This window comes from Gemmatimonadales bacterium (assembly GCA_036500345.1).
Classification (GTDB): domain Bacteria; phylum Gemmatimonadota; class Gemmatimonadetes; order Gemmatimonadales; family GWC2-71-9; genus Palsa-1233.
On record DASYCE010000021.1, the window covers coordinates 1 to 50,423 of the forward strand.

The following is a 50,423-nucleotide window of genomic DNA, read 5'->3' on the forward strand; positions in this document are numbered from 1 at the left end:
GCCAGGAGCATGATCAGGTTGCCCCAATGCTCGCAACTCGGCTCGTGCGAGATATCGCCCGGCTCATACCCGAAGTAGAACGCCTGCGAACCGCCATGCGAAAAGAAATTCCCGAGGAGGTCGGCATCGAAGAGCGCCGCCGGCATCGTCACTTCCGCGGTCGAGAGATGCGCCGAATAGCCGTATTCGGTGATGACGCGAGGAATCGAATCGGCGAGACCGGTCTTCCGGAGTTGCGACAATGCATCGGCGAGCATGCCGGGCGCCGCGGCGAGATTGTCCGCCGGATCGTCGCAGACGTCATCGAACGGATACCACTCGAACGACAGGAACTGGTAGTCCGCGACGCGATGATGTGCCTGGAGATATTCGAGAAACCGGCCGACCGGCGTCGGGTGTCTTGCCGGAGCCGCGGGGTCGGGCCAGATATCGAGCGGATCGTCGATGAGATTCTGGTAACTCGGCCCGCCGAGCCGCACCGCGGGCGCGACACGGCGCAGCGCCGCGGCAAACCGGACGTACAGCGCCCCGTAGTCCTCCGGCGTGATCCGTTGTCCGTCGGGCTCCTCGCCAAGCTCGATGCCGGAGATCGGGTAGCGGCGCGACCGGAGGAATCGGACTTCCGCCGCAGCGTTCTCCGGTGTGTCGAAGAGCAATCCTGTCGGGAAATAGACGGGACGATGGTTGGTGAGTCCGGTCTTCATCACGGCATCGATCCCTGGCTGTGCCGTGCTGCTGTCGATGTCGCTCGCACGATGCCACGGATCGGTGGATGACACGATGACCGCACTCTGCGTCGTCGGGAGGGTGTCGTGTTGGACGCCGTCGTGCAGCATCCCCCGTGCGTCGCGCGCACCGAAGTACACCTCGCGCAGCGCAAAACCTGCGCTGTCTCGCGGGTCGCCGCCGGATGCCGTGTGCGAACTCCGCGACATCACCACCCGGATGAATCGCGTGGTAACCGGCGTGTCGCCGAGGGCGAGCTCCGCGCTTCCGCCGCGGCTTTCGGTGATGGTGCCGTGCGGGAAATGCCGCCACCGCCCGTCGGGGTTGTAATCGATCGGCTGGGTCTGGTCGCCATCCCAGTAGTCGACGGTGTAGTCGAACGGATAGGGGTTCCCCCAGATGATCCGCGCCGCGTCAACCGGTTGCGCGTGCCGCAGGTCGATCGTGAACCACTGCGGATGCATCGATTCGGGATCGCCGGTAAAACGCGGATCGAGGTACGGATTGGTCTTCCAGAATGTGGTGGTATCGCCGTCGTCGATGCGCGAATAGCCGTCGTTGTTGGCGTCGTCGATCGTCCGGCCGCGTCGTGGCAGCCGATAGCCGAATGACACCGTGATCGGCCGCGGAGCCTGCGCGTCGGAGATCCAGTATCCGCGATGGTGCGCGGCGTCGCTCCAGTGCCCGGCCGGATTCCAGTGCCACGTTTCGATGCCGAGTTCGGTGCGAAGCCGGTAGGTCACCGGCCCGAAGCCGGCACTGCGCATGGCCGCGATGTTCTTCGGGGTGTAGATCCGGGGGAGGTCGTCGGCGTCGTGGCCGTCGAGCGCCGCGCCCCAGTCGCGCTTCGGGTCGAAGGTGGTGAGACGGATGGTCGTATCGATGCGCACAGTGATCGAGGGAGCCACGTGTGCAACCGCGCCGCGCTGGTGCCCGGCGAGGAGCCAGGTCGCGGCAGCGGCGAGTGTGGCGAGAATCGGCGATCCGATCGTCAGATAGTTCATCGAGGCGGTCTCGCCCGAAAGATGGCACGCCGCGCACGGTGCGGCACGCCGCGGGGAGCAGGGATTAACATCGACCGCCCCGGAAGGTCCTGAAACATGCTGGGGAACGGTCCCCAGCATCCACCCGCGAAGGGGAACGCTGATGTCGCGATCGAGACTGTTCCGCCACAGTGTGCAAGCCATGGCGCTGGGGGCACTCCTGGTCACCGCCGGATGCGCCGCCAGCATTTCGCCGTCCGGCGCCGAGGTGGTGGTGCGGCGCCCGCCACCACGACGCGTCGAGGTCCGCGGCGTTGCGCCGGGCCGCGGATATGTGTGGATCGACGGTCACTACGCCTGGCAGGGCGGCGACTATGTCTGGGTCGCCGGCCGCTGGGAATCGCCGCCGGCGCCTCGCCAGCACTGGGTTGGGGGACGGTGGGTCCACGCCCGCGGTGGCTGGTACTGGCAGGAAGGTCATTGGGGCTGAGCCGGGAATTCGGAGCGGGTGCATTCTCACTGGAGAGTGCACCCGCTTCACCATTTCGTGCGCAGGGCCGCCGCCGAGATCAGCTGCGCAGCGCGGCCTGCAACCATCCGAGTCCGATCACCACCGCCACCGCCTGACCCCATCGCGGCCACGAACGCCAGAGCACCGCGAGACTCACCGCAAGAACCAGCGCGGTCACCGCGACGAGCGGAAGGATGGCGGCGAGATCGGGCTCCGGCGTCCCTTCGACCAGCAGCGTCCTGCCGGCGAGGCCGATCGCAAGGGCAGCGACCAGCAAACCACCCACGGCGAAGACGTGTCGCAGCGGCGCGTTGATCGGCGCGCGTCGCCCGGCGCGACGCCAGCCGACCACGAGCAGCCCGATCACGATCAGCGAGAGATCGGCGATCACCAGAAACCGGAGCGCCGGCTGGGAGATCGATGGTGCGAGCTGGTTGCCGATGATCGATCCAGCAGCGCGAAGTCCGCGGTCGAGACCTCCACGCCATCCGTACGCCATCCGGTGTGGCCACGCTCCCCCAAGAAGTTGCGCGAGGAGGAGGACGATCACCGCAGGAATGAGCGCGAGAATCACACGCTGCCAGCGGTTGCGGTCACGCCACGGCGCCGTGTTGCCGCTCCCGGTTCCCTGCAGCAGCGCCCACGCCGCAGCGGCGAGCGGCAGTCCGACACCTTCGGTCGCGACAAAGATCCCGCCCACGGCGCCGATCGTTCCGTAGGCGATCGAAAATCGCGGTGCGTGAACCATCGTGGCGCACATCAACATCGCGACGGCGAGGAGCGGCGGACCGGCGAGGGACGACTCGTGCAGCCGCATGAATCCCGGCATCGCGGCGATCATCACGGCGGCGATCACCCCGGCGATCATCCCGCCCGCGGCATCGGCAACGAGCAGCGCCATCGCGATGGTGATCCCGCCGCAGATCGCGGGGAGGAGCGGCCCGAGATTGTCCGACGCGGCACTGGTGAGACCGGGAATGGAGAAATACCCCGTGCCGCGAGCGTGCCACCAGATCAGTGCGGCAACGACCACGAAGGCGACGGCGGCGCGACGCCGCCGCGCTCTCAGTGGTCTGCTCCGCTGGGATACCAGCGCTGGCCGGTGCGGGCCATCTCGTCGAGCACCGGCGCCGGTTCGAACCGCGGTCCGTGCGCCGCCGCCAGTCGCTCGAGTCGTCCCACCGCCTCGGCGGCACCAATAGTGTCGAGCTCGCGAAGCGGACCGCCACGGAACGCCGGGAAGCCGATCCCGAAGAGCGCGCCGATGTCGGCGTCGCGCGGCGTGCGGACCACGCCTTCGCTCATCGCCCGCGCCGCTTCGTTGAGCATCGCGAAGACGAGCCGGTCCTCGATCCTCCGGCGATCGGCGTCGCCCGCCTGCCGCACACCGAGGAGATGGAAGACGCTGCTGTCCGGGTCGGTCTTGTGGCCGTCCTTGTAGAAATAGAAACCACGCCCGTTCTTGCGGCCGAGGCGATCGTCCGCGCGCATCACGGCGATGACGCGGGACGGCGAAAGCCGGTCGCCCAGCGCCTGGTGCATCACCTTCCCCGCCTTTTCCGCGACGTCGAGCCCGACTTCATCCATCAGCGCCACCGGTCCGACCGGGAATCCCCATTGCGTCATCACGTCGTCGATCGTCTCGATCGGAATCCCTTCCTCGAGGAGATGGCCCGCTTCGTTGAGGTACGGCAGGAGGATGCGGTTGACCCAGAACCCCGGCGAGTCCGCCACCACGATCACGGTCTTCCCGAGGCGCCGGCCGAATTGCACTGCCGTCACAACCGCCTCCGCCGACGTCATGTCGGTAGGGATCACTTCGAGTAGCGGCATCTTCTCGACCGGCGAGAAGAAGTGCATGCCGAGGATTCGCTCCGGATGATGCGCCGCTGCGGCGATCTCGTGCACCGGAAGGGTTGAAGTGTTGGTGGCGATCACGGTCGAGATCGGCACCGCCGGCTCGAGTTCCTCGATCACCTGGCGCTTGACGCCGAGATCTTCGAAGACCGCTTCGATCACGAGATCGGTGGCACCGAATCCGTCGAACGCCGCGGTCCCCGAGAGGTAGGCCTTGCGGCGCACGAACTCGTGCGGCGTGATGCGCCGGCGTTCGAGCTGATGCGCCAGGATGTCGGTCGCCGCCTTGAGTCCGCGACCGACCTTCGCGAGATCGGCGTCCTTCATCCGCACCTCGACGCCGGCCTGCATCACCGCCGTGCCGGCGATTCCCGATCCCATGAAGCCGGCCCCGACGACGCCGAGACGGCGTACCGGACGCGGACGCGCCATCCCGGGGGGAACGCCGTCGTCCTTCTTGAGTTCGCTCGTCGCGAAGAAGATCTCGACCAGCCGTCGCGACACGTCGGTCATCGCCAGTTCACCGAACGCCTGCGCTTCCGCTTCGAGGCCACGGTTCACGCCGTGTTCGAGCGCGGTGCGCACCACCTCGATCGCCCGGAGCGGCGCGGGATAGTGGCCGCCGGTCTTCCTGGTCGTCTCTTCGCGCGCCTTGCGATAGACCATCCGCCGGCCGATCGGATTTCCGTCGATGAGGAACGACCCGTGCCGCCGGCGCGGCGGCTTGCCGCCGCGGCTCAGACGTTCGGCGGCGGCGACCGCGATGTCGAGGAGGATCGCTTCGGGAACGAGTTCGTCGATCAGGCCGATGGCGAGCGCCTTGCGGCCGCGTTCGTGCCGCGCCGTGAGGATCATGTCGAGCGCCGCGTGCGCCCCGACCAGCCTCGGCAGTCGCGTCGATCCGCCGGCGGCCGGGATCACGCCGAGCTGGACTTCGGGGAAACCGAGCACGGTGCGCGGATGATCGCTGGCGATGCGATAGGAGCACGCCAGCGCGAGCTCGAGCCCGCCGCCGAGACAGGCGCCGTGGATCGCCGCGACGACCGGCTTGGCGCTGTCGGCGATCCGCTGCATCAGCAGCTGGCCGTCCCGCGACAGGCGAACGCCTTCTTCCACCGATCGCAGCACGACGAACTCACCGATGTCGGCGCCGGCGATGAAGATGTCGGGCTTCCCCGAGCGCAGCACGATCGACTTGACGACCTCGTCGCCGTCGAGCCGCTGCAGCAGCTCCTCGAGTTCCCAGCCGATCGCCTTGCTGATCTTGTTGACCGTCTCATGCGGCGTATCGAAGGTGATGATCGCGACACCGCCGCGCCGCTCGACCGCGAACGCCGTCATGCCACGCGCTCCAGCACGACGGCGAACCCCATCCCGCCCTGCGCGCAGATCGAGATCAGGCCGAACTCGACGTTGCGCCGCGCCATTTCGTTGGCGAGCGTCGTGACGAGCCGCGACCCGGTGGCACCGAACGGATGCCCGACGGCGATCGACCCACCCATCACGTTGGTGATGTTCCAGTCGACGTCGCCCACCGGCCCCGGCAACCCGAGCCGTTGCGCCCATTCGGCCGAACTCCACGCCTGGATGTTCGAGAGCACCTGCGCCGCAAACGCCTCGTGAATCTCGACGAGCCCCAGCTGCTGCCAGGTGATGCCCGCGCGGCGCAACGCGATCGGCACCGCGTACGCGGGCCCCATGAGCAGCTGCCATCCCGGATCGACCGCCGCCACCGCGTAGCTCCGGATCGCCGCGAGCGGGCGATAGCCCATCGCGCGCGCCGTTTCCTCCGCCATCAGCAGCGTGGTCGATGCGCCATCGGTGAGTGGCGAAGAATTTCCCGCTGTCACCGAACCGTAGCGCTTGTCAAAGACCGGCCTGAGCTTCGCCAGCGCGTCGAGCGAGCTGTCGGCGCGAATCAGGTTGTCGCTGGTGAGCACCTGGTCCATCTGCGGACCGCCAAACCACGGCGCAATTTCGGCGGTGATCCGTCCATCAGCGGTGGCGGCGGCGGCGCGCTGATGGCTCATCAGCGCCACCTCGTCCTGCGCCTCGCGACTGATCCGGTTCTCCTTCGCCATCTTCTCCGCCGACTGTCCCATCGTCTCGCCGGTGCTCGGCTCCGCGATCGCCGGTGAGACCGGCCGGAGGTCGCGTGGGCGGATCTGGGCAAAGAGCGCGAGGCGTTCGCGCAGCGAGCGTGCGCGGCTCGCGGCGGCGAGGATCTGCGCCACTTTGCGCGTATGGAGCACCGGCACATCGGAAATCGTGTCGACGCCGCCGGCGAGAATCACGTCGGCGTGTCGCGCGATGATCTGGTCAGCGGCGTTGCAGATCGCCTGCGCACCCGAGGCGCAGGCGCGATTGAGCGTGTAGGCGGGAACCGTCTTCGGCAGCTGCGGGAGGAGCGCCACCTCGCGCGCGATGTTGAACACCAGCGGCGACGAGATCACCTGCCCCATGATCACTTCGTCGACCTTGTTCCCCGGGAGTTCGGTGCGATAGAGGAGCTCGCGGGTGCAGTGCCGGGCAAGATCGGAGGCAGTCGCATCGCGAAACGCGGTACCAGCTTTCGCGAATGGGGTCCGCAATCCGGCGACGACGACCGCCCGGCGCCCGGGTGGTGGGGTGAGCATCCGAAGAAGCTAAGGGGTCAAACCGGCTCGGGCCGGGGTTGGTGGCGGCTATCTTTCGACAGCGCCCAGATGATGGAGTTTGACGTGGTCCCAGTCGATCCCGAGCTGCCCGACGTGGCCGTTCCGGCCGAATTGATGTATCAGGCACTGCTCGAAGAGCAGGCACCGGTCCCGTTCGAGTCGAGACGGGTCTCCGGCCCCGCGGTTTCCGCGCCGAACGACGCGCCGGCCGCCGCACCGACGCCAACGGTCCCGGTCCCGGCCAACGCGGTCCAGCTCAAGGGACCGGCGCTCAAGCTGGCACAGAACATGGAAGCGTCGCTGGCGCTGCCGGTCGCGACGACCTTCCGCGATATCCCGGTGCGCGTCCTCGAAGGAGAACGGGCCTCGCTCAACGCCAGGCTCAAGAGCGCCGGGCGTCCCGAGAAACTCTCGTTCACCCACCTGATCGGCTGGGCGCTCGTCAAGGCGGCGCAGCAGTTCCCGATGATGGGGACGAGCGTCCTCAAGAGCGGTGGCGACAGCTACAAGGTCGTTCCCGAGCACGTGAACCTCGGCCTCGCCGTCGATGTGGAGCGGAAGGATGGCTCGCGCGGCCTCGTCGTCCCCGTCCTCAAGAAGGCCGACACACATTCGTTCGCTGAGTATCTCGGCACGTACGAAGGACTCGTCGACAAGGCGCGCCACAACAAGCTGATGCCCGACGACTTCGCCGGTGCGACGATGACGCTTACCAATCCCGGCGGACTCGGCACCGTCGCATCGGTGCCGCGGCTGATGCCCGGCCAGGGGACGATCATCGCCACCGGCTCGATCGCCTATCCGCCCGAGTTCTCGGCAATGGATCCCGGCGCGGTGCACCAGCTTGGCATTTCCAAGATCATGACGATGACGAGCACCTACGATCATCGAGTGATTCAGGGCGCCGAGTCGGGATCGTACCTCCGGCTCGTTGATCAACTGCTGCAGGGCGACGCCGGTTTCTATCACGATATCGGTGCGTCGCTCGGTCTCGGCGATGCACCCGCTCCGGCGACGCCGGCGCCGACATCGGCCGCGGCGCCTGCGTTGCAGTCCGCCGATCCGGCGATGCTCTCGCACGTCGCCGCAGCGATGGGGCTGGTGAAGGCGTTCCGCACCCATGGACACCTCGCCGCGAACCTCGATCCCCTCGGCACGCCGCCGCCGGGAGATCCGGCGCTCGATCCCGCCGCAGCGGGGCTCACTCCGGCGATCATGAAGGCAATCCCGGCGTCGGTCCTCGACATCGATCTTCCCGGTGCCTCCCTCGCCGACGTGCTGCCAAAGCTCGAGGCCACGTACTGCGGCACCATCGCGTACGAGGTCGAGCATCTCGCCTCGCACGAGCGGCGGCACTGGCTCCATCAGCAGATCGAGTCGGGCGCGCATCGCGCACCGTTGTCGTCGGAGGAATCGAAGGGGCTCCTCGCGCGGCTCACGGCGGTCGAGGGGATGGAACACTTCCTCGACAAGGCGTATCTCGGTGCCAAGCGCTTCTCGATCGAGGGCGTCGACATCATGGTGCCGATGCTCGATCTCGTGGTGGAGATTTCGGGCGAAGCGGGGATCCGTCACATGGTCCTCGGCATGGCGCACCGCGGACGCCTCAACGTCCTGGCCCATACCGTCGGCCGGCCGTACGAAGTGATCCTGGCCGAGTTCGAGGGGAACAAGGGCGATGCAACGCCCGATGGCGGCACCGGCGACGTGAAATACCACCACGGTGCCGACGGGGCGTTCATCACGAAGAGCGGGCGCGGCGTCACGGTCACGCTGATCGCCAATCCGAGCCATCTCGAGTTCGTCGATCCCGTGGTCACCGGGCGCGCGCGCGCGGAACAGACCGATCGCCACAATCCGCAGGTGGCGCGCGATCCGAGCGCCGCACTGCCGGTGACGATTCACGGTGACGCCGCGTTCCCCGGACAGGGCGTCGTCGCCGAAACGCTCAACCTGAGCAACCTCGACGGCTACAGCACCGGCGGGACGCTGCACATCATCGCCAACAATCAGATCGGCTTCACCACCGATCCGGGTGACGGACGTTCGACGCGGTACTCGTCGGATCTCGCCAAGGGATTCGACATTCCGATCATCCACGTCAACGCCGATGACGCGGCAGCGTCGCTCGCTGCGGTGCGGCTGGCGATGGCGTACCGGCTGCAGTTCCACGGCGACGTACTGATCGACCTGATCGGCTACCGCCGCCACGGGCACAACGAAACGGATGAAGCGAGCTTCACGCAGCCGATCATGGCGGCGGCGATCAAGGCCCATCCCACGCTGCGGCAATTGTACGCGACGTCGCTCGAACAAGGTGGCGTGATCGCCGCCGGCGAAGCCGACGCGCTGGTCGAACAGATGTACCAGCGGCTCCTCGAGCTGCAGACGCGGTTCCGCGACGCACGCGCCGAGGGCGGCCCCCCGGCGGCGGCCGCGCCGATCGTGCAGGCCAATTCCGATCTCGGCACCGGGCTCTCCGCCGAGACGCTGACCGCACTCAACGATCAACTGCTGGCGTGGCCTGCCGATTTCACGGTCCATCCCAAGGTCAACGCGCTGCTGCAGCGCCGCCGCACCGGCCTCACCACGCCGGGCGGCATCGACTGGGGCCATGCCGAAGCGCTCGCCCTCGCGTCGCTGCTCACGGAAAACGTTCCCGTCCGGCTCACCGGCCAGGATGTCGGCCGCGGCACCTTCTCGCATCGCCACATCGTGCTGCACGACGCCAGCAACGGGCACGCATACTCGCCGATGCAGGCGATCCCGGGTGCCAGGGCAACACTCGAAGTGCACAACTCTCCGCTCTCCGAGCTCGCGACGATCGGCTTTGAATACGGCTACGCACTCGCTGCGAGCGACACGCTGGTGCTGTGGGAAGCGCAGTACGGCGACTTCGTCAACGGCGCGCAGGTGATGCTCGATCAGTTCATCGCATCGGGACTGAGCAAGTGGGGCGTGACATCGCGGCTGACGCTGCTCCTGCCGCACGGCTACGAAGGGAGCGGCCCGGAACATTCGAGCGGGCGCGTCGAACGATTCCTGCAGGCCGCAGCCGAAGGAAATATCCGCGTCGCCAACTGCACGACGCCGGCGCAGTACTTCCACCTGCTTCGCCGCCAGGCGCACTGGTCGCTGCAACGTCCGCTGGTGATGATGACGCCGAAGTCGAAGTTGCGCAGCAAGGACGCCGGCTCGTCGCTCGCGGATTTCACCACCGGTTCATTCCGGACGGTGCTTGACGACGGCGTGATGAACGACCATCGCGCGTCGGCACGGGCGCTGGTGCTCTGCAGCGGCAAGGTGTATTACGATCTCCTCGCCGAGGCAACGAAGCGCGGCGACGAGCGGCCGCCGATCGCCCGCGTCGAGCAGCTGTACCCGTTCCCCGACCACGAACTTCGCGATCTCCTCTCGCATTACCCGTCGCTCACCGAAGTGGTGTGGACGCAGGAAGAGCCGCGCAACATGGGTCCGTGGACCTTCATGGAGCAGCGGCTCTCTCCGATCCTCCCGCCGGGCGTCTATCTGCGTTACGTGGGACGCCCCGAGCGTGCGGCACCGTCAGAGGGCTACTCCGCAGCGCACAACGCCGAGCAGGCGCGGATCGTGGCGGAAGCGCTTTCGGCCGGATCGTCGCCGGCAAAAGCGCGGGTGTAGCGACGTCAGTATTTGACTGACGCCCCGATCGTGACGATCGCCTTCACGTCGTCGCGGATGCTCTCTTGCGTGAACGTGCCAAGCTCCGCGAAGGGGCGCAGTCTCCCATTGCTGCCTTCAACGCGGACCGCCAACTGCAGGTCGGTCTTGTCGCCGAGTGAACCGCCGGCGCCGTTGCTTCCGAGATAGGTGAGCCCGGACCCGATCAACGACGTGAGGATTCCACTCTCTGCGACGCCAAGACGGACGGCATAGTTCGCGTAGATCTGCGCGTCGCTGCCCCGGCTGGAAAAGATGTACGTCCCGCCCACCAGTCCGCTGACGAAGGTCCCGTGCTCCGGCACGTTGCCGAGGTGGAGCATGGCACGCGCGCTCGTCGTCTTTGGGGCCCACTCCTCGAAGCGCTGGAAGTCGGCAAACACTCCGAGCGCCGTCGCATCGAAGTGCGAGAGATCACCCGAACTGATCCCGGGACGCAGGCCACCCTCGAAGACGACGCTCGGGGCTGCGACGACGTCGGCACCGATCCATGGATTCCCGATCGCAGTCGAACCGGGCTGATCGAACCCATCATCGTGCCTGTAGCTGATCGTCGCGTACGGGATCCCGACGGTGATTGAGACCTTCTGATTCACCGGGAATCGCCCGCTGGCGATGACTGCAATCGACCCGAACGAGATGTCGCTGCCCGACTTGAAGAACGGCTTTGCGACGTCGAGCGCGACCATCCCTTCGTCATCGGCCGTTCGCCAGAATCGTTGCGCCGAGAGCGATACCAACGGGAGAGCGACCATCACGCCGACCATGACCAGTTGACGGACTCGCATCGTGACCCCCGGATTCATGAGATGCCAGCGGACGCAGGCGCGCCCGGCTGAGGGGCGTCGCGTACTGCGTCTACAGTATCGGGATCAATCCGGAGGGAGAAGGGGACGTTCGCTGGCGTTCCGGGCGAGCGCCTTGAGCGGCTCGGAGAGATGATCGCCGTAGTGGAGGAGGAAGACTCCTCGCGACCGCTTCGCCATCAGGAAGGCGAGGAGCGGCGTGTCGGCTTTCGCCGCGTTGCAGGTGCGGCAGGCGAGGACGAGGTTGTCCGGCCGATCGTATGCCGACTGTCCTCGCCGCGGGCGAACGTGGTCAAGGGTGATCGTCTCGGCGGGAACGCGGGTACCGCAATAAGCGCACACTGCGCCGTGCCGCTCGAGCAGCCAATCGCGATGCGCACCGTACGAGCGTCCGGGAGAGCGACGAAGGCGGGAACCGCTGGAACCACTACTGCCACCGGCGTGTGCTGCTGGTGCCGATGATGCGGCGGCCTTGCCACCGCGACGTCTGGGTCGTGCCACGCAAATCCTTCTGAAAATCAGGTTATCCAGGCCGCCAAACGATAACGGCTCGTCCACAGAACGAAAAGCAGCGCCCCGAAGTTCTGCCGAGCTACGTCCGGGTGATGAAGAGGATCGCAGCGAGAGCGGCCACGGCGATCCCGACCATCAGCCACGGCGCCTGACGGCGGGGGCGGCTGTCGAAGAATCCCGCGTCGAGCATCGCCGGAAATTCGGAGGTACGGCGGGTCGGAATCACGTCGAGCACGTCGAGGATCTCTTCGGCGCTCTGCGGGCGCGCCGCAGGGTCGGCGGCGAACATCGCGACGCAGAGGTCGTCGAGCCGCGGTGGCACCCGGCGCCGGATCGCCGAGAGCCGCGGCGACCCTGGCGTCCGCATCTGACCGCTGAAGAGCGTCCATGCCAGCTGCGCCAGCGCATCGAGATCATCGCGGACCGAGACTCCCATCGAGAGTGCGGCACCGCCAAGCTTCACGCCGTCCGGATTCCATTGCACCGTGTCGAGCCCGATCGCCCCGTGGGTGAGCCCGGCTCGATGCATTGCGACGATCGCCCGCCCAAGATCGCGTACCGCCGCAACACCCTCCGAGAGAGGTAGCGGCGAGCGGACCACGCGGTCGCGAGCAGTGGGGAGTGCCGAGGCGGTTTCGAGAGTCCACGCCATGCCGTCGACCGCACCACACGACAACGGCAGTTCGAGCGCGGGATGCTCAAGCGCGCCGAGCCGGGTGAGACGCTCGGAGAGCGCGGCAGGGGTCGGTCCCACCGGCGGCGCCTGGTGCACCGAGACGATCATCGCCGCGCCGCCGTTCCGGTCGGCCGCTTCGAAAACTCGCAACCCCGGTGCACCGTGCACCTCGTCGCCGAGTCGTGCGGCAGCGCCGATCGCCAGCTGGACGCGCGCCCGCAGTTTGTCGCCCACCGTCCGTAGACCAGACATCTTCCTCGCCGATCGGAGTCGCCCCGCGCCAGGAAGGCACAAGGGATCAGCCAATCACTTGGCAGTAGTCATGCCAATGACCCGGCTTCCCGGCATGCCGTTGGCATGACGCCGGAGACGGCAGCCGCTGCGACGGGAGCACAGAGCGGGCAACTCCATGGTGGGGAATGAATTAGCTGGATTGCTGCGAGGCAGGCCAAGGGGTCGTCCAACCACCGGTAGCGAGGTCGATGGACCGTCGGGGAGATGATCACCTGCCGCTCCGATGCCTCGGCGTCGCTCTCGACTTGCGGGTACCGGGCACCCCGAACGGAATGCGCGCCGGCGAGCGGGTCGCCGGCGCGCATCACTTTCCCAGGGCTCGAACGCTCAGGGGGCGATCAGGCTCTTCAGCTGTTCCCGGATCTTCGGGTCGTCATTCCGTGAAAGGGCGCTCACCGCCTGGCGCCGGCGGCCGCTGGTTTCGGTCGGCGACTTGGCGAGCGCCAGGAGCCACGCGTTATTCGCTGTCCCACCCGCGTTCGCGAGTGCCGAGATGACGGCGTTGCGTTCCTGGTCGCTGTCGAGCGTGGGATAGAGGTCGCGGAGCGTCTGGTAGTCGTTACCGACGGCGTACTCGTTGCCGAGGCCGCGGATCATCGACGCGCGACTGTCGTCGGGTAGATCGGAGCGCTTCACCGCCTGGCGGATGAACTGCCGCGCGCGCGGATCACCCGAGTTTGCCAACGACATCTGCGCCGTCTTCGCCACCCACAGATCGGCGTCGCCGGCCATCGTGATCAGCAGTGGTACCCCTTCGCCACGATCAAGATTGCCGAGGGTCGACATCGCCTGACGGCGCGTCGTTTCACTCTCGTCGCGGTCGTGGACGATCCCGTCGAGGGTCCGCTGCACCGTCGCGGCGCCGACCCCGCCCGGTTCTTCGCGGCGCCGGGCGAGCCAGCTGATCGCGCTGCTGCGGATGTCGCGCGAACGGGTCTGATCGGTGGCGAGCCGCAGGAGTTGCGGGGTGACCACCGCGCTGTCGGCGAGGATCGCGGGCTGGATCGCGTCGCGCGCCGGACGCCCTTCGAGGGTCGCCGCCTGGTTGATCAGCCAGCTCGCTGCATCGCGAGCGGAGACGGCGCCGAGATCCTTGCCGCCATCAGGATCCTGCGCCAGCGGCCCGGCGTACGTCTCGATCCGGATGATCTCGGTGCCGAAGCGCACGACGACGACGCGCACCGGCCCGCGGGCGCAACTTTCGTCGCCATCCGCCCCGTTGTTGTAGCTGCTGAAGTAGCCGATCCCCATGTCGGAGGCGCGATAGAAATTGCGGCCGTTGCCGCAGACGCCGTCACGCGAGGCGAAATGGAACTGGACCGTGCCGCCACCCGCGCCGGCGAGGGCGCGATCGACCGATTGTCCCATGGCGATCGCGGGGACGATCACCAGCGACGCTCCGAGAAGGAGACTCCGCGACGCGCCGCGCATCAGTGATCGACCAGCTGCAGGAGCGCCGCACTGGCGCGTGGATCCTTGCTGCGGGCCAGCGCCGAGATGGCACTGCGGCGCATCATCGGATCGGTACCGTTCTTGGCCACGTCGACGAGCTTGTCGACCGCCGCCGGCTCCTTGCGCTGCGACAGGAGCTGAATCACCTGCTCGCGGATCGGGCGCTCCGGCGACGTGTCGTACATCCGGCCGAGCGTGGCAACATCGAGGGTACGGCCCGCTTCGCTGAGCGCTTCGCTGCGCGATTCGAGCGGTTCATCCTCGTTGCGGACCAGGGCGAGCAACCACTGGCTGCCTGCGTCGCCGCCGGAGCGCGCGACGGCCGAGATGATCCGTTCCTTGACGCGGGCGTCGGTGGTCCTGGTGTAGAGGGAGCGCAGCCATGCGGCATCATCGGCGCTGATCCGGTCGCGATCGAAACCGTCGATCGCACTGAGCCGCACCGCTTCGTCGGTACCGTTGTTCTCGATCATGGTGCGCACTTCCGACCGCGCGCGCGGACTGGAGCTCTGGCTCAGCGCGCGTGCCGCCATCCGCTTCACGTCGCTGCTGGTGTCGTTGCGCGCGATATCGATCACCGCACCGATCGCCGCGTCGCTCGTCGAGTGGGAGAGGTATTCGATCGCCGTCATCCGGACCGCCGATGACGGATCCGACTTGGCCACCGGGATGAGCGTCGACACCGCGGCATCGTCATGCGAGTTCGCGATGACCATCAGCGCGTTGCGACGGAGCGGCACCGAGCACTCGTCGCGGTTGGCGAGGATCTTCGCCGCCATCTGCCGGCCGGTCGCGGGGTCGTTCTGCATCAGGGCGCTGAGCGCCTCGGCCCGCACCGACTGCTCTTCCTGGTCACAGCTGTTCCCGCCGGCCGACAGCGCGCGCTTCACCGCCGCGTCGTTGGCGAGGCCACGCGTCGAGAGGACGTTGGCGATGCGGGCCGCGAGTGCGGCAGCGTCGTCCTGGGTGTGCGACCGTCCAAAGAGATTGGCACTCTGGTAGGCGAGCTGCGCCTTGTCGGCGGAACCGACGTAGACGCTGGTCGTCGTGCCGTTCAGCGTTCTCGCCGCCGGTCGATCGGATACACGGCGGTCGTCAGTTTCGGTCGGCTTGCGCGCCGCCAGGACCACGAGTGCTTCCTGCAGTTCCGGCGTCCCGCCGATCCGATAGAGCGAGAACGCCTGCCAGTATTGCGCGTCGCCGACGTACGCCGAGTTGGGATACTTCTGCGGCAGCGACTTGAAAAGATCTGCGGCGTGGCGGTAGTCGCCGCGGTTGAGCTTGTCGCGTGCATCGCGGTAGAGCGAATCGGCCGGATCGTTCTGCGCCCATGCCACCGGTCCGCCGGAGAGATAGCTCCCCCACGAACCGAGGGTGGTATTCAGCGACGCGAGCTTGGCATCGGCCGCGGCGAGCTGCGCGTCCTGCCACGCGAGCGACGCGCCGAGATCGAGGTTCATGTCGCTGCTGATGTACGCGCCGGTGTAACTCTTGTAGTCGTAGTTGAAATCGTACGGAGCGACCGCGCTCGGCGCCCACACTGACGTCATCGGTGCCGGCGTCTTCGATGCGCGGGGTGCGACGGGAGCGGTCGCCGGCGGGACCGGTGTCACCGGTACCTGCGCCGCCAGTGCGCTCACGGCAAGGAATGGAATGGCAATCTGCAGTCGGAACATGGCGGGTCCCCTAGAATTCGTCCTGAGTGAGGTCGGCGGCCGCGGTGCGAAGGCGCGGCACGATGTCGTGTTCGTCGACCGCCGTGCGAATGAACTGGATCTCGTCCCTGCGATGCTCCGGTTCGAGGCGCGCCACCTGGGCGAGCACCAGTTCGAGGTCCTGGAGCAGATTGCGAAGCCGCGGATCGGCGCCGATCGGCGCGTCGAGCAGCAGCCGGGTCGTGGTGAGCAGGCGCGCGCCCTCGCGGGTCAGCTGCGGATCGAACGGCCGCGCCGTCGAATCGGTGCGGAGCGCGGCGAGGAGGACCGCGGTGCGGCCGAGGAGGTCTCCCATCTCGACCTGGTTCGGATCATTCGCTGCGGCGGGAATCAGCGCGCCGGACGCGGTAGCCGCTGTATGAACCGCTGGTGTGGCTGACCGGCGGCCCCAGAGCCGCCCGCCGGCGACACCGATCACCAGTGCCGCGGCGGCGGCGATTCCCACCGCACTCCACCCCGGTGCGCGACGCGACGGAGCGCGAAATGCTTCGGCCAGGACGCGCTCCCAGATCGCATCGAGCGGCAGATCGTTCTCCACGCGCCAGCTGCGTGCCGCCTGCTGCAGTGCCTGGTCGAGCTGCTGTTCATCCATCCTGATACTCCTTCCCATGCGATGCGAGCAGGTCCCGCAGTCGCGCCCGGGCTTCCGACACCCGGCTCTTGCTGGTTCCTTCGGCGATCCCCAGCGCCGCGGCGATCTCGACGTGGGTATATCCCTCGATCGCGTGCATCACGAGCGCGATGCGAAGCCCTTCGGGAAGTGCGTCGATGGCATCGCCGAGCGCACGCTGCAGCGCAGGGTCACTCGGCTGCTCGGTCCCGCGATCACTGGCGTGCTCCAGATCGACTTCACGGCTCCGGAACCGCTTCACCTTGCGCAGCGTGTTGAGGCAGGTCGTGACCGCCACGCGGTGCAGCCAGGTCGTGAACGCCGATTCGCCGCGGAACTGCCCCAGCTGCCGGAACACCCTGACGAAGACATCCTGCGTCAGGTCGGAGGCGAGGTCGCGGTCGCCGCACATCCGATAGGCAAGACGATGGACGCGGCCGGCGTGCCGGTCGTACAAGGTCCGCGCTGCCGCGAGGTCACCGTTCACCGCGAGGGCGACAAGCGACCGGGTCTCTTCCCTGTCGTCGGCCGGCCCGGCCGCCACGATCTCGACACTCTGCATCTTCCTGGCAGGGTTGGACACGCGACGCTCGCAGAGGGTTGGGAGGGAAGCCACCGTTAGCTTACACCGGCACCGAAACAGCTGCTTCTGCGCCGGATGATGTCCGGCCCCACGTGACCGTCGCATTCCAGCGAGGACCATGACGAAGCGCCGCGCGCGCCCCGCTGCGCCCGCACCAGTCGCCGCGCCGCCACCGCCCGATACCACCAGATTCTTGCGCTGGGAAGGGCCGCTCTTCGTCGGGATCGCGGCCGTGCTGGTCATCGCGCTCGGCTATCTCTCGCGCAAGGCGATGAACCCCGACGGCGTGTCGTATCTCGACCTCGCCGACGCAGTGCGCCGCGGCGACTGGACCCACCTGGTGCAAGGATACTGGTCGCCGCTGCTGCCGCTCATTGCGGGCGCGGCCGGCGGCGTGCTCGGCCTCGGACACTCCGCGTCGATCGCGCTGGTCCACGGGATCAATGTCGACGCCGCGATCATCGCCCTCGGCATACTGTTCGTCTGGGCCCGGCGGATCGAATCACCGACGATGCTGGTGGGATCCGTGGCGGCGTTTTTTCTCGCCAGCGCCGGAATGCCCCGCCTCGAAGCGGTGACACCCGACATCATCCTCTTCGCCGTGATGATCGCGCTGAGCTATGAACTCGCCTTCCATCACGGCCGCCGATCGCTCGTGACCGGGATCCTCCTCGGCGCGGCGTATCTGGTCAAGACCAGCTGCTGGCCGTGGCTCGTGGTGACGCTCGTCGTCCGCCTCTTTGCCGCGCGCGATCGCGATGCGCGCACTCTGGTGCTGCGATCGACCGGCATCTCGCTGATCGTGATGGCACTGTGGATCGTTCCGCTGAGCATCAAGAGCGGCAGGCCGACGCTCGGATCATCGGGGCGCCTCAACTATTCCTGGTATATCGACGCGAACACCTCGAGACTCCCCGACGTCGATCTCGGCGGCAACGGCGCCTATCGCGAAGTACGCGCGCCCAACAATCAGCTGGTCACGGTCGCGACATTCAACGATGCGGCGTACTGGACCTACCAGCCGTGGGGTGACCCGACGTCGTGGGCGCAGCAGGTCACCACCGAAACCGGCGGGTCACCAACGGTGGTGGCGCTGATCGCCTACTGGCTGCGACAGAGCGGCCGCATCATCGGTCTCTGGCTCCTGCCGATGGTCGTCACGGTGCTGCTACCGATCTGGTACCTCCGGCGGCGCGACGGACTCTGGCGCGATGCCCTCGGCACCGACCGCGACGCCGCCGTGGTGACGGTGCTCGGCACCGTCGGGGTGCTCCAGTTTGCCGCGATCCACGCCGAACCGCGCCTCATTGCGCCATTCGCGATGATGCTGGCGCTCGGGGCGCTGCAGTGGTGGTGCAGGCCGGCCGCGGTGCCGATGACGACGAGGCTCCCGCGCAGCGGTCAGCTCGCGATGATGTCGATCGGCCTGGTCGCGGGAGTGGCGTTCGCGGTGCCCAAGTTCGTTGAGGGAGTGACATCCGCCGCGCGACTCGACGTCGTCACTGAGAAGCTCGAAGAAGTGCGGGCACGTCTCGGCACCGGTGATGCGCCGATCGACGTGGCGATCGTCGGCCCCGCCGCACCGGTCCTGAGTGCCGCCTATCTCATCGGTGCGCATATCACGGGGCAGGTGCTGCCGCGGTCGGCGCGGATCGTCGAATCGCTGCCCACCGAGCAGAAGTCCGCTCTGCTGACCCAACTCTTCGGCTCGCGCGCGGTCCTCGTCTGGGAATCGCAGGACGACGGCGCCATGCAGATGCTGCTGCTGCCTAGGTCGTGACCACCCGCGCCATCGTGAAGCCGTCGTACCCCTTCGATCCCACCGTCTGAATCGTCGTCGCCACGACACGCGCGTCGCGAGACAGCGCATCGTTGAGTCGCCGCACGCCGTTCACGTTGGGATCGCTGCTCGCGGTGTCGACGATCTTGCCCTCGCGCACCACGTTGTCGACGATGATCACGCTTCCCTTCCGCGCCAGCCTGACCGCCCACTCGAAATACTCGGGAATCGACGGCTTGTCGGCGTCGATGAAGATCAGATCGAAGCGGCCGCCGTGCTCCTGCTCGAGGAGTGCCAGCGAGTCGAGCGCGCGCCCCTCGCGCAGGTCGATCTGGTCGGCAACGCCGGCGCGTTCGAAGTTGCGGCGTGCCACCGTCGCGTGCTTCTGATCGACTTCGAGCGTGACGATGCGGCCGCCCGGCGCGAGACCGCGCGCCATCCAGATCGTGCTGTAGCCGGCGAGGGTGCCGATCTCGAGGACGCGTGACGCCGCCATGATCTGCGTCAGCAGCATCAGGAACTTCCCCTGATTGGGCGCGACGTTGATCGCCGGCATCCCGGCTTCGGCGCCGCTGGTGAGGGCCGCGTCGAGAAGATCGTCGGGGCGGACGATCAGCTGTTCGTGGTACTTGTCGACGTTGGTCCAGGTCTCGTGATCCATCGGGCGCTCCGGGTGTGGAGCGGGAAAGATATCCGGCGGCCGATCCCTCGCTTTGCTCGGGATGACATCGGTCGGGATGACGCCTCAACGCGCGATGTAGTCGTCCATCAATCGCTGCATCATTGCCTTGCCGGCGTGCAGGTCGCCGGGACCGACCTGCCCAGTCTGTCCGATGACCTGCCGGCCGACGTTGTCCCAGGCAATCTCGCCGTTGGCCTCGTTGACCCATCCGAATCCATCGGAGAAGGTGAACCAGGCCCATGGCTTGATATCCTTCGCGAAGAGATTGCGGCTCCACGAATAGGCGCGCGCATCAAGGCCCAATTGCGAGAGCAGCGTCTTCGGAATGTCGGTCTGGACGCCGAGCTGGTGCACCACGGTATCGCGAACGGCGAGCGCCCCGCCGACCCAGAGCATCGGAATCGAATAGAGCTTCCAGCGCAGAATGTCCTGAAGTGAATCGAGGACGGGGAGGCGATGCCCATGATCGCCGGTGATGATGATCACGGTACTGTCCCACCACGGCTGGGTCTTCGCGTGGCGGATGAAATCGCCGATGCTGCGGTCGGTATACGCGTGTGAATTGAGGAAGAGCGACCGTTCGTCACGCCCCGGGATCACCGTCGCCATCGGCACCGTGAACGGCTCATGACTGCTCAGCGTGAAGAGTGTCACGAAGAAGGGGCGATGCATCGACGGGATATCGGTCGCGAGACGTCCGAGGACGATGTGATCGGGAGCGCCCCAGTCGGAGAGCCAGTCGCTGCGGGGAAACGCGCCCTTGGTCACCATCCGGCCGAACCCCGCCTGCAGCACGAATGACTTGAAGTTGGTGAACTCCGGATCGCCCCCGTAGTAGAAGGTGCTGCTGTATCCCGCCCGGGCGAGGTCGCGCGGCAACCCCGGAAGCGACGCGCTCTTGCGCGGATGCTGGATGATTTCCGTGGTTGGCTGCGCCGGGTATCCTGCAACCACGCCGGTGAGCCCTTCGGGTGATCGATCGCCGGTGGCGTAGAATCGGTCGAAGAGCATCCCTTCGTGCGTCAGTGAATCGACGTTCGGCGTCACCCCGGGAACGCCGCCGAGTCGCGCGACGATCTTCGACGTCATGCTCTCCCAGATGATCACGATGACATTCGGCCGCGGCACTCGAAGGAGATGGATCGCAGCGACGTCGCTGCTGGCGCGGAGCGAATCGGCGGTGCGCACCGCCTCGGCGGCGGGAAGCATCACGTCGGGATTGTCGGTACGGTAGGTCCGCCACCAGACCGAGTCGAAGAAGTTCCACGCCACGTTGATCGCGGCCTGGTTGGCGAACGCGTTGTGCGAGAAGTAGACGGTGCTCTGCGTCATCGGCATCTTCTGGATGCCGCCGCGCGACGGATAGTAGAGTCCCCACGTCAGCAGTCCGCAGAGCACCGCAGTGCCGAGGGACGCGGGAATCGACAGCCGCTGCCACGATGCGACCATCGGCCACCACCACCGGAAGTACGCCATCAATACAATCGCGACCAGCACCACGAGGATCACGGCGAGGAGCTTGATCGGCGCGGACCCGGCCGAGGCGAGCATCTCGCGCGGCGTGTTGAGATAGCGGAGCACCGCGTCGTCGATCCGGAATCCCCACTCGCGGAAGAGCTGGAGGTCGATCGTCGCGAGGAGAAGAAACGAAATCATGAGCAGCAGCGAGACGGCGGTGACGAGCCGCGCGGCGAACTTCGGCGCCAATCCGGAGAAGAGACCGGTGAGGACGAAGGCAATCGCCGCGGGGAAGCACGACGCCGACATGTCCATCCGGGCGCCGTAGAGGAAGATCCCGCCGACGTTCAGCAACCCCGCGCGCGCAGCCTCGGTGTGGTGATAGAGGACGAAGGCGACACGCAGCAGGGTGAAGAACGCCATCCACATCGCGAAGTACGCGATGCAGAACTTGAGGCGTTGCAGCATCGGTCTACTTGATCGTCGCCCCGACCAGTTGTGCGACGGCACTCAGCGTCGTTTGTGCGGCGTTGAGGCCGAGCATGAAATCCTTGTCGGAATAGGTGGAGAAGACGTCGGTCGGCTGGTGCCACTGCGGATCCCATCCGGTCCCGATCTGCGCCAGGCGTTCGTCCTCCCGGAGCGACAGCGTCGCGGTGAGATCCTTGAACGGATCGGAATCGGTGTTGCTCATGTGGTCGCTGACGGTCGCCGGATAGGTCGTGGCGTACTTCTCGTTCGAGGTGCGGAAGTACCAGGCGAGCTTCTGCGACGAATCGACCATCTTCGACGTCCCGGCGAATTCGATATTGACGTCGGCTTCGGGGCGCTGCTCGGGATTCATCGTCCCGTCGGCACGCGGCATCCCGTGATCGAACATCATCATGTCGTGCTGGATCATGCCAAGCCAGCGCGGCTCCGGATACTTGCCGGAGCCGGCGGGATCTTCCTTCCCCTGCAGACCCTGGCGCTGTTCCACGTACGCCTTGCTCCCGTTCAATCCGGTTTCCTCGTTGTTCCAGAGGATGAAGCGGATCGAGCGGTCGGTGTGCACGTCGGGCGATGAGAAGACGCGCGCCAGCTGCATCACCAGCGCCGACCCCGAGCCATCGTCGTTGGCCGCGGCGCCGAATCCGTGACCATCCATGTGGCCGCCGACGATGTACATCTCGTCGGGGTGCGTCGTGCCGATCTTGGTGCAGTAGACCTCCTCGCGCTCGCCCGGCTCGTCGGGCTGCGCGTCGATGCGCCGGAGGGTCGTGTCCGGCTGGCGCATCGGATCCATGTTGACGCCGGTGGCGGTGCGCACGCCCTTGAGCACGTCGCCGCCGCGATCGGTCGCCCCGGGTTCGTACGGAATCGGAGTGCCGGCAGCGCGCGGCGTGCCGCCACGGCCGGTGCGCGTCGAATCAGGTGGCCGAATCTGCCGGCCGGTGTACTGGTACTTGATCCGCTCGGTGTTGGTGCAGCCGTAGCTCTTGAGCTGCGCCTCGATCCAGTCGATCGCCGCGCGATTGCGGTCGGTACCCTGCCGCCGGTCGCCGAATCGCGTCAGCCCGCGCACGTTCTCCTTGTATTGCCCCAGCGTGAGGCGCGAGACGAGGGTGCGAACCGGGTCATCGGCCTGCGGCGCACTGGTCCGTGGCTGGCCGCCCTGGCCCGGGAGTGCAGCGGGTAGACTCCACGCCGCAACCGCGGCGAGGGCAATGGCAACAGTGGAACGCACGTGGTACTCCGGATCGTGGTGAGTGAACGACGGAACGATACCATCGAGTGAGCTGATGATGCACTCCCCGCACTGGGTCTCCAGATGGCGCGTCCTATATTCGGAACCCATGAATCCGAATCGTCCGCTGGGGATCTGGCTCGCCGTCTGGGCGGGGATGCTCTTCGTCCTGATCCTGATCGGCGGGGCGACCCGGCTCACCGAGAGCGGGTTGTCGATCACCGAGTGGCAGCCGGTGGCGGGGGTGATCCCGCCGCTGACACAATCGCAATGGAACGACGAGTTCTCGCGCTACAAGGAAATCCCGCAGTACCAGGCGGTCCACGCCGGGATGACCGTCGACCAGTTCAAGACGATCTTCCTCTGGGAATACACCCATCGCCTCTGGGCGCGGCTCGTCGGTGTCGCGTTCCTCGGTCCGCTGCTCTGGTTCCTCTTCCGTGGCATGGTTCCACGCAACGTGCGCGGCCGTCTCTGGCTGCTGCTGATCCTCCTCGGCGCGCAGGGCGCGCTCGGCTGGTTCATGGTGTCGAGCGGATTGAGCGGGCGGATCGAGGTGAGCCAGTACCGTCTCGCCGCTCACTTCTCGGCGGCACTCCTGATCTATGGTGCGACGGTGTGGATGGCGGCAGACTTTCTCGTCGATCGGCATCCGGTCGGGCACGCCAGCGAACCGCGACTGAGGCGCTGGGCCGGAACGTTGACCGGACTCGCGGTGGTGACGGCGATCGCCGGCGCGTTCGTGGCGGGCTTGCGCGGCGGACATGTCTTCAACACCTGGCCGCTGATGGGCGGAAGTGTCGTGCCGCCGGGATACACAATGCTGTCGCCGTGGATCCGCAATCCGTTCGAGAATCCCGGGGCGGCGCAATTCGACCATCGCTGCCTGGCGTATCTCACCGTGATCAGCGTGGTGCTCTTCTGGATGATTGCGCGCCGGCATCAACTCGGCCGCCATCAGCGGATTGCGCTGGGGCTCTTCGCCCTGGCTGCGGTGGGCCAGGTCTGTCTCGGGATCGCGACGCTGCTGCTGATCGTGCCGATCCCGCTTGGTATTGCGCACCAGGGAGGTGCGATCGTCTTGATTACTGCTGGATTGGTGGCAACGCACGCGCTGAGAACCGAACAAGTCCCCAACCAACGGTAGCACTCCGCCGGGAGGTCGCTTCAAACCGTCGACAGGGACCTTCAACAGTTGAACAGGGCGTTCCGCTCTGGTGACAGCGGAGTTCGCGAGGCGATCACCACGCTTCATGGAAGACACACAGCGGTTCAAGTGAGTCACACAGCGCTTCAAGTGAGTCACACAGCGTTCCAACTGTGTCACACAGCAGTTCAACCGTGTCACAGGGCATTCCAACAGTGTCACACGGCGTTCCAACAATACCAAACCCGATTTCGCGGACTGATCAGCGCGTTCATCGGAAGAATCGGCGCCTCCCGCGTGCGACATCCAGCGGGTCGTGACTGTTTCATCGCGCTTCATGTCGGTCATTCGACGCTTCATGACGGACAGAGGCTGGCGATCGGCATACGAAGCGCCGCAGATGGTAGAAAGACAGCGTCGATCGGTTCACGAAGCGCGGTCCAGGTGCAACCGACAGCGTCGGGTGACGGGCATCGCATCGTCGGGGTCGCCGTCCCGGCGATCCGTTGTAGAATGAGCGAGGTCCGTCATCGGATCCGCGAGTTCCGCTGACGAATCACGTCACTTCGTCTTCCAATCAGTCGACTTCGCGACGGAGTGTCCGACGTTTTTTGTATTAATTCACGACAACAGTGTCCCTAAATCAGGACACTCCTGACACCCCCGTTTTTCGTATCTCGCGACTGCACAATCACTTGCACTTTGGCACACCGGTCGCATGAACAGGCTGCGGCCGGGTGCCCTGGGCAGCCGGCATTCCCATTGAACATTCCGCTGGATCACTGGTTCGCATGGCCCCAGGGGCCTGTGCGAATCCCCTTGAGTGGAGGAGTATATGAAGTCGACAACGCGCAGGAGACTCTCGATGGCGCGCCGGGTGCTGGAATTCGTGCTGGCGCACCCGCAGACGGACACCGGCTACGCCGCGGTGGTCACGCGTCTGCAGCAGGAAGTCGCCCAGGCCGACACGGCCGGGGTACAGCAGGACAGCGGGATCGAGCGGGAGCATGCCGCGATCGGGCGGCGGACCGTTCTGCGCGACGCGGTGCGATCGCAGCACCTCGTCCGGCTGTCGCGGATCGTCAAGCGGGCGGCGAAGGAGCACCCGGAGCTGTATGGCCGGTTCACGCTCCCGACCCATAACACGCCGAACCGTGGCTTCCTCAACAAGGCGAAGAGCATGCTCGCCACCGCGACGGAGATGAAGGACGTCCTGAGCACCCTCGGCCTGGGTGACACCTTCATCGACGAGTTGACCCAGGCGGTCGCGGCACTGGAAGGGGCGACGACGGATGCGCACGTCGCGCGGAATGACCATGTTGGCGCCAGCGCGCAGCTCGACCAGATCGCATCGGTCGCGGCTGTCGATGTGAGCGTGCTCGACACCTTCGTGAAGCGGATCTACGGCAATGATCCGATGACGATGGCGGCGTGGCAGAGCGCCAAGAACATCGCGGGACCGTTCAGGAAGGGCGAGGAAGCAGAGACGCCGGAGCCCGCGCCGGCACCTGAACCGGTGGCACCGCCGCCGGTGCCGCCAGTCCCGTCAGCGGCGGGTCAGCAGTAACAAGGTGTTGAAGAGAAGCAGGATGACACGAATCGGCTGATGCCGCTTGCATGATGGAATTGGACGCGAGCGGCATTGGCTGAGCGTGCCGTCAGGGAACAACCTTACCGACCACCACCACGCTCCTCAACCAGTCGCATCGACTCACGGCTGACGAAAATCTGTGCCGCAAACTGTTCGCCCCAGCCGAGCGGCGTCACGTCGCGATACTCGCGCAGCGGCCCGCCACCGTGCCCTTCTTCCAGCCTCGCCCTGATCGACGCGCGGATGTTCGGATCGGCGCCGCGAGCGAGGAGGAGCCGGGTAAACGCTGCGTCATCGGGACGCCCCTTGCCGTAGTTCACCCAGAAGTTGTGCTGCGATACGACCGTCGAGAAGAGCGCGGTGTAGCCACCAAAGCCATCGGCATCGACGGCCGCCCGCGCGTCGACAGGCATCCCGTGATCGAGGAGCCACGTCGCGATCTCCAGTTCGTCGAAATACGCGGCGATGTGCAGCAACGTCGTCCCGGCAACCGGCGTTCCCTGCGCAGTATACGGCTCGCGGAGCCGGGTCATCGGAAAGACGTCGGCGACGTCGAAAGTGCGCGTGAGCAGATCCGGATCGCGGGCGAGGTGTGATTCGAGGAGGTCGATCCGGCCGCGATGGAGCGCCATCACCGGCGTGTCGGGGAGCTCGAGACCGTGTTCGACGTACATCGCGAGGATGCGATGCTTGGCGTCAGGCTTTCGCGAGTCGGAGCCGAGCAGATGCTCCATCGTGTTGATGTCGAGCCCCTCCGGCGGGATGCGAACGCCTAAGGCGAAGAGGGCGGCGGTTCCCGCGTCGTTGAGGGTGTATGCGGGTCCGGTGAGGGCGCGGACGTCGAGCGGCGGACGACCGGCCATCTCGTAGATCATTTGCAGCGTGCCGGTCTTCCCCTGGAGGGCGGCGCGGCCCGCGGCCGACAGCAGGTCGGTGGCACCCATCTGGTGGAGCATCCGGATAATCTCGTCGCGGCCGAGATTGGCCGCGTAGGTCAGCGGCGGTCCCCAGTTGCTGTCGGTGCGAATCAACACCGGCTCGTGCAGGAGATGCGGATTCGCCGTGATGAGCGATCGGACGGTGTCGATCGAATCGTCGCAGATCGCGCGCGCGAGATTCACCCCCTGGACAAGGCGCGGCCAGCTCGTCGCCTGATAGGAGCGCGCCAGGACGAGTTGCGCATCGGCAAGCTTTGCTGTCGAGGGGTCGACCGGATCGGGGTGATGTTCGCGGAGTTCGGCGACGGCGATGGGATCGCCGGCGTGGATGGCGCGAAGGAGTTCCTTCGCCTGGCGGTGCAGCTGATCGAGGTCGGGATGAACGGGAAGGCGGCGGACGGGCATGACGATCCTCCTTGAGGTCGCCCTGGTCCGCTGACGGGCTAAGGAGGTTCGGGATGTATCCGGAAACTCGGCACTACTGCAGGTGGACGCAGTCCTTCCCGCGGACAGGCGGCGCCCTGCGCGCCGTGCAGAGAAGGTAGGCGCAGGTAAGGGAGGCGCAAGGCGAAGGTCGGTTCACGGGTCGAGCGCCTCCGCTTCGTCGGCGACAGTCGATGCAGCGAGTGCGCGGCTCCTGAGCTCGCCGGTGCCGTCATCATGACCATCGACCTTGAGTGCAAGCTCGAGGGCGGCGAGATAGATCCATGGAAGTGTCGCGAGTTGGATCCGTCCGTCCTGATCGGTGCGGAATCCGTCAAGTGCGCGGAAGAGACCGCGCAACCCGCCGACGGCGCGGAGCAGTTCGGCGGCGCGTTCATCGTTGCGCACGGAATAGAGCTTCGGCTTTCCGGGTGCCTTGGTCGCTATCCACGGCCACAGATGGTGGTAGAGATCGATGGCGTGATCGCCGATGACGATCTGATCATCGCGAAGGCCGCAGATCATCAGCTCACCGGCGTGGGTCCAGTCGATAGTGAGACGGCGGACATCTTCGCGGCTGATTGGCACCAGCCTGCTGTATTGAGTGAAACCGTGCGCCAGCGGAAACCACCGAAGCGACGCGTAGCTGACAGCAAGAATCAATGGCGTGGCCAGCGTCATGCCCACAACAGCATAGCCAACATACGCAGTTCCTTCGTGTAGGCCGATCGTAACGAGGCCTGCAACAGCAACAGCAATCGCGATGAACCACGACCACAAAGCGACGCGTTCCTTCGCAAGCCATCGCTGGAGGAGGAAGACCGGAGCAGTAAGCGTGTACTCTGAAAGCGCGACGATCCACATCCACGGATCGGTGCCGAAGATCAGGTATCCCAGAACGATGGATATAAGACCGCTGACGCCGAAAAAAATGTAGACCAAGCGATACATTCTCGATCGCTTGTCCACTTCTCGCTGCAGCTGAAAAGCGAGCGACTCCTCTCCACTTTCCGGCGCTCCGATCTTGATCAGTTCAACGGTGCCGAGCCTGACTGGGGCAAACGCGGACGGCGCCTCGCCAGCCGGAGTTCGCGCGGCGAACCGGGCCGAGAGTTCCGGAAGTGCGGCCTCGGAGGCGTCAGGACCGAGAAGATTCCACTCGCCGCAATCGGAGCAGATGCGCCACACACGGTGGCGCACCGGGTCGAAAGCGATGCGTGACGCGTCGGGAATCGACGCGAGCTCGCCGTTCGGCGGGAACGGGCGGTGACATGTGATGCAGGTGAGGGACATTGGTCAGCGTCTCGACCCTGAGAGTAACCAGCTTCAGGGAACGAGGCGAGTGAAGTCGACGGTCGGAGGAGGGAGTCGCTGGGTGGCGGTGGCGCTAGTTGCCGAGGATCCAGCCGAAGCCGAACTGGATCAGCGCGTCGGTCTGGTTGCCGTGCTGCAGCTGACCGGGATTCAAACGCAATGACTGCGGCAGCGGAAGATCGAAGGTGTACATCAGCGCGCTCAGATCAAGGGTCGCGAGCAGGTGACGACTGACGTTGAGCTGCGCTCCGGCGCCGACGGCACCCGCGGGTTGGGCCGAGGAACCGTATCGCGAGTAGGCATCACCGCCATGGCGGATGAGTGCGGGGCCGGCACTAACCCAGAGATGATTCCCCGAGCGATTGCCGGCAACGGTCACCATCCCCTGCGCGACAATCATCTCGACTTGCGCCGGCGTCGTTGGAGTCGGACCTTCAGGACTGAAGATCGACGGCACCGTGCTTCTCGCGACAGACGCCATGATCTCGGCGCCGAATCGGTGGCCGAACCATGCCTTGGCTGCACCCCCGATCGCCGTCCCGCTGAGCCCCTGCGGCGTGAGCGGGAGATCGGTTGCGTAGACCGACGCAGCGTCGAAGTGCCCCAGCGGCCGGTAGTAGCCGATCGTCGGAGCGAGTGTCACGCTCACCTGCGCATGCAGTGACTGTGCAAGCGCGACGAGCACAATGGCTGCGCTGCAGATCGATCGTCGCATGCTGGATGGAAAAATCACGAGTCAGCTGGGTGGCGGAAGCGTTTCGACATCGAGCTCGGTGATTCGCGCACGACATGGCGTGAATCCGCATCCCCACTCAAGTGTGCGCCAGGCGGTGCCGTTCAACCGCTTGGCGGTGATGCCGTCGGGTGTACCGTGAAGGGTGAACGAGAATTTCGGGTCGAGCGCGCGGTGGTTATCGAGCGTGATGATGCCGAGCGCATCGACTCGTGCTCCGCAGCTCCGCGCGCTGGCGCAGGTGAACGACGCCTTCCATGGCGTGCTGCAGCCGGTCATGCACTCGGCCGACCAGGTGGCAGCCGAATGCTCGAGAATGATGGTGAAATGCGCAGGGGCGGCAGCGCGAGGTTGCGGCGCCGCGCTCGCGGCAACGAGAAATGCGCCAGTCAGGATTGCAGCGGGTCGGAACATTGCAGGTTCCCTCCGGATGCGGGCCCATGTCGGCGATACAGGTGCACCAATACTACAGCGTCGTGCGCTTGGGCGGCGGCGCTCCTGGCCCCCGCTCAGTGAAAATGGCAGGCCTTTCCCGGCGACCAGTCGCCGTTGGACCTGCGGATCATCAGGCGCGCGCGCCGTCTCGTGTCGACGCCCTCCCCGATCGTCCATGGCACCATGGTCGCATACTCTCCGAGCCAGCGTGCCAGCTCGGCGACCGGCAGTTCGAACTGGTCTGCGTCGGTCTCGAAGAGGAAGAGATCAGTCGGCGCCAGGCCAAGATGCGTGATCCCCTTGTTCAGCCATTGCAGCTGATTGGCGAATCGCTGCTCGGCGCGAACGCGCTGCTCATCGTCGAACGTGCCGATGTTCCACAGGGCGATCATCCCCGGTTCGGCGAGCGGCGCCGCGATCAGCGGCTTTGGGGCGCGGGAGAGGTGCTCGCGCGCAGCGGCCCAGCGCTCGCGCCTTCCATGCGGGGCGAATATCCATTCGAGCGGCGACGCAGGATGGTCTCGCGGCTGTTGTACAAACCGCATCACCTGAAGGGTCAGCTCAGCACACAGGTCCATCGTGCACCCCCACAGAGACGTTCGCAGCAGGGAGCATACTCGGCGAACCGGTCAGCTGTCACCTCTCGACCGTCTGCCGGCCGGCTCATCCGCTGGCGCCCGGAATTTGCCGTACATTCTGTTCATGCGCATCCGCGTTCATGGCGCCCTGGCAGTGCTCATTGTCGCGCATGCCACGGCGCAGCAGCCGGGCGATCTCAACAAGGCCAACCGCGACTCTCTCGCGGCGCATCGGATCAGCAGCACCACGCTCCGTGGCGAGGTCGTCGTGGACGACACCGCCATCGGCTCTCCGCGATCGCTGGCGACGCAGGGGCACTTCCTCTGGATCGCCGACCGCAACGGGCCGCCATTCGTCCACGTGGTCGACGTGCAATCCGATCGCGTGGTCGCATCGTACGGGGCCAAGGGCGAGGGACCGGGTGACTTTGCGGGGTTTCCCCGCCTGAGCATTCGACCTGGCGAGCCGTCGAATGGATGGGGGTACGACGAGCACCTGCGCCGCATGACACCGCTGCCCGAAGCCGCAAGATCAGCGGAACCGTCGACCCTCGGGCTGCCAGCCGACCGTTCCCTGTATGATCTTCGCTGGAACTCGCACGACCGCCTCCTCGGCGTCACCGACATGGATACCAGCCGGTATGTGGTCTACGATGCCAGCGGCAAACTTGTCGACAGATTCCTCGGCGGATTGCTCGGTAACAGCGACATTCCGATCCTGAGCCGGCGCTCCGCGTCCAATGGCTTCTCGTTCTGCAGTGCCGGCGATGGACGCCACGCGGCCGTCACGTTCGTCGCCGCCGGCCGCATCGAGCTCGTTGATGCATCGACGCACACGTTGCGGCGGGCGGCGGTCCCGTTTGCGTCGGACGGCGGTTTCACTCACGCACCCGACGGTCGCTGGACGTTTGACCATGGCACGCGGTATTACGCGGACTGCGCGGCGACGTCACGGCACCTGTATGCGTTGTTCGTCGGCAAGGCGTTCGCCGCGACGGGGGGTCGAGCCGTCGCGGCGGACTATCTGCAGATGTTCGACTGGACCGGACGACTGGAGGCGGTGTACCTCCTCGATCAGCCGATGAGTACACTCACGGTGAGCGGCGACAGCGTGGTGTATGCGGGCGGGACAGAAGTGACCGCAATCTATCGATTCAGGCTGCCGCGCCCTTAGTCGCACCGCCCGCCTTCCTCGCGCCGCGACCGGCGCGGACCGCCACCCCCAGCTAGTCGTCGTCGTGCTGGATGATGACGATCGGGTCCTTCTCCTTCTCTTCCTTGACGGTCCGCTCGGTCCTCACCGTCGTCTCGTCCTTCGATTCCGTCTGGCGACTTCCGCCGGAGTCCCGCTTCGTCTCGGTCCGTGTCTCGGAGGTCCGGGTGTATTCGCTTGGCTCGCTCATCGTCGATCTCCGTTGAAGGTGGTCGATTCCCATTCTCGGAGACGGCGCACTCGCCCCGCGATGCACTGTGCGAGTGATATCCCAGAAGGCGTCACCGCTTGACGTCAACCGAACCGGGAGGGAGCCATGCGTTTCATCAAGCCGCTGCTCACGTCACTTGGATTGCTGATGATCACAGGCGTGAACGCCGTAGCCCTGGCCGCGCAGGATCCCGCGGTCAAGGTGAACGTCAAGACCGACGCCACGGATACGACGTGGTACACAACGCCGGCGGCGATCGCGATCGGGTGCCTGATCGTGCTGCTGATCATCGTGCTGACGGTGCTGGCGGCGCGACGGAAGGGCGGAGGCAGCACCACCACGGTGATTCGCTAGCGCTTCGGGAGCGGGCCGACCGTACCGGCCGGCCCGGCATCCGGCGTTACATACCCAGCACATTCCTCGCGATCACCATCCGCTGAATTTCGCTGGTCCCTTCGCCGATGGTGCAGAGCTTCACGTCGCGATAGAACTTCTCCGCCGGGAATTCCTTGATGAAACCGTACCCGCCGAAGATCTGCACGCACTTCTCGGTCGCGCGGACGGCGACCTCCGACGCGTAGAGCTTCGCCATCGACGACCAGAGCGTCGTCTTCTCGCCGGCATCCTTCATCGCCGCGGCGCGATAGCAGAGGAGCCGAGCCGCTTCGATCTCCGTCGCCATGTCGGCGAGCATGAACTGGATCGCCTGGAAACTCGCGATCGGCTGGCCGAACGCCGGCCGCTGTTTGGCGTACTCGCGAGCCGCGTCGTAGGCACCGCGCGCAATCCCCACCGACAGCGCCGCGATCGAGATCCGCCCGCCGTCGAGGACCTTCATCGCATCGCTGAAGCCGTGGCCAACCTGGCCGAGGACGTTGGCATCGCTGACCCGGCAGTTCTCGAGAATCAGCTCCGCGGTGTCCGAGATCCGCATGCCGAGCTTGTTCTCCTTCTTCCCGGCGCGAATACCCGGCCGGTCCATCTCGATCGCGAACGCCGTGACGCCGTGACGGGCGCCGCGCTCGGTGACCGTGAGCACCACCGCGACCTGCGCGTGGCTGGCGTTGGTGATGAAGTTCTTGGTGCCGTTGATCACCCACTCGTTGCCGTCCTTGACGGCGGTAGTCTGCATCCCCGACGCGTCGCTCCCCGATCCCGGCTCGGTGAGCGCCCAGCATCCGATCCACTCGCCGGTGGTGAGCTTGCTCAGATACTTCCGCTTCTGCTCATCGTTCCCGGCGAGATAGATGTGCCCGCTGCAGAGCGAGTTGTGCGCCGCGACCGCGAGCGCGATCCCCGACTCGACCGCAGCAAGCTCCTCGACGATGTTGACGTAGTCGACATACGAGAGCCCGGCGCCGCCGAATTTCTCGGGGAAGATCGCGCCGAGCATGCCAAGGTCGCCGAGCTGGTGAATCACTTCGAGCGGGAGGTGCTGCGCTTCGTCCCATTCCATCACGTGCGGCTTGATCTCGCGCACGGCAAAGTCCCGCACCATCTGGCGGACCTGTTCCTGCTCGGCGGTCAGCTTGAAATCCATCGGCGATGCTCTCCCAGGGGCTGTTCGTCGCGCCATTTTCGCGCGGTCGCGGCATAGTAGCGCGGTCGGGGCCGGGATGACAGCTGTGTCCCTCGGCTTCGGCGCTTCCCTCGCTTCGCTCGGGACAGGCGGGATGACAATCAGTGATCGTCGCCGTCGCGGTCCTTGTCGGGGACGTCGACCGTCATCGGGAAGAAGAGCGAGGCCCGGGTCGCGGGGTACTTCGCTCCCCATCCCCTGGCGTCCTGCCAGAGGATCCGATTGAGCTTGGCGGTCGGTGCGGCGTCGGGAATGTCGAATCGCATCTTCGCCGAGGCGAGCGCCGCCTGGCGCTGGGCGCCGTGCAGGCGCGCCGGCGCCGGATTCACTTCGTAGATCGACTGCGCCGGTTCGATCGCCGTGTACGGGTGCAGGTCGGGCTTCTCCTTGGGAGTGATGAAGGCGTCGCCGAGATCGGTCGCCGCGAGATCGAAGATCGACAGCGCCGGGAGTCCGAGCATCAGTTCGATCGTCTTGAGCAGCGACGGATGATTGTAGAAGGTGGAATCGACGGCACCTCGCCGCGTGTACGGCGAGATCGCGAGTGCCACGGTGCGATGACCGTCGACATGGTCGACGCCGTTCTGCGCGTCGTCCTCCACGACGAAAATCGCCATATCCTTCCAGAAGCCGGAATGACTCAACGCGTCGACCACCTGCCCCACCGCGAGATCGTTGTCGGCCACACATGCCTTTGGCGTGCAGTCTCCCGCGCCGGTCCCCGCGGTGTGATCGCTCGGCAGCTGCAGCAGCACCAGATTCGGCATGCTGTCGCCGGCTTCCCACTGCGCCAGCGATCGCTTGAACATCTGCGCGCGGACCACGTCGGGAACGGCGAGGGTCCACGACGGGAAGTCGCGCACCAGGATGTGATCGAGCGACGGAATCGGCGAAGTGGTGTGAAATGGCGGATCGAGCCGCACTTCGCCGCCGGTGTGGTACTGCGCCAGCAATGCGCTCCGCACCGGGCCGGCGCTCTGGTCGCGCGGCTCGGGAGCGAATTCGCCGAACACCTCGACGCTCTTCCCTTTCGAGATTGCATCGTCCCAGATGAAGCCGCCGTTGGAATACGCCAGCGGATCGGAACCGTCGTAGGGATAGCTGCGTCCCTCATAGAGTGGCCAGAGGGTGTACTCGGTTTCGTTCGCCTGAGTCAGCCACTGATGTCCATCGGCAGAATTGCCGCCTTCGGCGAAGAAGCGGTCGAGCGTGACGAACTGTTCCGAGAGCGCATGGGCGTTGGGCGTGACGCTCCGCCCGTACATCACGAACTGCGAATCGTTGTCGCCTCGCGGGAGATCGCCGAGGATCTGGTCGTAGGTGCGATTCTCGCGGATGATGTAGACGACGTGGTGGATCAGCGACGGTTCGCCGGGGCGTTCGGGAACGGCGCGTGCCGCGACATTGGCCCGCGCCGCAGCAGCACCGGCGCCACTCGCGAGCGGCAGGCGATTGTTCTGCGACACGGCGACGGTGAACGCCGCGAGCTGGCCGCGCGTCGGCACGGGAACGACATTCACCGCACCCCGAACGGCATGAACGTACCGGCCGGTCATTCCGGCATTCGCTCCGGTCCCGGAGCCGACACCGAGCAGCGTGCCGATTGCGAGGTATTTCCCGTCGCCGCTGGCGTCGAGCGTCGACGGATACCACGCCGTCGGAATCATCCCGCGCAGCGACGCTCCTCGTGGTGCCACCGCGACATCATAGATCGCCACGGCGTTGACGCCACCGAGTGCCACGTACAGCGTGGCGCCATCGGGCGAGAGCGCCAGCGCGGTCGGCGCGAGACCCGCCGCGCGCGACCGGAACGGCGCCACGACGATGGAGCCGAGGAGTGAATCACCGCGCGAATCGATGACGGAGATCTCGTCGCTGTTGCCGTCGGTCACGTAGATCCGGTCGCGTCGCTGATCCCAGACGATATCGGTGGGATGGCGCCCGACGGTAATGCGCGATGAGACCTCGCCGGTGCGCAGATCGACGCGAGCCACGGTCCCCGCCATCGCGATCCCGCGGGGATCGATCCGCACCGCTTCGGCGCGCGCTTCGCAGCATTGCTTCGCCGACATCTCGGTTCCCTGCGGCTGCTTGCCGGCGAGTTCGGTGACCCATCCCGTCGCACCATCGTCGGCGATCACGGCACCGAGGGGTGCAACACCGAGTGCCACGGTGCGAATCGGTGCGCCGCTCGCCGCGTTCACGACGGCGAGTTGATCGTCGGCGGTGAGCGGGAGGACCGCGACGCGAACGCCTCCCGCACCGGCACCCGCCGCCACCGCCGGCGAACCCGCCATGTCGTGACCGAATCCACCCAGCGGATGGAGGCCATCCGCACCGATCGCAGTGAGTTGCGCAATCGATCCGGCGTTCGCCGCCGTCCCGGCGAGAGGGTGCGCGCCGGCGGGAACGCGCCCGACCGACGACAGCAGGAAGCGATTCGCGGCGGTATCCGCGGCGATGCCGTAGATCCCGGTGCGGCCACTGATCTTCCAGTGATCGGCGACGCGATTATCGACCCACGCCATCCGATAGACGTCGCTGCCGACCGCGACGACGATCTCGCTCGAGTTGCGAGCGAAGCGCAGGCCGGTCACGCGCCCCTGAAAGACTGTTTCGGCGCCGGCCGGCGTGATCCGCTGATTGGTGGCGATGACACCGGGGTCGGCAACACCGCGTTGCGGCCCCGCTGCCGCCTGAATGCCGTTCTGCGGGATCGAGGCGACCTGGAGGAGGATGTGGAGGATCAGCATCCCTGAACGCTACGACGAAATCCCCGCGAATGCTCCCCCATTGCGAGTCACGGTCGGATCACGCGGACCACGGCCTACGTCGCCGCAGTGGCGACCTGGATCGCGAGCGTCCCTGCCGCGTGCCAGGCGTAAAGCAACGATGCGAGGATGATCGTCAGGTAGACCGCGTCGACCACCCACCAGGTGCGCCGCATCCGTCGCACGTCGGCGTCGATGCCGCGTTGCGCTTCGTGCAGGGTGTACTGGCGCACCATCGCGATGACGATCTGCGCCACTGCGATGAAGGCGAGAAACGCGACCAGCGCGCCGAGGAACTTGAGCAGCTGCGGCATCAAGGTCTTGTCGAGGCCGAGGGATTCGCGTGCCGAGACCATCGCCACCGCGCCGAGCGCCACCACGACGACGAACTTGCCGTAGGTAGCGAAGGCGTCGCGCGCCATCACCGTGCAATAGCGCTCCCGTTCGACCAGGAGCTTGTAGCGTTCGAGGACAAAGCCGTCGTGAAGTTCCACCGGTCATCCCTCCTCGCAGATAATGCGCGGAAACCGGAATCGCCGTAAGGGGCCGCAGTATCAGGAAGAGGGGACGGCGATCGGCCGCCGGCAGGCACTTACGGCGTGGCGGCTGGGCCGGTCTCCGCGATCAGGACGTGCCCGACCGGTCCGTTGCGGAGGCCGTCGGTGCGGTTGGCGAAGAGGCGTTGGTGTATCTCGTCGGGGCCGAGATCGATGACGGTGGAAAAGCCGATCCGGTGGAGCGTCGCCGCCAGCTCTTCCGGCTCGAACCGCGCGATCCACGGCTCCCCATGGCGCGCCACGCGACGTGCGCTCCGCCCGACGAACCATTTCACGAGGAGCGAGAGGTGACGGTCGCTGATCATGTAATCGAAGACGACGCTCGTCCCCGGCGCGCAGCCGGCGATATCGGTCAGGGTCGCGATCACTTCCGATTCGTGCAGATACATCGTCACGCCGAGCCACGTGAAGCAGGCGGGACGATCGAGGGCGAATCCCGCCGCCACGAGCGACGCGATCAGCTTGTCGGTCGTGAAGTCGATCGGCACGTACGTGACGCTCGGCGGAATCGTGATCGATGCGGCGGCGAGCCGCTCGCGCTTCCAGATCTGTGTGGCAGGGTAATCGACTTCGAAGACGCGGAGAGATGGAAAGCGGTCGTGCGAGCGATATGCGAAGGTGTCGAGCCCGGCACCGAGAATCACGTACTGATCGACGCCGCGGGCGACTCCCAGGGCGAGCTGGTCTTCGGCGATCCTGCTGCGTGCCGCGAGAAATCCGCGGAGCTGCGATGATCCCGGGAAGCGGCGGCGCGCCGCATCGCGCTGCACCCGCGCCACGCCTTCGGGCGGGAGGATGTCGAGCGCGAGCGGATCGTCGAGAATCAACGGATCATCGAGCACGCGATGCAGCGCGCGTCGCGCGGCAGCACCGAGCGCGGTGCGGCTGGGGCGGCCCTCGATCACGTCAGTGCGGTGTGACGGGCCGGGTCACGCGTCAGGTGGATCGAAGCGCGGCACGCCGTTCTGTCCCGGCGTGAAGACTTCGACCGACAAGGTGAAGGTGCGCTGCTCCGATGGGCGCAACGCACCGACACCGACGATCTGCCGCGCGACTTCCTCGCCGCGCTCGTTGCGAATCGAGAGGAGGACCGAGTATTCCCACGCCCCGCCATCAGCTGGATGGCGGAGCGTCCCCTCGACTCGCAGCGGTGAAAAACTTGGTGCAGCCTTCTGCTGCTGCGCGCTGGCATCGAATCGCAACCGATGCTTGCACGCTGGGCAGATGCTGGCGCTCTCGAGAATCGTGGCCCGGCAGTGCGGACAGGTCCGGGTGGTGCCCGGCGCGCCCTGACGGGTCGTGCTCATGACGCGGAGCCACTCTCCATGCGAAGCGCGGCCTTGCCACCCTTCTCTTCCCATCCGAACTCGACCTGACCGCGCATCCGCGATCCGGCCGCCACGGTGAGTGACCCGGCCTTGAGGTCGCCGTTCAGCACGCCGGAATCGAGCAGCTCGACGCGCGAGGCGGCTTCGATATTCCCCTCGAGTTCGCCGCCGATGATCACGGTGTTGGCGCGGACGCCGCCGGTCACCTTGGCGCCGACTTCGATGGTAAGATGGCCCTGCACGTTGACGTCGCCCTTGAAGCGTCCGGCGATCCGCACATGGCCGGCGCCTTCGATCTTCCCTTCCACCGTCAGGTCGGAGGCGATCAGCGATTCCTTCGCTTCGGAGTTACGGCGCGGAAGATCAAAGCTCTGCGTGGGCTCGGGGCGCGGCGGGGTGTCGAGCTTGGGCGCCGGCGTATTGGTAATCGGCACGGATTCCTTCTTGGCTGGGGTCTGTTCCTTCCAGATCGTCATGGCTCGAAGTTCCTGTGGTGGTTACACAGCGCCGCCGCGTGGAGGCGCCGCGATTGTTGGCTACGTGTGGGGGAGCGACGAAGATACCCCCGTCCGGCTACATCCGCTCGTCCGCACTCGGCCCGTAAATCGATGGTATCGGCACGTCGAGCAGCCGCAAATAGACGGTGAGCTGACCGCGGTGGTGCGCGAGGTGCGAGATGTGGTTCCGCACCACCACGCTCCGGGGCGCCGCCCAGAAAACCTGGTCCCCTCGCTTGAGCGACCAGGTCCCCGCGAAAGTCTCGTCGCTCGCCCGGGAAAGCGCCTCCCGCCCCTCGCGGACGTTGCGGTCGAACTCGTCCATCAACGCGGAGTGCGTCTGGTTGCCATACCCGGTACCTCCGCCGAGATCGAGCGAGTCGTTGGTGAGGGTCTGGGCGATCCACCCCGGCATCCAGCTCACCAGCTGGGCCAGATGGCCGAGGGAGAACGACTTGGGATGCGGCTTCCAGTCCCCCTTCTCCTCCGGGACCCGCTCGAGGAGGCGGCGAGTGGGAACCATTTCCTGGTCGAATTCGGGGAGGAGCGAGGTGCCGATGGTCATCGGAGACTCCACGTCGATGGATCGAACCGGTGGGGACGATCGCATTCCCGGACCGCGCACCAATGCGAAGCGGTTCCCGGGGCCAGTTCCAATTCTATACGTGATGACGAGTTCGCTGCACCGGGGGGTATCGGTCACAATTGCGTACTGCTGCAAGCGGGCCTAACGTTCGCGCCTCCCCCGAGTAGATGGTCCGCTCACACCGGCTGGTGGCAGGTGATCGGCGCCATTTCGCCGACCAAGAGGTGTCTCGTGATCCGGTTGCGTCATCGATTCGTTGCTGCGGGCATTGCGGCGCTCGCATTCACGTTTTCCGTTCCGCAACTCCAGGCACAATCGACGACGGCCGCCGTACCCGATCGCTATCCGGTGTCGAAGGCCGATGCGGATTTCATGCAGGGGATGATCATGCATCACGCCCAGGCGGTGGAGATGGCGCGGTGGGCGCCGACGCATGGCGCGAGTCAGGCGATCCAGACGCTCTGCGCACGGATCGCGGTGTCGCAGCGCGACGACATCTTCTTCATGCAGAACTGGCTCCGCGAACACAACTTCGCCGTGCCGGATACCAATGGTCACATGCCGATGGCGTCGATGCAGGGAATGTCCGGGATGTCGATGAGCTCCGACACGGCGCCGATGCTGATGCCGGGGATGCTCACGCCGGCGCAGATGAAGATGCTCGACGCATCGCGCGGCCCCGATTTCGACCGCCTCTTCATGACGTTCATGATCCAGCATCACAATGGTGCGCTGCAGATGGTCGATACGCTCTTCGCTTCGCCGGCCGGCGGGCAGGACGACGACATCTTCAAGTTTGCCACGGCGGTGCACGCCGACCAGACCGCGGAGATCGCCCGGATGGAAGCGATGCTCCAGGGGAAGTCGGTCACCGCCGTTGATCCATGATCCCGATTTCACTCACCACTGTTGTCCCGCTGTCCCTTAAACGGATTCGTCCATGACATCACTGCATCGAACGTCCGCGCGGTGGACCACCGCACTCCTTTCGCTCGCCGGCGTAGCGCTCTACGTCTCGGCGTGCGGTCACTCCTCGACGCAGGCATCGACCGCGCCGACACCGGCGGCGGGCTCGGGCCCGATGTCGCAGATGTCGCCGCTGCCGACGCCTGACATGTCGGCGATGGACGCGATCGCCGCGCCGTCACCCGATCCGCGCGTTGGCCTCGCACCCGGCGAATGGGACGCGGCGACGAAGACGATCACCAAGCCCGCGGCCGAGGCGATCTGGAACATGAACATGGTGTCGCACACGCCGCCGAGCCCGGCTTCGGCGGGGGCGACGCACTCCGATCTCGCCTTCGAGGGGAAGTACGTCATCCAGGGGAACTACAACGGATACGAGGTATGGGATATCTCGAATCCGAGCCACCCGACGCTCGCGACCGGGTATAGCTGCCCGGCGTCGCAGGATGATATCTCGGTGTGGGGACATCTCCTCTTCGTCTCGGCAGAAGCGACCAACTCGCGCACCGATTGCGGCACCGGCGGCGCGCCGGGCGCGGTCAACAAGGACCGCATCCGCGGCGTGCGCATCTTCGACATCACCGACATCGCGCATCCGAAGGTGATCACCGAAGTGCAGACCTGCCGCGGGTCGCACACGCACACCGTGGTGACCGACCCGAACGACAAGAACAACATCTACATCTACATCTCGGGAACGTCGGGCGTGCGCCCGGCGGCGGAGCTGGCGCGCTGCATCCCTGATCCGCGCGATCCGAACACCGCGCTCTTCAACATCGAAGTGATCAAGGTGCCGTTGGCGCACCCCGAGCAGGCGGCGGTGGTGAGTCACGCGCGCATCTTCCAGGATGCAGCGACCGGTGGTGATCTCGTCAACCGGATCGGCTCGCATGGCGCACCGGCGTCGGATGTCGGCGCGGCAGCTGGTGGACGTGGTCGGGGTGCAGGTGCCGGCGCGGGTGCCGCACCGACGGTGTTCGTCCGTCCGGCTCCCGGCAACATGACCGGCGCAATCGCCGAGATTGCTCCCGGCGTCACCGATGATGCGCGTCAGAAGACCGCTGACTCACTGACCGCCGCGGGCTACTTCGCGCTCAACCGTGGTGGCTTCGGCGGCCGCGGTGGTGCTGGTCGCGGTGGCCGCGGTGGTGGTCGCGGCAACGTGCCGGCGACGCACGACGACTCGCTGACGATCTGGAGCGAGTACGCGCTGTCGAAGGTGACGCCGCTCACTGCGACGTCGAGCAAGGCCGATTCGATGAAGTGGTCGAAGTCGACCGACTCGCTCCGCGCACTCGGCTACGCCAACATTCCGTTCCCGCCGACGCCGCGCGGCACGCTGACCCAGTGCCACGACATCACGGTGTATCCGAGCGTCGGCCTCGCCGGCGGCGCCTGCGCCGGGATGGGCCTGCTCCTCGACATTCACGATCCGGCGAACCCGCGCCGCATCGATGCCGTCGCCGACACCAACTTCTCGTTCTGGCACTCGGCAACGTTCAGCAACGACGGGTCGAAGGTCCTCTTCTCCGATGAGTGGGGTGGCGGCGGGCGTGCCTACTGCCGCGCCACCGACCCGAAGAACTGGGGCGGCGACGCGATGTTCGACATCGTCAAGGGGAAGATGGTCTTCGAGGGGTACTACAAGATGCCCGCGGCGCAGACGCAGGCGGAAAACTGCGTGGCGCACAACGGCTCGCTGATTCCGGTCCCCGGGCGCACCGTCATGGTGCAGTCGTGGTACCAGGGCGGGATCTCGGTGTTCGACTGGACCGATCCGACGCACCCGAAGGAGATCGCCTTCTTCGATCGCGGCCCGCTCGATGTCCCGGCGAACAATGGGACGAGCGACGCAGGCTTCTGGTCGTCGTACTGGTACAACGGCTACATCGTCGGGTCGGAGATTCAGCGCGGCATGGACATCTTCGAGCTGAAGCCGAGCCCGTATCTCTCGCAGAACGAGATCGACGCGGCGAAACTGGTGAAGTTCGACTGGCTCAACGTGCAGGATCAGCCGCACTTCGTCTGGCCGGCGAACATCGCGGTGCCGCGCGCCTACCTCGACCAGCTGGTTCGCTGGAACGGGATCTCCGGCTCGCGTGCCGCGGCGATCAAGACCGAACTCGATGCGGCGGACGCCATGTCGGGCGGGGCCAAGAAGGCCGCCTTCAGCAAGCTCGCCGGTGAGCTCAACGGCGATGCCGCGAGTGCCAAGGATGGCGCCCGGGTCCGCGCGATGGCTGCGTCGGTGACGCAACTCGCCAACGCGAGCTGAACGGCAGCAGCACTGTAGTAGCGGGTGATAGAGCGAATGGCCGCCAGCAATGGCGGCCATTCGTGCGTTCGGGGCCTTCGCCACTCCGCTTCAGTGGTGATGCAATTAGCGTCCTCGAACAGCGAGACCGACCATGTAGCCGAGAAACGCACCGATCGCCGCGAGCAGGAGTATGCCCCCGCCCCCGAAAGGACCACTGTCACGATCGTGGAAAGTGACGTAGCCGATCGCGGGCAGTGCGACCGCACCGATCGCCGCCCCAATGGCCGGCGCATTCGAAGCGTGGCGAGCGTCGACATCCGGGTGTCGAGGAACCGCCGGAACTCCCTCGAGGCGCGCGGCCGCTCGGAGCTGCCAGTCATATCGACCGGGCGATGGAACTGACTGCGCTCCTGCCCTGGCGCCGATCAGCGTGAACGCTGCGATCGTAAACGAACGTCTGAGATAGATGTGCATCAGCCAATCGCGTCGAGAGGACTCAGTAGATCCCCGGAATGAACCGCGCCACGCGCGATGAATACTCGCGGTACTGATCGCCGAACGCTTCGGTGAGCACTGTCTCTTCCGCCCGTGCCCGGATGTCGGCGCCGAGAAGCATGAGGACCACGGCGACCCACATGATCGTGGTGGGAATCCAGATCGCAGAGCCCAGGGCGAGGAGATCGAGACCGGCGTAGATCGGATGGCGCACCAGGGCGAACGGTCCGCCGGTGGCGAGCTCGTGATCGCTCTCGATCCGTGCCTGGAAGCGCCACGACCGGAAGTGAAGGAGCGCCCAGCACATCAGCCGCGCGCCGACCGCTATCACCAGTGCACCGACCACCTGTTGCCCGGTAAACCAGTGCGGCACGCCGGTGCCGAAGACCGCGCTGCCAATTCCCATGTACATCACGAAAAAGCCGATGGCATGGATCGCGACGAGGAGCCGGGAGAAGCGCGCGGTCGTGGGGACTGCCGCGGCGGGTTGGGCGGTGGCCGGCTCTGACGTGGTCGGCTCCGCCGCTGCCGCGGGATCGGGCTCCGTCGACCGGCTCAGTGATCGGGTGATCCCGAAGGCGGCCCAGAAGGCGCCGTGGACGGCATAGATCGCGATGTCGAGGGTGATCCTGACGGTAACCATCCTCAAATGTCGCCCGGCAATGGAATCGGGCAACTCCCTGAACCGGGAACCGGATCGGGGCAACCTCGCTTCCAGTTGCAGCGTCCAACCGATGCATTGCGCTGAAATGGATACTGCCGTAGCGTTCTGAAACCGCGACTTAGCAAGTCCCGTACGCAATCCACTGGCACCGATGCGTCCCGAGCAACATGATCTAGGCGCGCGGTACCATCGAAGATTCCGGAGGAATAGCGTGAACAGGAGCGGGCGTTTCTACGCGGCGGTTCTTGCCGCGGTCGTCGGATTGGCCGGTACCCGGTGGCAGCCAGCCGCGGCGCAGGCAGCGTCGACCGCGCCTTCGGCGAGCCCCCGGCCGCCGGTCTTTCCGCAGCTCTATCCGGTGACCCCCGAAGACGTGAATTTCGTGACCGGGATGATCGCACATCACTCGCAGGCGATCGTGATGGCCAAGTGGGCGCCGACGCACGGTGCGAGCGAGGACATCCAGACCCTCTGCTCCCGGATCATCAACGCGCAGACGGACGAGATCGCGCTGATGCAGCGATGGCTGCAGGACCGCCATCAGCCGGTTCCCGAGGCGAAGCCGGTGCCGATGAAGATGATGATGAACGGTGTCGAGACCGAAATGCTCATGCCGGGGATGCTGACCGACGAGCAGATGAAGCAGCTTGATGCCGCGCGTGGAACCGATTTCGACCATCTCTTTCTTCGTTTCATGATTCAGCATCACCGTGGCGCGGTGCAGATGGTCACCGATCTCTTTGCCGCGGGCGCAGGGCAGGATGAAGGGGTCTTCAAGATGGCCAACGATATCCAGGCCGATCAGACCACGGAAATCAACCGGATGGCCAGAATGTTTCTCACCATGCCAGGGGTATGACGATGACACTCTCGATGCACCGAACGGTTCTTGGACTCGCGGTCGCAGCGGCTGCGGTTCTCACCATCCCCGCGGCGGGGCAGGCGCCGAATCCCGACCCGCGGGTCGGATTGCGCGGCGGCAAGCTCGACACCAACGGCGTGGTCGAGCCCGCAGCGATGGCCGCGTGGAACATGCGGCTCCTCTCGAATACCACGCCGCCGGCGCCGTTTCTCGGCAAGACCAACGCCGACCTCGCCTTCTCCGGGAAGTACGTGATCCAGGGGAACTACGGCGGGCCGCTGCTGTGGGATATCTCCGATCCCGCACATCCGGTGCTGGCAAAGACCGATCTCTGCCCCGCGTCGCAGGACGACGTCTCGATCTACAAGAACCTGATGTTCGTGTCGAGCGAGTCGAATACCGGCCGCCTCGATTGCGGCGCCGGCGGTACCGGCCGCGATTCGGTATCGTCGGAGCGGATGCGCGGCGTGCGCATCTTCGACGTCAGCGACATCAACAATCCGAAGTACGTCGCCAACGTCCAGACCTGCCGCGGTTCGCACACGCACACCGTGGTGAATGATCTGCACGATCCGGCAAACGTATACGTCTATGTGTCGGGACAGGCGCAGGTGCGGCCGTCGTCGGAACTCGCTGGCTGCGTGAGTGATTCGCCCGACAAGAATCCCAATTCCGCGCGCTTCCGGATCGAAGTGATCAAGGTGCCGCTGGCGCATCCGGAGCAGGCGGCGATCGTCAACTCGCCGCGCATCTTCAACGATCTTGCCGCCCCGCCGACCCATGGCGAAGCGGCCCTCGAGATCGCGGCGCTCGACTCCGCGCGGCGCGTCGGCGCGTTCATCGCCGAAATCGGGACGCAGCACATCGTGCTCCCGCCGGCGTTCGTGAAGCCGCAGCTCGACAGCGTGGTCAAGGCACGCGGCGGCACCGGCGCACCGACCAAGGCCGACAGTGATGCCTTCCGGGCGTACCTGCCGACCTTCATCAACAAGCTCACCGGCGGCGGCGGCGGCAAGCCGACCGGTCCGGACCAGTGCCACGACATCACCGTCTATCCGTCGATCGGGTACGCCGGTGGTGCCTGTGCGGGATACGGACTCCTCCTCGACATCAAGAACCCGGCGAACCCGGTGCGCGTCGATGCGGCGTCGGATTCGAATTTCTCGTACTGGCATTCGGCGACCTTCAACAACGACGGCACCAAGCTCCTCTTCTCGGATGAATGGGGCGGTGGCGGCGCGCCGAAGTGCCGCGCCAGCGATCCGAAGGACTGGGGTGCCGACGCGATCTTCACGATGAAGGACGGCAAGCTCACGTTCCAGAGCTATTACAAGATGCCGGCGGCGCAGACCTCGCTCGAGAACTGCGTGGCGCACAACGGCTCGCTGATTCCGATCCCCGGCCGCGACGTGATGGTGCAGGCGTGGTACCAGGGTGGCGTGTCGGTGTTCGACTGGACCGATGGCGCGCATCCGAAGGAGATCGCCTTCTTCGATCGCGGGCCGGTCGATTCGAGCTCGTTCCAGATGGGCGGCTCGTGGTCGGCATACTGGTACAACGGCCGCATCTACTCGTCGGAAATCGCGCGCGGCCTCGACATCTTCGAGTTGACGCCGAGCCCGATGCTGTCGGAAAATGAAATTGCTGCGGCGCGCACGGTGCACGTCGACCAGCTCAACGTCCAGGACCAGCCGAAGTACAGCTGGCCGGCGACGTTCGCGCTGTCGGGCGCGTACCTCGACCAGCTCGAGCGGGACCACGGTCAGTCGGCGGCGAAGATCGCCTCGGCGCGCACCGGCCTGGCGAGTGCGGAGAAGTTGCAGGGTGCCGCACGGAAGGCCGCGTTGACGAAGCTGGCAACGCAGCTGCACAGCGATGCCACCAGCGCCACCGACCAGACGAAGGCGCATACCTTCGCGACGTCGGTGCAGGAGCTGGCAGCCGCGACGAAGTAACGATCAGCAGCTTGGTCGGCAGACAAGAACCCGGGGGTCGCGGAGTACCGCGGCCCCCGGGTTCGCTCTATACAACCACTACCGGTCTAGCGCCCGGTACCGCAACCCGTGACGGGAACGGTCACAGGCAGCAAGTCCCCTCCCCCAACTCGTTTCCGCTCGGCGTCGAGGTCCCCGATTCGCTGAACCTGGACTTGATTCAACTTGACAAGCGCCCGTTGGAGATCAGCGCAATTACCGTTGACCGCCGCAAGCACGCTTGCTGTCGGCATGACCTCGCCGTATTCCATGTCAGTGAGTCGACGAGCAAGATCGCGATTGAGGGAACCGAATCCTCCTTGCGGTGCGTTGGCGAGCAGTGTGAGCGTTGAATCGAACGACCGCGCCGCTGCGCGAAGCGCAGGATCACCACTCTTGATGTCGGACGCCAACCAGTCGTGAAAATGGGCGACTGTCATGAATCCCTTGTTGCTTGCCTCCAGCCCTGCACTCATCCTCCGCTCGAACGCGACCTGCGCCACGATCGCGGCCTGCGACACCGGGACACGCGGATCCGGCGTGACAGCAAAGGTCCGGGTGAGGTGCTGATCGCCGGCACTCAAGGTCACGGTGTACCGCCCCGGTGCGATCATCGGCCCCATCGGCACAGTGCGCGGCGTGTTACCCGGAATCGCATGCCACGAGACGGTGAATTCGGTGTAGTCGAGCAGCGTCCCGGTGTAACCGTAGTTCAACACGCTCGGCGACGGATAGCGGAGATCCCACGCGAAGCGATGCATCCCCGGTTCGGTGGAGAGAATTGTCGCCGGCTTGATCCAGTACGGCGGCACGTTGATCATCGTGGTGTCGGGCGGAGGCGCCGCATTACTGAACTCGCGGATCACGTGCCCGGCGGGATCGGAGAAGGTGACGGTGATCGGACCGCGCACCGGCGCCTTGAGGAAGTAATCGATGATCACCCCTTCCGGCGGATTCTGCCCCACCGTCACCTCGGGCGGAAGCGGTGTGTCCTGGGTGTTGTCCCAGCGGGCATGCGTCGCGCTCTCGGGGCGATAGAGGAAGGCATCACCGGTGGCCGCCACGACATCGTGCGCCTGCCGCAGCGGCGTCACGTCGTCGAGAATCCAGAAGCCGCGGCCGTACGTCGAGATCACCAGGTCGCTCCCGTGCACCGTCATATCGCTGATGACAGTGGTCGGCAGATTGATCTGCAACGACTGCCAGTGATCGCCGCGATCGAACGAGACCCAGGTACCGGTCACGGTGCCGGCGTAGAGCAGATCGGGATTGACCGGGTCCTCGCGCATCACGCGCGCAGTGCCGCCGTCAGCGATGCCGTTGTCGATCTCCTTCCAGGTCGTGCCGAAGTCGGCGGTGCGATAGAGGTGGGGATGATTGTCACGCGACAGCAGCGCCACGTAGGCGGTGCCGTCAACGCTGTGTGAAGGGTCGATGGTGTTGATCCCGCCTGCCGGCATTCCCGGCGGCGTGACGTCGTGCCAGGTGAGGCCGCCATCGCGGGTCATCTGCACCAGTCCGTTGCCGGTGCCGACCCAGATTTCGCCGGCCTTGAGCGTCGACGGCGCGAGTGACTGGATCGAACCGCCGACCACCGGTCCGCTGCGACGACCGGGAACGGCGATCTGCGTGGAATCGGTGCCGACAGTGTGGCGGACGGTGAGATCGGGCGAGAGGTGACGCCACGTCCTGGCGCTGTCACTCGATGCCATCACGTATTGCGCGCCCATGTAGAGCAGATGCGGATTCTGTGGCGAGAAGACCAGCGGCGGCGCGCCGCCGAACCGATCGGTGGGCGTCGGCGTGTAGAGGATCGCAATCTCGCTGGTCTTCCGGTCGAACCGCTGCAGCACATGGTACCACCCCTGATCGTACACCCAGCGCGGGTTGAGCGGATCGGTCGCGATGAATCCGTTCTCGAAGCCGCCGACCGGAGTCCAGTCGCTGGGACGGATCTGGCCGAAGTCGCTCCGGCTCACCACGCAGGCGTCACCGCTGTCCTGCTGCGGACCGCAGACGTGATACGGAAAATCGTTGTCAGTCGACACTCGGTAGAACTGACCGTTCCGCATGTTGTACCAGCCGTTCCACGTCTCGCCGCCGTCGACCGAAATCGTCGGCCCCTGATCGGCACCGGCGATCATCCGCCGAGGGTTGGTCGGATCAATCCACAGCAACCGGATATCCGCACCGCTCGGCGCTCCCATGTACGAAACGAAATGCTTGCCGCCATCGAGCGAGCGGTACATCGACGTGCCCATCAGGTAGGCGACGTCGGGATTCTTCGGATCGGCGTAGATGTGACCGCCGGCGCTGGCTATGGCGGAGGTGCCGAGGGTCCATGACTCGCCGCCATCGTCGGAACGATAGAGACCGCCCGGACCGCCTCCGCCGCGCGCGCCGCCGCGGACTTCGCCGTAGAGGCGGTTGCCGTGCGTCCCCGATGCAACGGCGAGGGCGAAGCCTGCGGCGCCCGGCGGAAGCCCCTTCCCACCGATCGGCTTCCACGTCACGCCGCCGTCAGCCGATCGATAGATGCCAGTCGACGCGCCGCCGCTCGGTGCCGCTGGTGCGCCGCCACCGCGACCACCGGCGCCCGCGCGCTGCATCGTGGCGTAGATGATCGATGGATCGTCGAAGTCGTAGCTGAGATCGGAGGCGCCGGTGGCGTCGTCACCGAGAACGCGCGTCCAGTCGTGACCACCGTCGGTCGAGCGATACACGCCGCGCTCGTGATCACCGGGAGGTTCGGCGCCACGCCCACCCTGCACCGCCACGAGCACAGTATTGGCCTGCCGCGGATCAACGACGATCGCGCTGGTGTATTGCGAGTTGTGGAGGCCGATGTTGGTCCACGTCGCTCCGGCGTCGGTGGACTTGTAGACGCCGTCACCGGGAGTGAACGACCAGCCGGACGAATTGCCGGTGCCGACATACACTGTGTTCGGCGACGACGGCGCGACGGCAACGGCGCCGACCGACGCAACGTGGACGGAATCGAAGATCGGATTCCAGACGGTGCCGCCGTCGGTGGTCTTCCAGACGCCACCTTCCGGAAGACCGACGTAGTAGGTGTTGGGATCTCCCGGAATGCCGGCGACAGCTGCCACGTATCCCGAACGATTGGGACCGATCGATCTCCATCGCATACCGGCGTAGTAGTCGGGAGTGATCCCCTGCGCGGACGCGATGGCTGCAACGGTGACGGCAAGCGCGCCGGCGAGAGCGATGGAACGGGATGAAGCGCGGTACGGACGGGTGAGCGGCGGGATCACTGCGGCTCCTCAGGCAACTGAACGATTGCGGTCTGTGGGGGTGGGCCGCCGAAGTATCACGACCCACGCGGTTGTGCGCCAGCGATCTCTCCTCCCTTCCGCCGGCGAGAGCGCGCTGCATATTGGAGCTACCCCCGACGTCATCTCTCGCCTTCCTCCGACTGGAGCAGTTTCAGTGCGCACCGTCGCCCTTCGATTTGGCTTCGTCACGCTCCTGTTGTCATCTGTCGTTCAGCTTTCGCCAGCGCAGTCACCCGAGATGTACTCCGAGATGCACTGGCGAGAAATCGGACCGACCCGTGCCGGCCGCGCGCGCGCGCTGGCGGGGGTGCCGAACCAGCCGAACGTCTTCTACATCGGGTTCGACAATGGCGGGGTGTGGCGATCGACCGATTACGGCTCCAACTGGGGGCCGCTCTTCGATCATGAGCCAACCGGGTCGATTGGCGCGATCGGGGTGTCGCAGTCGAACCCCGACGTGATCTACGTCGGCACCGGCGCGGGGATCATCCGGCCCGATCTCGCGGTCGGCGACGGCGTGTACAAGTCGACCGACGGCGGGAAGACCTGGACCCATCTCGGCCTCTTCGAGACCCAGATGATCGCCAACATCGATGTCGATCCGAAGAATCCCGATATCGTCTTCGTTGCGGCCCTCGGCCATCCGTACGGACCCAACGCAGAGCGCGGCATTTTCCGCTCGACCGACGGCGGGAAGACTTTCCAGAAGGTGTTGTACAAGGATGAATACACCAGCGGCAACGATGTCCGGATCGATCCGTCGAATCCGCAGGTCGTCTACGCGGCACTCTGGCAGCAACAGCAATCGTTCGGCGAGAATGGCGCCGGATTCGCCGGAGCGTCTGGCGGGATTTTCAAGTCGACCGACGGCGGCACGACGTGGAAGCAGCTCACCGACGGATTGCCGGCCGTAGGTCAGGCGAACCTGGCGATTGCCGCGAGCAATTCGCAGGTGGTCTACGCCGTGGTCGGGACTGCGCCGGGTTCGGGTGGCCGGGGCGGCGGCGCAGGCGGTGGCGGGCGTGGTGGCGGAGGAGGAGGCGCCGGAACGGGACTCTACAAGTCGACTGACGGCGGCGAGCACTGGCATCTCGCGGTGAACGACGCGGCACAACCGCACGCCGCCGATGGCCGCCCGATGGCGCGAATTGGCGGCGGTGATCTCCCGACGATTGCAGTCGATCCGAAGAACGACCAGGTCGTGTACAGCTCGTCAACAGTGTTGTGGCGGACCGAGGATGGCGGAATCACCTGGCCGGCAGTTCGTGGCGCCCCGGGTGG

The 50,423-nt window shown here is 66.1% G+C and carries 42 protein-coding genes; 12 read left to right on the forward strand and 30 right to left on the reverse strand.

Annotation, left to right across the window (positions count from 1 at the left end):
* The coding region (locus VGM20_09900) for a discoidin domain-containing protein (GenBank protein ID HEY4101177.1) at window positions 1–1,730 on the reverse strand (1,730 nt) is incomplete at its 3' end.
* Window positions 1,731–1,911: 181 nt separating this feature from the next.
* Between VGM20_09900 and VGM20_09905 the strand changes: the two genes are divergently transcribed.
* Window positions 1,912–2,199 (forward strand): YXWGXW repeat-containing protein, encoded by a 288-nt coding sequence (locus VGM20_09905; protein HEY4101178.1) that lies wholly within the window; start codon window positions 1,912–1,914, stop codon window positions 2,197–2,199.
* 79 nt (window positions 2,200–2,278) lie between these two features.
* Here the strand turns inward: VGM20_09905 and VGM20_09910 are convergent, their stop codons facing one another.
* The 3 genes from VGM20_09910 to VGM20_09920 are packed head-to-tail and all read right to left on the reverse strand — an operon-like array spanning window position 2,279 to window position 6,713.
* Window positions 2,279–3,253 carry a hypothetical protein gene (locus VGM20_09910; protein ID HEY4101179.1) on the reverse strand — a complete coding sequence of 325 codons (975 nt, stop codon included), beginning with the start codon at window positions 3,251–3,253 and terminating at the stop codon, window positions 2,279–2,281.
* Between the two features lie 32 nt (window positions 3,254–3,285).
* Window positions 3,286–5,418, reverse strand: a complete 2,133-nt coding sequence (locus VGM20_09915; protein ID HEY4101180.1) for a 3-hydroxyacyl-CoA dehydrogenase NAD-binding domain-containing protein — start codon at window positions 5,416–5,418, stop codon at window positions 3,286–3,288.
* Window positions 5,415–6,713 (reverse strand): acetyl-CoA C-acyltransferase, encoded by a 1,299-nt coding sequence (locus tag VGM20_09920; GenBank protein ID HEY4101181.1) that lies wholly within the window; start codon window positions 6,711–6,713, stop codon window positions 5,415–5,417. Before VGM20_09920 ends, VGM20_09915 begins: the two co-directional genes overlap by 4 nt.
* Window positions 6,714–6,782: 69 nt before the next feature.
* Here VGM20_09920 and VGM20_09925 point away from each other — a divergent pair, with 69 nt between their 5' ends.
* A complete protein-coding gene (locus tag VGM20_09925; protein HEY4101182.1) occupies window positions 6,783–10,394 on the forward strand; it encodes a multifunctional oxoglutarate decarboxylase/oxoglutarate dehydrogenase thiamine pyrophosphate-binding subunit/dihydrolipoyllysine-residue succinyltransferase subunit in 3,612 nt (1,203 codons plus the stop codon).
* A gap of 5 nt (window positions 10,395–10,399) precedes the next feature.
* Here the strand turns inward: VGM20_09925 and VGM20_09930 are convergent, their stop codons facing one another.
* The 7 genes from VGM20_09930 to VGM20_09960 all read right to left on the reverse strand — a co-directional run bounded on the left by VGM20_09930 (window position 10,400) and on the right by VGM20_09960 (window position 17,082).
* A complete protein-coding gene (locus tag VGM20_09930; GenBank protein HEY4101183.1) occupies window positions 10,400–11,221 on the reverse strand; it encodes a hypothetical protein in 822 nt (273 codons plus the stop codon).
* An 84-nt stretch (window positions 11,222–11,305) separates the two neighbouring features.
* Window positions 11,306–11,740, reverse strand: a complete 435-nt coding sequence (locus VGM20_09935) for an HNH endonuclease signature motif containing protein (GenBank protein HEY4101184.1) — start codon at window positions 11,738–11,740, stop codon at window positions 11,306–11,308.
* Window positions 11,741–11,831: 91 nt separating this feature from the next.
* Window positions 11,832–12,680 (reverse strand): hypothetical protein, encoded by an 849-nt coding sequence (locus VGM20_09940; protein HEY4101185.1) that lies wholly within the window; start codon window positions 12,678–12,680, stop codon window positions 11,832–11,834.
* Window positions 12,681–13,049: 369 nt separating this feature from the next.
* Window positions 13,050–14,153, reverse strand: a complete 1,104-nt coding sequence (locus VGM20_09945; GenBank protein ID HEY4101186.1) for a HEAT repeat domain-containing protein — start codon at window positions 14,151–14,153, stop codon at window positions 13,050–13,052.
* A complete protein-coding gene (locus VGM20_09950; GenBank protein HEY4101187.1) occupies window positions 14,153–15,850 on the reverse strand; it encodes a HEAT repeat domain-containing protein in 1,698 nt (565 codons plus the stop codon). The genes VGM20_09945 and VGM20_09950 overlap by 1 nt, the downstream gene beginning before the upstream one ends.
* 10 nt (window positions 15,851–15,860) lie before the next feature.
* The gene (locus tag VGM20_09955) at window positions 15,861–16,481 is read right to left on the reverse strand and encodes a hypothetical protein (GenBank protein ID HEY4101188.1); all 621 of its coding nucleotides are present in this window, start codon (window positions 16,479–16,481) and stop codon (window positions 15,861–15,863) included.
* Window positions 16,474–17,082, reverse strand: a complete 609-nt coding sequence (locus VGM20_09960) for an RNA polymerase sigma factor (protein ID HEY4101189.1) — start codon at window positions 17,080–17,082, stop codon at window positions 16,474–16,476. Before VGM20_09960 ends, VGM20_09955 begins: the two co-directional genes overlap by 8 nt.
* A 118-nt stretch (window positions 17,083–17,200) precedes the next feature.
* Between VGM20_09960 and VGM20_09965 the strand changes: the two genes are divergently transcribed.
* Window positions 17,201–18,862 (forward strand): hypothetical protein, encoded by a 1,662-nt coding sequence (locus VGM20_09965; protein HEY4101190.1) that lies wholly within the window; start codon window positions 17,201–17,203, stop codon window positions 18,860–18,862.
* Here VGM20_09965 and VGM20_09970 read toward each other — a convergent pair.
* The 3 genes from VGM20_09970 to VGM20_09980 all read right to left on the reverse strand — a co-directional run bounded on the left by VGM20_09970 (window position 18,852) and on the right by VGM20_09980 (window position 22,728).
* On the reverse strand, window positions 18,852–19,523 hold the full coding sequence (locus VGM20_09970) for an O-methyltransferase (GenBank protein ID HEY4101191.1): 672 nt from the start codon (window positions 19,521–19,523) through the stop codon (window positions 18,852–18,854). The two genes, VGM20_09965 and VGM20_09970, sit on opposite strands and share 11 nt — an antisense overlap.
* A gap of 84 nt (window positions 19,524–19,607) precedes the next feature.
* Window positions 19,608–21,470, reverse strand: coding sequence for an LTA synthase family protein (locus VGM20_09975; protein ID HEY4101192.1), 1,863 nt, complete (start codon window positions 21,468–21,470; stop codon window positions 19,608–19,610).
* Window positions 21,471–21,474: 4 nt separating this feature from the next.
* Window positions 21,475–22,728 carry a M28 family peptidase gene (locus VGM20_09980; GenBank protein HEY4101193.1) on the reverse strand — a complete coding sequence of 418 codons (1,254 nt, stop codon included), beginning with the start codon at window positions 22,726–22,728 and terminating at the stop codon, window positions 21,475–21,477.
* A 109-nt stretch (window positions 22,729–22,837) separates the two neighbouring features.
* Between VGM20_09980 and VGM20_09985 the strand changes: the two genes are divergently transcribed.
* Complete coding sequence (locus VGM20_09985; GenBank protein ID HEY4101194.1) at window positions 22,838–23,875, forward strand: COX15/CtaA family protein; 1,038 nt, start codon at window positions 22,838–22,840, stop codon at window positions 23,873–23,875.
* Window positions 23,876–24,710: 835 nt separating this feature from the next.
* A complete protein-coding gene (locus VGM20_09990; GenBank protein HEY4101195.1) occupies window positions 24,711–25,442 on the forward strand; it encodes a hypothetical protein in 732 nt (243 codons plus the stop codon).
* Between the two features lie 104 nt (window positions 25,443–25,546).
* Here VGM20_09990 and VGM20_09995 read toward each other — a convergent pair whose 3' ends face one another.
* From VGM20_09995 to VGM20_10015, 5 genes are all read right to left on the reverse strand, one after another.
* Window positions 25,547–26,809, reverse strand: coding sequence for an ankyrin repeat domain-containing protein (locus VGM20_09995; GenBank protein ID HEY4101196.1), 1,263 nt, complete (start codon window positions 26,807–26,809; stop codon window positions 25,547–25,549).
* A 174-nt stretch (window positions 26,810–26,983) separates the two neighbouring features.
* Window positions 26,984–28,120, reverse strand: coding sequence for a hypothetical protein (locus VGM20_10000; protein ID HEY4101197.1), 1,137 nt, complete (start codon window positions 28,118–28,120; stop codon window positions 26,984–26,986).
* A 94-nt stretch (window positions 28,121–28,214) separates the two neighbouring features.
* Window positions 28,215–28,856: a hypothetical protein gene (locus VGM20_10005; GenBank protein ID HEY4101198.1), complete on the reverse strand. Its 642-nt coding sequence runs from the start codon at window positions 28,854–28,856 to the stop codon at window positions 28,215–28,217.
* Between the two features lie 21 nt (window positions 28,857–28,877).
* Window positions 28,878–29,288 (reverse strand): hypothetical protein, encoded by a 411-nt coding sequence (locus VGM20_10010; GenBank protein ID HEY4101199.1) that lies wholly within the window; start codon window positions 29,286–29,288, stop codon window positions 28,878–28,880.
* A gap of 95 nt (window positions 29,289–29,383) precedes the next feature.
* Window positions 29,384–29,854, reverse strand: a complete 471-nt coding sequence (locus tag VGM20_10015; protein HEY4101200.1) for a hypothetical protein — start codon at window positions 29,852–29,854, stop codon at window positions 29,384–29,386.
* A 157-nt stretch (window positions 29,855–30,011) separates the two neighbouring features.
* Between VGM20_10015 and VGM20_10020 the strand changes: the two genes are divergently transcribed.
* The gene (locus VGM20_10020) at window positions 30,012–31,061 is read left to right on the forward strand and encodes a BF3164 family lipoprotein (protein HEY4101201.1); all 1,050 of its coding nucleotides are present in this window, start codon (window positions 30,012–30,014) and stop codon (window positions 31,059–31,061) included.
* 52 nt (window positions 31,062–31,113) lie between these two features.
* Here VGM20_10020 and VGM20_10025 read toward each other — a convergent pair whose 3' ends face one another.
* Window positions 31,114–31,290, reverse strand: coding sequence for a hypothetical protein (locus tag VGM20_10025; protein ID HEY4101202.1), 177 nt, complete (start codon window positions 31,288–31,290; stop codon window positions 31,114–31,116).
* A gap of 126 nt (window positions 31,291–31,416) precedes the next feature.
* Here VGM20_10025 and VGM20_10030 point away from each other — a divergent pair, with 126 nt between their 5' ends.
* Window positions 31,417–31,665 carry a hypothetical protein gene (locus tag VGM20_10030; protein HEY4101203.1) on the forward strand — a complete coding sequence of 83 codons (249 nt, stop codon included), beginning with the start codon at window positions 31,417–31,419 and terminating at the stop codon, window positions 31,663–31,665.
* 46 nt (window positions 31,666–31,711) lie between these two features.
* Here VGM20_10030 and VGM20_10035 read toward each other — a convergent pair whose 3' ends face one another.
* The 7 genes from VGM20_10035 to VGM20_10065 form a co-directional block, all read right to left on the reverse strand.
* Complete coding sequence (locus VGM20_10035) at window positions 31,712–32,851, reverse strand: acyl-CoA dehydrogenase family protein (GenBank protein ID HEY4101204.1); 1,140 nt, start codon at window positions 32,849–32,851, stop codon at window positions 31,712–31,714.
* A 140-nt stretch (window positions 32,852–32,991) separates the two neighbouring features.
* A complete protein-coding gene (locus tag VGM20_10040; GenBank protein ID HEY4101205.1) occupies window positions 32,992–35,643 on the reverse strand; it encodes an alkaline phosphatase family protein in 2,652 nt (883 codons plus the stop codon).
* Between the two features lie 74 nt (window positions 35,644–35,717).
* Window positions 35,718–36,155 carry a hypothetical protein gene (locus VGM20_10045; GenBank protein ID HEY4101206.1) on the reverse strand — a complete coding sequence of 146 codons (438 nt, stop codon included), beginning with the start codon at window positions 36,153–36,155 and terminating at the stop codon, window positions 35,718–35,720.
* Between the two features lie 98 nt (window positions 36,156–36,253).
* Window positions 36,254–37,123 (reverse strand): class I SAM-dependent methyltransferase, encoded by an 870-nt coding sequence (locus VGM20_10050; GenBank protein ID HEY4101207.1) that lies wholly within the window; start codon window positions 37,121–37,123, stop codon window positions 36,254–36,256.
* A 24-nt stretch (window positions 37,124–37,147) separates the two neighbouring features.
* The gene (locus tag VGM20_10055) at window positions 37,148–37,525 is read right to left on the reverse strand and encodes a hypothetical protein (protein ID HEY4101208.1); all 378 of its coding nucleotides are present in this window, start codon (window positions 37,523–37,525) and stop codon (window positions 37,148–37,150) included.
* The gene (locus VGM20_10060) at window positions 37,522–38,022 is read right to left on the reverse strand and encodes a polymer-forming cytoskeletal protein (protein ID HEY4101209.1); all 501 of its coding nucleotides are present in this window, start codon (window positions 38,020–38,022) and stop codon (window positions 37,522–37,524) included. Before VGM20_10060 ends, VGM20_10055 begins: the two co-directional genes overlap by 4 nt.
* Before the next feature lie 97 nt (window positions 38,023–38,119).
* Window positions 38,120–38,608 carry a DinB family protein gene (locus VGM20_10065; protein HEY4101210.1) on the reverse strand — a complete coding sequence of 163 codons (489 nt, stop codon included), beginning with the start codon at window positions 38,606–38,608 and terminating at the stop codon, window positions 38,120–38,122.
* Window positions 38,609–38,860: 252 nt separating this feature from the next.
* Between VGM20_10065 and VGM20_10070 the strand changes: the two genes are divergently transcribed.
* Together VGM20_10070 and VGM20_10075 are read left to right on the forward strand one after the other, a co-directional pair.
* Window positions 38,861–39,517 (forward strand): DUF305 domain-containing protein, encoded by a 657-nt coding sequence (locus tag VGM20_10070; protein ID HEY4101211.1) that lies wholly within the window; start codon window positions 38,861–38,863, stop codon window positions 39,515–39,517.
* Between the two features lie 52 nt (window positions 39,518–39,569).
* Window positions 39,570–41,870, forward strand: a complete 2,301-nt coding sequence (locus VGM20_10075; GenBank protein ID HEY4101212.1) for a hypothetical protein — start codon at window positions 39,570–39,572, stop codon at window positions 41,868–41,870.
* Window positions 41,871–41,975: 105 nt separating this feature from the next.
* Here VGM20_10075 and VGM20_10080 read toward each other — a convergent pair whose 3' ends face one another.
* Window positions 41,976–42,326: a hypothetical protein gene (locus VGM20_10080; protein ID HEY4101213.1), complete on the reverse strand. Its 351-nt coding sequence runs from the start codon at window positions 42,324–42,326 to the stop codon at window positions 41,976–41,978.
* Window positions 42,327–42,348: 22 nt separating this feature from the next.
* Window positions 42,349–42,990 carry an isoprenylcysteine carboxylmethyltransferase family protein gene (locus VGM20_10085; GenBank protein HEY4101214.1) on the reverse strand — a complete coding sequence of 214 codons (642 nt, stop codon included), beginning with the start codon at window positions 42,988–42,990 and terminating at the stop codon, window positions 42,349–42,351.
* Window positions 42,991–43,222: 232 nt separating this feature from the next.
* Here VGM20_10085 and VGM20_10090 point away from each other — a divergent pair, with 232 nt between their 5' ends.
* Together VGM20_10090 and VGM20_10095 are read left to right on the forward strand one after the other, a co-directional pair.
* Entirely contained in the window at window positions 43,223–43,870 is a 648-nt protein-coding gene (locus tag VGM20_10090; GenBank protein ID HEY4101215.1) for a DUF305 domain-containing protein, read from the forward strand.
* A 14-nt stretch (window positions 43,871–43,884) separates the two neighbouring features.
* Window positions 43,885–45,828, forward strand: a complete 1,944-nt coding sequence (locus tag VGM20_10095) for a hypothetical protein (protein ID HEY4101216.1) — start codon at window positions 43,885–43,887, stop codon at window positions 45,826–45,828.
* Between the two features lie 86 nt (window positions 45,829–45,914).
* On the opposite strand, the gene VGM20_10100 is transcribed toward VGM20_10095, so the two are convergent.
* Window positions 45,915–49,121 carry a hypothetical protein gene (locus VGM20_10100; protein HEY4101217.1) on the reverse strand — a complete coding sequence of 1,069 codons (3,207 nt, stop codon included), beginning with the start codon at window positions 49,119–49,121 and terminating at the stop codon, window positions 45,915–45,917.
* Between the two features lie 175 nt (window positions 49,122–49,296).
* Here VGM20_10100 and VGM20_10105 point away from each other — a divergent pair.
* Window positions 49,297–50,423, forward strand: a 1,127-nt coding sequence (locus VGM20_10105) for a hypothetical protein (GenBank protein ID HEY4101218.1), incomplete at its 3' end; no start/stop codon positions are given.

Bases quoted from the DNA above. Each gene is read 5' to 3' on its own strand.
- VGM20_10095 (HEY4101216.1), top strand. From the start codon at position 43,885: ATGCACCGAACGGTTCTTGGACTCGCGGTCGCAGCGGCTGCGGTTCTC.
- VGM20_10080 (HEY4101213.1), bottom strand. From the start codon at position 42,326: ATGCACATCTATCTCAGACGTTCGTTTACGATCGCAGCGTTCACGCTG.
- VGM20_10020 (HEY4101201.1), top strand. From the start codon at position 30,012: ATGCGCATCCGCGTTCATGGCGCCCTGGCAGTGCTCATTGTCGCGCAT.
- VGM20_10040 (HEY4101205.1), bottom strand. From the start codon at position 35,643: ATGCTGATCCTCCACATCCTCCTCCAGGTCGCCTCGATCCCGCAGAAC.
- VGM20_09955 (HEY4101188.1), bottom strand. From the start codon at position 16,481: ATGGATGAACAGCAGCTCGACCAGGCACTGCAGCAGGCGGCACGCAGC.
- VGM20_09975 (HEY4101192.1), bottom strand. From the start codon at position 21,470: ATGCTGCAACGCCTCAAGTTCTGCATCGCGTACTTCGCGATGTGGATG.
- VGM20_10065 (HEY4101210.1), bottom strand. From the start codon at position 38,608: ATGACCATCGGCACCTCGCTCCTCCCCGAATTCGACCAGGAAATGGTT.
- VGM20_09905 (HEY4101178.1), top strand. From the start codon at position 1,912: ATGGCGCTGGGGGCACTCCTGGTCACCGCCGGATGCGCCGCCAGCATT.
- VGM20_10085 (HEY4101214.1), bottom strand. From the start codon at position 42,990: ATGGTTACCGTCAGGATCACCCTCGACATCGCGATCTATGCCGTCCAC.
- VGM20_09990 (HEY4101195.1), top strand. From the start codon at position 24,711: ATGAAGTCGACAACGCGCAGGAGACTCTCGATGGCGCGCCGGGTGCTG.
- VGM20_09920 (HEY4101181.1), bottom strand. From the start codon at position 6,713: ATGCTCACCCCACCACCCGGGCGCCGGGCGGTCGTCGTCGCCGGATTG.
- VGM20_09925 (HEY4101182.1), top strand. From the start codon at position 6,783: ATGATGGAGTTTGACGTGGTCCCAGTCGATCCCGAGCTGCCCGACGTG.
- VGM20_10015 (HEY4101200.1), bottom strand. From the start codon at position 29,854: ATGCGGTTTGTACAACAGCCGCGAGACCATCCTGCGTCGCCGCTCGAA.
- VGM20_10030 (HEY4101203.1), top strand. From the start codon at position 31,417: ATGCGTTTCATCAAGCCGCTGCTCACGTCACTTGGATTGCTGATGATC.
- VGM20_10075 (HEY4101212.1), top strand. From the start codon at position 39,570: ATGACATCACTGCATCGAACGTCCGCGCGGTGGACCACCGCACTCCTT.
- VGM20_09965 (HEY4101190.1), top strand. From the start codon at position 17,201: ATGACGAAGCGCCGCGCGCGCCCCGCTGCGCCCGCACCAGTCGCCGCG.
- VGM20_09930 (HEY4101183.1), bottom strand. From the start codon at position 11,221: ATGCGAGTCCGTCAACTGGTCATGGTCGGCGTGATGGTCGCTCTCCCG.
- VGM20_09945 (HEY4101186.1), bottom strand. From the start codon at position 14,153: ATGCGCGGCGCGTCGCGGAGTCTCCTTCTCGGAGCGTCGCTGGTGATC.
- VGM20_09985 (HEY4101194.1), top strand. From the start codon at position 22,838: ATGAATCCGAATCGTCCGCTGGGGATCTGGCTCGCCGTCTGGGCGGGG.
- VGM20_10010 (HEY4101199.1), bottom strand. From the start codon at position 29,288: ATGTTCCGACCCGCTGCAATCCTGACTGGCGCATTTCTCGTTGCCGCG.
- VGM20_09915 (HEY4101180.1), bottom strand. From the start codon at position 5,418: ATGACGGCGTTCGCGGTCGAGCGGCGCGGCGGTGTCGCGATCATCACC.
- VGM20_10060 (HEY4101209.1), bottom strand. From the start codon at position 38,022: ATGACGATCTGGAAGGAACAGACCCCAGCCAAGAAGGAATCCGTGCCG.
- VGM20_10005 (HEY4101198.1), bottom strand. From the start codon at position 28,856: ATGCGACGATCGATCTGCAGCGCAGCCATTGTGCTCGTCGCGCTTGCA.
- VGM20_09940 (HEY4101185.1), bottom strand. From the start codon at position 12,680: ATGTCTGGTCTACGGACGGTGGGCGACAAACTGCGGGCGCGCGTCCAG.
- VGM20_09950 (HEY4101187.1), bottom strand. From the start codon at position 15,850: ATGTTCCGACTGCAGATTGCCATTCCATTCCTTGCCGTGAGCGCACTG.
- VGM20_10035 (HEY4101204.1), bottom strand. From the start codon at position 32,851: ATGGATTTCAAGCTGACCGCCGAGCAGGAACAGGTCCGCCAGATGGTG.
- VGM20_09995 (HEY4101196.1), bottom strand. From the start codon at position 26,809: ATGCCCGTCCGCCGCCTTCCCGTTCATCCCGACCTCGATCAGCTGCAC.
- VGM20_10025 (HEY4101202.1), bottom strand. From the start codon at position 31,290: ATGAGCGAGCCAAGCGAATACACCCGGACCTCCGAGACACGGACCGAG.
- VGM20_09970 (HEY4101191.1), bottom strand. From the start codon at position 19,523: ATGGATCACGAGACCTGGACCAACGTCGACAAGTACCACGAACAGCTG.
- VGM20_10055 (HEY4101208.1), bottom strand. From the start codon at position 37,525: ATGAGCACGACCCGTCAGGGCGCGCCGGGCACCACCCGGACCTGTCCG.
- VGM20_10000 (HEY4101197.1), bottom strand. From the start codon at position 28,120: ATGTCCCTCACCTGCATCACATGTCACCGCCCGTTCCCGCCGAACGGC.